General features: G+C 67.6%; 59 protein-coding genes, 2 tRNA genes, 2 other RNA genes and 1 pseudogene (2 of these 64 running past the window's edge). 43 read left to right on the plus strand and 21 right to left on the minus strand.

Annotated features, from left to right (window positions below):
* From QT17_RS04510 to QT17_RS04550, 10 genes are all read left to right on the plus strand, one after another.
* On the plus strand, positions 1–182 hold the 3' portion of the coding sequence (locus tag QT17_RS04510) for a hypothetical protein (protein WP_039456910.1). It extends 148 nt beyond the left edge of the window; 182 of the gene's 330 nt are visible here — the last part of the coding sequence; the start codon falls outside the window, past its left edge; it ends in the stop codon at positions 180–182.
* Positions 183–184: 2 nt separating this feature from the next.
* Complete coding sequence (locus QT17_RS04515; protein ID WP_039456912.1) at positions 185–367, plus strand: hypothetical protein; 183 nt, start codon at positions 185–187, stop codon at positions 365–367.
* A complete protein-coding gene (locus tag QT17_RS04520) occupies positions 364–897 on the plus strand; it encodes a phage protein Gp27 family protein (RefSeq protein ID WP_052155158.1) in 534 nt (177 codons plus the stop codon). Before QT17_RS04515 ends, QT17_RS04520 begins: the two co-directional genes overlap by 4 nt.
* The gene (locus tag QT17_RS04525) at positions 887–2170 is read left to right on the plus strand and encodes a terminase large subunit domain-containing protein (protein ID WP_039456915.1); all 1284 of its coding nucleotides are present in this window, start codon (positions 887–889) and stop codon (positions 2168–2170) included. The genes QT17_RS04520 and QT17_RS04525 overlap by 11 nt, the downstream gene beginning before the upstream one ends.
* Positions 2170–3681 carry a DUF935 family protein gene (locus QT17_RS04530; protein WP_052155159.1) on the plus strand — a complete coding sequence of 504 codons (1512 nt, stop codon included), beginning with the start codon at positions 2170–2172 and terminating at the stop codon, positions 3679–3681. The genes QT17_RS04525 and QT17_RS04530 overlap by 1 nt, the downstream gene beginning before the upstream one ends.
* Positions 3665–4855, plus strand: a complete 1191-nt coding sequence (locus tag QT17_RS13035) for a phage minor head protein (protein WP_052155160.1) — start codon at positions 3665–3667, stop codon at positions 4853–4855. The genes QT17_RS04530 and QT17_RS13035 overlap by 17 nt, the downstream gene beginning before the upstream one ends.
* Entirely contained in the window at positions 4813–5109 is a 297-nt protein-coding gene (locus tag QT17_RS04540) for a hypothetical protein (RefSeq protein ID WP_039456918.1), read from the plus strand. Before QT17_RS13035 ends, QT17_RS04540 begins: the two co-directional genes overlap by 43 nt.
* 302 nt (positions 5110–5411) lie before the next feature.
* Positions 5412–5780, plus strand: an RNA gene (gene rnpB / locus QT17_RS13050) — RNase P RNA component class A.
* A 112-nt stretch (positions 5781–5892) separates the two neighbouring features.
* Positions 5893–6726, plus strand: coding sequence for an IS982 family transposase (locus QT17_RS04545; RefSeq protein ID WP_039454941.1), 834 nt, complete (start codon positions 5893–5895; stop codon positions 6724–6726).
* A 122-nt stretch (positions 6727–6848) separates the two neighbouring features.
* Positions 6849–7631, plus strand: coding sequence for a hypothetical protein (locus tag QT17_RS04550; RefSeq protein ID WP_039456921.1), 783 nt, complete (start codon positions 6849–6851; stop codon positions 7629–7631).
* Here QT17_RS04550 and QT17_RS13240 read toward each other — a convergent pair.
* A complete protein-coding gene (locus QT17_RS13240) occupies positions 7582–8052 on the minus strand; it encodes a DUF488 family protein (RefSeq protein ID WP_081995771.1) in 471 nt (156 codons plus the stop codon). The two genes, QT17_RS04550 and QT17_RS13240, sit on opposite strands and share 50 nt — an antisense overlap.
* A gap of 93 nt (positions 8053–8145) precedes the next feature.
* Positions 8146–8601, minus strand: coding sequence for a hypothetical protein (locus QT17_RS04555; RefSeq protein ID WP_039456924.1), 456 nt, complete (start codon positions 8599–8601; stop codon positions 8146–8148).
* A gap of 175 nt (positions 8602–8776) precedes the next feature.
* On the opposite strand from QT17_RS04555, the gene QT17_RS13805 reads away from it, so the two are divergent.
* The 15 genes from QT17_RS13805 (at position 8777) to QT17_RS13870 (ending at position 19453) form a co-directional block, all read left to right on the plus strand.
* Complete coding sequence (locus tag QT17_RS13805) at positions 8777–8935, plus strand: hypothetical protein (protein ID WP_153802418.1); 159 nt, start codon at positions 8777–8779, stop codon at positions 8933–8935.
* 59 nt (positions 8936–8994) lie between these two features.
* Positions 8995–9183, plus strand: a complete 189-nt coding sequence (locus QT17_RS04565) for a hypothetical protein (protein WP_039456929.1) — start codon at positions 8995–8997, stop codon at positions 9181–9183.
* Positions 9184–9235: 52 nt separating this feature from the next.
* Complete coding sequence (locus tag QT17_RS13040; RefSeq protein WP_235283739.1) at positions 9236–9823, plus strand: M23 family metallopeptidase; 588 nt, start codon at positions 9236–9238, stop codon at positions 9821–9823.
* Positions 9824–10090: 267 nt separating this feature from the next.
* On the plus strand, positions 10091–12631 hold the full coding sequence (locus QT17_RS04580) for a phage tail tape measure protein (protein ID WP_039456933.1): 2541 nt from the start codon (positions 10091–10093) through the stop codon (positions 12629–12631).
* A gap of 14 nt (positions 12632–12645) precedes the next feature.
* On the plus strand, positions 12646–13239 hold the full coding sequence (locus QT17_RS04585) for a hypothetical protein (protein WP_039456935.1): 594 nt from the start codon (positions 12646–12648) through the stop codon (positions 13237–13239).
* The gene (locus QT17_RS04590) at positions 13236–13973 is read left to right on the plus strand and encodes a hypothetical protein (protein WP_039456938.1); all 738 of its coding nucleotides are present in this window, start codon (positions 13236–13238) and stop codon (positions 13971–13973) included. Before QT17_RS04585 ends, QT17_RS04590 begins: the two co-directional genes overlap by 4 nt.
* A complete protein-coding gene (locus QT17_RS04595) occupies positions 13963–14616 on the plus strand; it encodes a hypothetical protein (RefSeq protein WP_039456941.1) in 654 nt (217 codons plus the stop codon). Before QT17_RS04590 ends, QT17_RS04595 begins: the two co-directional genes overlap by 11 nt.
* A 3-nt stretch (positions 14617–14619) precedes the next feature.
* Positions 14620–14982: a hypothetical protein gene (locus tag QT17_RS13045; protein ID WP_052155162.1), complete on the plus strand. Its 363-nt coding sequence runs from the start codon at positions 14620–14622 to the stop codon at positions 14980–14982.
* The gene (locus tag QT17_RS04605) at positions 14975–16012 is read left to right on the plus strand and encodes a baseplate J/gp47 family protein (RefSeq protein ID WP_039456944.1); all 1038 of its coding nucleotides are present in this window, start codon (positions 14975–14977) and stop codon (positions 16010–16012) included. Before QT17_RS13045 ends, QT17_RS04605 begins: the two co-directional genes overlap by 8 nt.
* Positions 16005–16667 (plus strand): hypothetical protein, encoded by a 663-nt coding sequence (locus tag QT17_RS04610; protein WP_039456947.1) that lies wholly within the window; start codon positions 16005–16007, stop codon positions 16665–16667. The genes QT17_RS04605 and QT17_RS04610 overlap by 8 nt, the downstream gene beginning before the upstream one ends.
* Before the next feature lie 9 nt (positions 16668–16676).
* On the plus strand, positions 16677–17552 hold the full coding sequence (locus QT17_RS04615; protein ID WP_039456951.1) for a pyocin knob domain-containing protein: 876 nt from the start codon (positions 16677–16679) through the stop codon (positions 17550–17552).
* 51 nt (positions 17553–17603) lie between these two features.
* A complete protein-coding gene (locus QT17_RS14290) occupies positions 17604–18104 on the plus strand; it encodes a hypothetical protein (RefSeq protein WP_235283740.1) in 501 nt (166 codons plus the stop codon).
* A 35-nt stretch (positions 18105–18139) separates the two neighbouring features.
* Positions 18140–18694, plus strand: a complete 555-nt coding sequence (locus QT17_RS14295) for a transposase (protein WP_369792364.1) — start codon at positions 18140–18142, stop codon at positions 18692–18694.
* A gap of 218 nt (positions 18695–18912) precedes the next feature.
* Complete coding sequence (locus QT17_RS13865) at positions 18913–19215, plus strand: hypothetical protein (protein ID WP_039456953.1); 303 nt, start codon at positions 18913–18915, stop codon at positions 19213–19215.
* A complete protein-coding gene (locus QT17_RS13870; protein ID WP_052155163.1) occupies positions 19208–19453 on the plus strand; it encodes a phage tail assembly chaperone in 246 nt (81 codons plus the stop codon). Before QT17_RS13865 ends, QT17_RS13870 begins: the two co-directional genes overlap by 8 nt.
* A 68-nt stretch (positions 19454–19521) precedes the next feature.
* Here the strand turns inward: QT17_RS13870 and rnpB (QT17_RS13055) are convergent.
* An RNA gene (gene rnpB, locus QT17_RS13055) (RNase P RNA component class A) lies at positions 19522–19899 on the minus strand.
* A 310-nt stretch (positions 19900–20209) separates the two neighbouring features.
* Here rnpB (QT17_RS13055) and rpmE point away from each other — a divergent pair.
* Together rpmE and QT17_RS04645 are read left to right on the plus strand one after the other, a co-directional pair.
* The gene (gene rpmE, locus QT17_RS04640) at positions 20210–20425 is read left to right on the plus strand and encodes a 50S ribosomal protein L31 (protein ID WP_026234242.1); all 216 of its coding nucleotides are present in this window, start codon (positions 20210–20212) and stop codon (positions 20423–20425) included.
* A 64-nt stretch (positions 20426–20489) separates the two neighbouring features.
* Positions 20490–21068 carry a thymidine kinase gene (locus QT17_RS04645; protein ID WP_039456959.1) on the plus strand — a complete coding sequence of 193 codons (579 nt, stop codon included), beginning with the start codon at positions 20490–20492 and terminating at the stop codon, positions 21066–21068.
* On the opposite strand, the gene QT17_RS04650 is transcribed toward QT17_RS04645, so the two are convergent.
* Positions 21062–21469, minus strand: a complete 408-nt coding sequence (locus QT17_RS04650) for an Hsp20/alpha crystallin family protein (RefSeq protein WP_039456962.1) — start codon at positions 21467–21469, stop codon at positions 21062–21064. The two genes, QT17_RS04645 and QT17_RS04650, sit on opposite strands and share 7 nt — an antisense overlap.
* Positions 21470–21487: 18 nt before the next feature.
* Between QT17_RS04650 and miaA the strand changes: the two genes are divergently transcribed.
* From miaA to QT17_RS04670, 4 genes and pseudogenes are all read left to right on the plus strand, one after another.
* Positions 21488–22396 (plus strand): tRNA (adenosine(37)-N6)-dimethylallyltransferase MiaA, encoded by a 909-nt coding sequence (miaA, locus tag QT17_RS04655; RefSeq protein ID WP_039456965.1) that lies wholly within the window; start codon positions 21488–21490, stop codon positions 22394–22396.
* 7 nt (positions 22397–22403) lie between these two features.
* Positions 22404–23818 (plus strand): annotated as a pseudogene (gatA, locus tag QT17_RS04660) (Asp-tRNA(Asn)/Glu-tRNA(Gln) amidotransferase subunit GatA).
* A gap of 4 nt (positions 23819–23822) precedes the next feature.
* On the plus strand, positions 23823–24569 hold the full coding sequence (locus QT17_RS04665; protein WP_039456968.1) for a PolC-type DNA polymerase III: 747 nt from the start codon (positions 23823–23825) through the stop codon (positions 24567–24569).
* A 1-nt stretch (position 24570) separates the two neighbouring features.
* Complete coding sequence (locus QT17_RS04670) at positions 24571–25626, plus strand: hypothetical protein (RefSeq protein ID WP_039456972.1); 1056 nt, start codon at positions 24571–24573, stop codon at positions 25624–25626.
* Here QT17_RS04670 and csaB read toward each other — a convergent pair.
* From csaB to QT17_RS04690, 4 genes are read right to left on the minus strand one after another with little or no spacing between them, the layout of a single operon-like run.
* Positions 25601–26593: a polysaccharide pyruvyl transferase CsaB gene (gene csaB, locus QT17_RS04675; protein WP_039456974.1), complete on the minus strand. Its 993-nt coding sequence runs from the start codon at positions 26591–26593 to the stop codon at positions 25601–25603. The genes QT17_RS04670 and csaB overlap by 26 nt on opposite strands.
* Positions 26578–28278: a DUF5693 family protein gene (locus QT17_RS04680; RefSeq protein WP_039456977.1), complete on the minus strand. Its 1701-nt coding sequence runs from the start codon at positions 28276–28278 to the stop codon at positions 26578–26580. Before QT17_RS04680 ends, csaB begins: the two co-directional genes overlap by 16 nt.
* On the minus strand, positions 28275–28940 hold the full coding sequence (gene udk / locus QT17_RS04685; RefSeq protein ID WP_052155164.1) for a uridine kinase: 666 nt from the start codon (positions 28938–28940) through the stop codon (positions 28275–28277). The genes QT17_RS04680 and udk overlap by 4 nt, the downstream gene beginning before the upstream one ends.
* A 24-nt stretch (positions 28941–28964) precedes the next feature.
* Complete coding sequence (locus tag QT17_RS04690) at positions 28965–30095, minus strand: ABC transporter ATP-binding protein (protein WP_039456979.1); 1131 nt, start codon at positions 30093–30095, stop codon at positions 28965–28967.
* 149 nt (positions 30096–30244) lie between these two features.
* Here QT17_RS04690 and mscL point away from each other — a divergent pair, with 149 nt between their 5' ends.
* Positions 30245–30619: a large conductance mechanosensitive channel protein MscL gene (mscL, locus tag QT17_RS04695; protein WP_039456983.1), complete on the plus strand. Its 375-nt coding sequence runs from the start codon at positions 30245–30247 to the stop codon at positions 30617–30619.
* Here the strand turns inward: mscL and QT17_RS04700 are convergent.
* On the minus strand, positions 30573–31424 hold the full coding sequence (locus tag QT17_RS04700) for a hypothetical protein (RefSeq protein ID WP_039456986.1): 852 nt from the start codon (positions 31422–31424) through the stop codon (positions 30573–30575). The genes mscL and QT17_RS04700 overlap by 47 nt on opposite strands.
* 22 nt (positions 31425–31446) lie before the next feature.
* On the opposite strand from QT17_RS04700, the gene QT17_RS04705 reads away from it, so the two are divergent.
* A complete protein-coding gene (locus QT17_RS04705; protein WP_039456990.1) occupies positions 31447–32505 on the plus strand; it encodes an alanine--glyoxylate aminotransferase family protein in 1059 nt (352 codons plus the stop codon).
* On the opposite strand, the gene QT17_RS04710 is transcribed toward QT17_RS04705, so the two are convergent.
* The 8 genes from QT17_RS04710 to carB form a co-directional block, all read right to left on the minus strand.
* Positions 32480–33058 carry a TIGR01440 family protein gene (locus QT17_RS04710; RefSeq protein ID WP_039456993.1) on the minus strand — a complete coding sequence of 193 codons (579 nt, stop codon included), beginning with the start codon at positions 33056–33058 and terminating at the stop codon, positions 32480–32482. The genes QT17_RS04705 and QT17_RS04710 overlap by 26 nt on opposite strands.
* 9 nt (positions 33059–33067) lie before the next feature.
* On the minus strand, positions 33068–33922 hold the full coding sequence (mqnP, locus tag QT17_RS04715; protein ID WP_039456996.1) for a menaquinone biosynthesis prenyltransferase MqnP: 855 nt from the start codon (positions 33920–33922) through the stop codon (positions 33068–33070).
* Positions 33919–34269, minus strand: coding sequence for an aspartate 1-decarboxylase (gene panD / locus QT17_RS04720; RefSeq protein WP_039456998.1), 351 nt, complete (start codon positions 34267–34269; stop codon positions 33919–33921). Before panD ends, mqnP begins: the two co-directional genes overlap by 4 nt.
* Positions 34270–34974: 705 nt before the next feature.
* The gene (locus QT17_RS04725) at positions 34975–36531 is read right to left on the minus strand and encodes an NFACT family protein (RefSeq protein ID WP_039457001.1); all 1557 of its coding nucleotides are present in this window, start codon (positions 36529–36531) and stop codon (positions 34975–34977) included.
* Positions 36516–37280, minus strand: a complete 765-nt coding sequence (locus tag QT17_RS04730) for a tRNA (adenine-N1)-methyltransferase (RefSeq protein WP_152607330.1) — start codon at positions 37278–37280, stop codon at positions 36516–36518. Before QT17_RS04730 ends, QT17_RS04725 begins: the two co-directional genes overlap by 16 nt.
* 10 nt (positions 37281–37290) lie before the next feature.
* Entirely contained in the window at positions 37291–38151 is an 861-nt protein-coding gene (locus tag QT17_RS04735; RefSeq protein WP_039457007.1) for a thioredoxin domain-containing protein, read from the minus strand.
* The gene (locus QT17_RS04740; protein ID WP_039457010.1) at positions 38148–38477 is read right to left on the minus strand and encodes a cyclic-di-AMP receptor; all 330 of its coding nucleotides are present in this window, start codon (positions 38475–38477) and stop codon (positions 38148–38150) included. Before QT17_RS04740 ends, QT17_RS04735 begins: the two co-directional genes overlap by 4 nt.
* Positions 38478–38483: 6 nt before the next feature.
* Positions 38484–41597, minus strand: coding sequence for a carbamoyl-phosphate synthase large subunit (carB, locus tag QT17_RS04745; RefSeq protein ID WP_039457013.1), 3114 nt, complete (start codon positions 41595–41597; stop codon positions 38484–38486).
* Positions 41598–41734: 137 nt separating this feature from the next.
* Between carB and QT17_RS04750 the strand changes: the two genes are divergently transcribed.
* The 7 genes from QT17_RS04750 (at position 41735) to QT17_RS13610 (ending at position 46215) form a co-directional block, all read left to right on the plus strand.
* Positions 41735–42019, plus strand: a complete 285-nt coding sequence (locus QT17_RS04750; protein WP_039457016.1) for a rhodanese-like domain-containing protein — start codon at positions 41735–41737, stop codon at positions 42017–42019.
* Positions 42020–42047: 28 nt separating this feature from the next.
* Positions 42048–42124, plus strand: a tRNA-His gene (locus QT17_RS04755).
* Between the two features lie 52 nt (positions 42125–42176).
* Positions 42177–42261: transfer RNA gene (locus QT17_RS04760), tRNA-Leu, on the plus strand.
* Positions 42262–42297: 36 nt separating this feature from the next.
* A complete protein-coding gene (gene tig / locus QT17_RS04765) occupies positions 42298–43512 on the plus strand; it encodes a trigger factor (protein ID WP_039457019.1) in 1215 nt (404 codons plus the stop codon).
* Positions 43513–43573: 61 nt separating this feature from the next.
* Entirely contained in the window at positions 43574–44158 is a 585-nt protein-coding gene (gene clpP / locus QT17_RS04770) for an ATP-dependent Clp endopeptidase proteolytic subunit ClpP (RefSeq protein ID WP_039457100.1), read from the plus strand.
* Positions 44145–45341, plus strand: coding sequence for an ATP-dependent Clp protease ATP-binding subunit ClpX (gene clpX / locus QT17_RS04775; protein WP_039457022.1), 1197 nt, complete (start codon positions 44145–44147; stop codon positions 45339–45341). The genes clpP and clpX overlap by 14 nt, the downstream gene beginning before the upstream one ends.
* 32 nt (positions 45342–45373) lie before the next feature.
* Positions 45374–46215 (plus strand): IS5 family transposase gene (locus QT17_RS13610; protein WP_244346638.1). Its coding sequence is split into 2 segments (ribosomal slippage): positions 45374–45737 and positions 45737–46215, totalling 843 coding nucleotides; the frame shifts between segments, so codons are not numbered across the junction.
* 36 nt (positions 46216–46251) lie between these two features.
* Here QT17_RS13610 and QT17_RS04790 read toward each other — a convergent pair.
* The gene (locus QT17_RS04790) at positions 46252–47775 is read right to left on the minus strand and encodes a nicotinate phosphoribosyltransferase (RefSeq protein WP_039457025.1); all 1524 of its coding nucleotides are present in this window, start codon (positions 47773–47775) and stop codon (positions 46252–46254) included.
* A gap of 42 nt (positions 47776–47817) precedes the next feature.
* Here QT17_RS04790 and metH point away from each other — a divergent pair, with 42 nt between their 5' ends.
* Positions 47818–51372: a methionine synthase gene (gene metH, locus QT17_RS04795; protein WP_039457028.1), complete on the plus strand. Its 3555-nt coding sequence runs from the start codon at positions 47818–47820 to the stop codon at positions 51370–51372.
* Positions 51373–51401: 29 nt separating this feature from the next.
* Here metH and QT17_RS04800 read toward each other — a convergent pair whose 3' ends face one another.
* Positions 51402–52259, minus strand: a complete 858-nt coding sequence (locus QT17_RS04800; RefSeq protein ID WP_039457031.1) for a sulfurtransferase — start codon at positions 52257–52259, stop codon at positions 51402–51404.
* A 250-nt stretch (positions 52260–52509) separates the two neighbouring features.
* On the opposite strand from QT17_RS04800, the gene QT17_RS04805 reads away from it, so the two are divergent.
* Positions 52510–53190, plus strand: a complete 681-nt coding sequence (locus QT17_RS04805) for a zinc metallopeptidase (protein ID WP_039457033.1) — start codon at positions 52510–52512, stop codon at positions 53188–53190.
* Positions 53191–53439 carry a zf-TFIIB domain-containing protein gene (locus tag QT17_RS04810; RefSeq protein WP_039457036.1) on the plus strand — a complete coding sequence of 83 codons (249 nt, stop codon included), beginning with the start codon at positions 53191–53193 and terminating at the stop codon, positions 53437–53439.
* 45 nt (positions 53440–53484) lie between these two features.
* Here the strand turns inward: QT17_RS04810 and QT17_RS04815 are convergent, their stop codons facing one another.
* Both QT17_RS04815 and QT17_RS14845 read right to left on the minus strand, forming a co-directional pair.
* The gene (locus QT17_RS04815; protein ID WP_039457039.1) at positions 53485–53811 is read right to left on the minus strand and encodes a nucleoside triphosphate pyrophosphohydrolase family protein; all 327 of its coding nucleotides are present in this window, start codon (positions 53809–53811) and stop codon (positions 53485–53487) included.
* Positions 53801–54502: the end of a hypothetical protein gene (locus QT17_RS14845; RefSeq protein ID WP_304412958.1), read on the minus strand. It continues 906 nt past the right edge of the window; only the last 702 of its 1608 coding nucleotides appear in the window; the start codon falls outside the window, past its right edge; the stop codon is at positions 53801–53803. The genes QT17_RS04815 and QT17_RS14845 overlap by 11 nt, the downstream gene beginning before the upstream one ends.

Below are 54502 nucleotides of genomic sequence, written 5' to 3' on the forward strand. Positions count from 1 at the left end.
CCCACGTCCTCCCCGCCCGCTCCGAGATGAACGCCGCCGTGCGCTACCTGCAGCAGAAGGGCTACGTGGAGGCGGTTTGGGACGAGGACGGGGATTTCACCCTGGTCCGCCTCACCACCCAGGGCATGGACCTGGTGGAGGGGAACCTGAAGGACCCCGGGGTCCTCCTGCCCAGGGGGTAGCCGTGGAGCTCAGGGAGGAGATCCACGCCCTCGCCGTGGCCTTCCGCCGCCACCACGAGGAGATCCTCGCCGAGCTCCGCCTCCTCCGGGATGAGTTGGAGAGGGAGCGCCGGGCCCGGTTCTGGGAGCGGGGACTCCTGGCCCTGGCCCTGGTGGCGGCCCTGGTGGGCTGGGTGCGGCCGTGAAGGGCTACAAGCGCCACCGCCTCTGCAAGGTCTGCACCCTCCCGGAGGACCTTCGCGACCGGGTGGACGCCATGCTCCTGGGGGAGGAGACGGAGGAGGACGGCAGGCCCTACAGCATGGAGGGGATCGCCCTCTGGCTCAGGGCCCAGGGGCACGAGGTGAGCCCCTCCAGCGTCCGCCGCCACGCCCGTCATTTAGCCCCAGCCCTGGACCAGGTCCTGCAGATGGAGCGGCTGGTGGAGGCGGTGGAGGAGGCCACGGGCAAGCGCCTCTCCTACGCCGCCGCCTTGGCCAACATCGTGGTGCACAAAGCTCTCCGCTACCTCCAGGACCTGGAGCTCGGGGAGGAGGTGGATCCGGAGAAGGTGGTGCGGCTCGGCCTCGAGGCCGCCCGGGTGGCCCTGAGCCTGGAGAGGCTGGACCGCTCCCTGCGGGAGGAGGCGGCCCAGAAGGTGGAGGAGAGCCTCCGCGCCCGGCAGATTGAGCCCGAGGTCATAGAGGCCATCAAGCGGGACATCTATGGACTCTGAGCGCCTCCTCCTCCCGTACCAGCGGCGCTGGGTGTGGGACCAATCCCGCTTCAAGATCGGCCTCTGGGCGAGGCAGACGGGGAAGAGCTTCGCCGGGACGCTGGAGGTGGTCCTGGACGCGGTGGAGCGCCCCGGCACCCTCTGGGTCCTCCTCTCCGCCGGCGAGCGGCAGAGCCGGGAGCTCGCGGAGAAGGCCAAGCGCCACCTCGCGGCCCTGAAGCAGGCGGCGGAGACCCTGGAGAGCCGCTTCTTTGAGGCGGGGGAGGAGGTGACCCAGCTGGAGATCCGCTTGCCCAACACGTCCAGGCTCGTCTTCCTCCCCGCCAACCCCCGCACCGCCCGCGGCTACACCGGGAACGTCTTCCTGGACGAGTTCGCCTTCCACCAGGACTCCGAGGCCATCTGGGCCGCCATGTTCCCCATCATCACGCGGAGGCCCGATCTCAAGATCAGGATCATGAGCACCCCCAACGGCCCCCGGGGCAAGTTCTACGAGCTCTGGGAGAAGGGGGGAGAGGTCTGGAGCCGGCACCGGGTCACCCTCCTGGACGCGGTGGCCGAGGGCCTGCCCATAGACCCGGAGGAGCTCCGGGCGGGCCTCGCCGACGACTTCATCTGGCAGCAGGAATACCTCTGCGAGTTCGTCTCCGAGGAGGAGGCCTTCCTCCCCTGGAGCCTCATCCTCGCCGCCGAGGCCAGGGAGGACCCCCGGGGGGAGTGGGACCCCGAGCGGGCCTACCTGGGGATGGACGTGGGCCGCCACCGGGACCTCACCGTCTTCGTGGTCCTGGAGCGGGTGGGGGACGTGTACTGGGCGCGCCTCGTGGAGGCCCTCCACCGGGCTCCCTTCGCCGAGCAGGAGGCCCGCCTCCACGCCCTCCTTCCCCGGGTGCGCCGGGCCTGCCTGGACGCCACGGGCCTCGGGGAGATGCTGGCCGAGAACGCCCGCCGGGCCTTCGGCTACAAGGTGGAGCCGGTGAAGTTCACCCTGGAGGTCAAGGCCGACCTGGCCCAGCGCCTCCGCCTCTTCTTTGAGGACCGCCGGATCCGCATCCCCGAGGACCGGGCCCTCCGGGAGGACCTCCACGCCGTGCGGCGGATCATCACCCCTTCCGGGAACGTCCGCTACGACGCGGAGAGGAGCGAGCGCGGCCACGCCGACCGCTTCTGGGCCCTGGCCCTCGCCCTCCACGCCGCCGAGACCCGTAAGGGCCCCGTGGAGTACAGGTCGGTCCTCCGCCGGGCCTTCGCCGGGTGGAAAGGAGCCTACTGATGCCCATCCTGGACCCCTACGGCCGCCCCATCCCCAAAAGCCCACCGCCTTCCGCGCGCCGCCTCCCCCTGGACTCCCCCTACCGGGTCTACCCCGCCCGGGGGCTCACCCCCGAGCGCCTCGCCCGTGTCCTCCGCCTCGCCGACGAGGGGGATCTCGCCCTCCAGGCCGAGCTCTTTGAGGAGATGGAGGAAAGGGACGCCCTCCTCTTCTCCCTCCTCCAGACCCGCAAGCTCGCCGTCATCGGCCTGGACTGGCGCCTGGAGCCCGCGGAGGAGGGCCGGGATGCCCGCCGGATCCTCCGGGCCGTGGAGGAGGTGTGGTGGGACCTCCCCCTGGAGGACCTCATGCTGGACCTCCTCTCCGCCATCCCCCAGGGGGTGAGCCTGGTGGCCGTGGCCTGGGAGTGGGACGGCCTCCTCTGGCGGCCCAAGGCCTTCCGCTGGGTGCACCCGGGGAGCCTGGTCTACCGTTCCGAGGAGGACCGCTTCTACCTCGCCTCCCAGGAGCGGCCGGAAGGGGAGGCCCTCCCCTACGGCGGGGCCATAGAGCACCGCTACAGGGCCCGCTCGGGCCTCCCCACCCGGGCCGGGCTCATGCGCAGCGTGGCCTGGCTCTACCTCTTCAAGCACTACGCCCTCAAGGACTGGGTGGTCTTCGCCGAGGTCTACGGCCAGCCCTACCGCATCGGTAAGTACGATCCGGCCGCCGGGGAGGAGGAGAGGCGGCGCCTGGAGGAGGCGGTGCGCAGCCTCGGGGCTGACGCCGCCGGGGTCATCTCCAAGGACACGGAGATTGAGATCCTGGAGGCGGCCAAGGGCCAGGGGCCGGACGTCTACGAGCGCCTGATCCGGCTCTGCAACCGGGAGATGGCCCAGGCCGTCCTGGGCCAGACCCTCACCTCCAGCGAGGGGGACGGGGGGAGCTACGCCCTGGCCAAGGTGCACGAGCGGGTGCGGATAGACCTCCTCCGGGCTGACGCCCGCGCCCTGGCCAAGACCCTCCGGGAGGGCCTCCTCAAGCCCTTCGTGGCCTTCAACTTCGGCCCCGAGTTCCTGGACCTCGCCCCCTTCGTGGTGCCCGAGGTGGAGGAGGAGAAGGACCTGGAGAGCCGGGCCCGGGTGCTCCAGACCCTCCTGGGCATGGGCCTCTCCATCCCCGAGGCCTGGCTCCGGGAGGAGTTCGGCGTCCCCGCCCCCGACCCCCAGGGCCCCGTCCTCACCCCCCTCCTCGCCCCCCAGGAGCGGCGGGAGCGGGGCCTGGTGGCGGGTCAGGCCTTCGTGGACGGCCTGGGGGACAGGCTCCTGGAAAAGGCCCCCATGCCCGGGCTTTCCGCCCTCCTCCAGGCCATCGGGGAGGCCGAGGGGTACGAGGACCTGAGGCGGCGCCTCCTCGCTCTCTTCCCCGGGATCTCCTTCGCCGAGCTCGCCCAGCTCCTGGAGGCCGCCCTCACCCTCTCCGAGCTCGCGGGGAGATGGGCCCAGCGGCAGGACAGTGGCCTGGACGGTTGAGCCTGACCCCCTGCGGCCCGAGGAGGCCCTCCGCTGGTTCCGGGCCCGCCTTCCCCTCCCCGATCCCGAGTTCCGCGCCCTGGGGGAGGAGGCGAGGCGCCGGGCCTTCTTCGTGGCGGGCCTCGCCGCGCTGGACATGGTGCAGGAGACGATGGACGCCCTCGCCCGGGCCCTGGAAGAGGGGAGGCCCTTTGAGGACTTCCAAAGGGAGCTTTCCGACCGGGTCAAGAACGCCTGGGGCGAGGGGAGCCGCCACCGCCTGGAGACCGTCTTCCGCACCAACCTCCAGCTGGCCTACGGGGCGGGGCGGTGGAAGGAGGCGGTCTCCGCCCGGGAGCTCAGGCCCTACTGGGGCCTCTCCGTGGTCCTGGACGGGCGCACCTCAAAGATCTGCCGGCCCCTCGCGGGGATCGTCCTCCCCGCCGACCACCCGTTCTGGCGCACCCACGTCCCGCCCCTCCACCACAACTGCCGCACCGCCCTGGTCACCTACACCCGGGAGGAAGGGGAGAGGCGGGCCTGGAAGGAGCCCCCTCCCCACGAGCCCCAGGCGGGCTTCGGCCGCCCCCCCACGGCGGAGGAGTGGAGCCCCGACCCCCGGGACTACCACCCTGAGCTCTGGCGGGCCTTCCTGCGGGCCCTCGCCGCCCTCCCCGAGGCCCGGGCCCACCTCAGGGGCCTGGCGGAGAGCCGGGGCCAGGGGAGGCCCGCCCCTCGGGACTGGCTCTTCGCCGCCGGGGAGATGGTGCGGGCCCCCTTCAACCGCCGGGGGCGCTCCGTTCCCGAGGAGCTGAGGCCCCTTCTCGGCCGGGAGCGGGCCACCAGCCTGGAGCTCCACGTGGCCCAGCGGGTCATGGACGGGCACCTGGCCCCGGGCACCCCTCCCGAGGTCTACGAGGGCCTGTGCCTCGAGGCCCCGGCCCACCCCGAGGCCGCCCTCTTCGTCTACGCCCGGGACCAGGGCCCGGTGCTGGCCGCCCTGGCCCCCGCCTCCTTCATCCCCGAGGAGGCCCGGGGGCCCAGGCTCAAGGCCCTCTGGTTCGTGGTATACTCCTTCCACAGCGGGACGCTGGCCACCGGCTACAGCGTGCGGGACCTGAGCGAGCTGGACGTCCCTTGGGACAAGGTGGTATGGCTCAAAAGACCTCCCTGGCTTACGCCCCCCTCGCCCTAGCCCGGGCCTACGTGGCCTGGGTGAGGGAGCTCCTGGACCGGGGGGAGGAGGCCGACCCGGACGAGCTCCTGGACGCTGTGGAGGAGTGGACCCCCTTCCGGGGGTACCTGAGGGACGCCGCGCGGGAGGACCGGGAGGCCGCCCTCGCCCTGGCCCGGGAGGTCTTCGCTGAAGGGCCCAGGCTTCGGGCCCACGGCTTCCCCCTTCCCGAGACCTGGGAGGCCTTCCTCGCCCGGGTGGGACTGGAGCCCTGAGGGCGGCAGGCCCAGGGGGGCCGGGGGTCCTCCCCGGCCCCCCTTCTTCCGCCCCGCCATCCCACCCCCCGATTTGAAAGCGCTTACACGGCCCTGTAACCCCCCTGGAAGGCCCGGGAAGGGGGTGGCCTGGCCTTCCCTTAGCCCCGGCCTCCCCCCGCCTTTTTGGGCCTTTCAGGCCGGGTTTCCTCCCTCCTGTGCACAGCGTCTTTCCCTCTCCGGGAGGGCGCTCAGGCGGGTTTCTGTCCTGGAGCGTGAGCGATTTCCTCAATGCTTTCGCCTGTGGTAGAATAGGGGTGCCCCGGGACGGGGGCGCGGTCGCGCCCAAGGGCCAACCCCCTTGGGTGAGGAAAGTCCGGGCACCATAGGGCGGGGTGCCAGGTAACGCCTGGGCGGGGTAACCCGACGGAAAGTGCCACAGAGAAGAGACCGCCAGCGGCCGGGGCTTCCCCCGGTGCGGGCAAGGGTGAAACGGTGGGGTAAGAGCCCACCGCGCCTCCTGGAAACAGGGGCGGCACGGCAAACCCCACCCGGTGCAAGGCCCGGTAGGCAGGAAGGGCTTGCCCGGCCCGCCAGAACCTGCGGGATGGGCCGCTTGAGGCCGGTGGCGACACCGGTCCCAGAGAGATGACCGCGGAAAACAGAACCCGGCTTACGCCCCGTCCCGGGGCCCCCATGAGGGGGCCTGGGCTTTCCAAGGCGAGCTATGACACGGGAACGAGTTTTGATGATTGTAACCCAAGTTGCTACCTATCCCCTGGATCTGAAAAAATAGTGGCCGCTATGCTTTCCCGTCTCATAGCGGCCTTTTGCATTATAGACGACGCCCTGCAAGCCATGGGCTACAAGGATGACCCCCAAGCCAAAACGCCCGCCTCCGCCATCCTCACCCTCGCCCTCCTTGCCGCCCTAGAGTTCGGCGGCAAGCACAACAAGGCCCTGGCCCTCGCCAAAGACCTCGGCCTCTTCACCCACGTCCCCTCCCCAAGCCGCTTCAACCGCAGGCTCCACGCCCTCTACCCCCTCCTTCTCCCCCTCCTCCACCTCCTGGCCCAGGTCTGGAAGCACCTCCACCAGGCCCAGGCGTATGCCTTGGACACCTTCCCCCTCCCCGCCTGCGAGAACATCCGCGCCCCCCGCTCCCGCCTCTTCCCGGACAAGGCCTACCGCGGCTTCATCCCCAGCAAGCGGGTCTACTTCCACGGCCTCAAGCTCCACCTCCTGGTGGACGACGGGAAGTTCGTCCACGAGGTGAACCTGACCCCGGGGAGCTTCCACGACCTCGCTTCGCTTCTCCTCCTTCCCCTGGACCTTCCCGAGGGGGCGGAGCTCTACCTGGACCGGGGGTACGAGAGCCATCTGTACGAGGACCTCCTCCGGGAGGCCCAGGAGGTTGTTCCCATGGTCATCCGCAGGAGGAACAGCCGGCGGTATCTCCCTTGGATGCAGTACCTGGCCATCGTGGGGCGGAGGGTGGTGGAGACGGTGGGGAGCATGCTCCATCACCTCTTCCCCAGGCGCATCCACGCCGTGACCCAGGAGGGTTTCGTCATCAAAGTTCTCACCTTCGTCCTGGCCCATAACATCAGTCTCCTGACCCAGAAGATGGCTGGGTAGCAACTTGGGTGATTGTAAAGACCTATCCTAGTCCAAGTAAGAAGTATGGGGAGCTAACGTGTACGGCAGGTATACGTCTCCGCGATAACGAGTGGATCCGGATCTACCCATACCCCTTTCGCTTGTTGGATAACGACTACCGCTTCAAAAAGTACGATATCTTGGAGCTCCCTCTGGAAAAGTCATGGGGGGATCCGCGCCCGGATAGCTATCGGCTCGTGGACCCCACTCAAGTCGGGTGCGTGGGGCACTTGGAGGCGGATAAGTACTGGGAGGCCCGGATGCAGTATATACGCCCGACGGTTATTCCCAGCGTTGAACAGTTTGAGGCCCAGATGGTGCGGAGGGTTCCGGTGGGGTCAGCAGGAGTTGGCTTGTTTGGGGATGATTTTTCGGGCCCCCAAAGGGGTAGGGTGCAGTGGGGGAAAACAATAGGAGTCGTGGCTGTGGTTCAGGGTTCGGCCAGAGTGGAAGTGAAGTATGTGGGCGAGGACTGGCCGGAGGAGGACAGAGCCAAACTAGCGTCCCCAGGAGTTTGGGAGGAGGGGCTTTTTGAAGGGGAGTCAGGGGCATCCCTACGGAAGCCCAAAGTGCCACTTCGTTTTTGCCCTTACAAGTTTTATCTAAACTTCACCGATATAAAGGGCGTTTCGCGCAAGAAGGTGATCACCGATTGGGAAATAATACGTCTTTACTTCAGGGAAGAGAAGAGACTTGGTAGCCGAGAGAAGGCTGTTGAGAGCGTCAAGTCCAAAGTAGAGAAAGAGATCTTCGGCCTGGATAGGGAAACCTACATCGTTGTGGGAAGCATCCACCACCACTATGCCAAACCTCAGCTCTATGCGGTTATAGGGTTTATCTGGCCGAAGAAGAAGCCGGAACTGCCCCTTTTCTCAGGTCTGTGACCCCTTGAGCCCAACCGGTTTCTACTAGGGCTCTGCCCACCAGGGAGCGGTGGCATTGGCTGGGGTCTTCCTCAAAACAAAGAAGGCACACCCGGTATTCCCTAAGCAGGAGTCCAAGCTCCTCTAGGGCTCCTACCCGTTGGGCGAGAAGCTGAAGGTAGCTTCTCTGGTAGGTCTGCCAATCCCCGCTTTTTTGGAGGCAAAGGCGCAGTGGTTTAGGGGCCCCCAGCTCGGGGAAATGCCTGTAGAAGATGCCTTCCTTAGCCAGGGCTTCTTTCAGGGGGGTTTTAGAGAACCCCCTTTTCCGGCTAAGGGGGAGATCCCTGACATCGGCCACCAAGTTCACCCCATTGGATTTGAGTATGTCCAAAAAAGTGTTTAAGCTTAACCCCTCGTAGCCGATGGTCAGGACATCTGACATATTCAGACAATATCTGGGGGCCGAAGCTTGTAAAGCACGACCGCTAGTGCCTCCTGGGCAATTTGCCCCTATATTTTGGGGCGGGCCGTCAAGCTAATACTCGCACCAGTGCGGCCACTTCTCTCCCGGCGCGCCGTGGCGGGTGAAGACCAGCATCAGGTCTCCCACGTCCCCCACGTGGTAGCCCACCAGGTCCACGGTCACGGGGCCGAAGTTGCGGTTGAACTGGCCCACCCCGTTTTCCTGGATGCGCTGCACGCGATCGCCAAACCAGTTGACTAGGTTCTGGCTGGTCTCCTGGGAGAGTCCGAGGCACACCCCTTCTATGAAGCCCACCAGATAGCCGAAGCCATAGAGGGCCCGGGAGAAGGAAGGGCTTCCCTCAAAGCGCACGCTCAGCACGTTCAGATAGCGCTTGCCTTTGGGGGCGGCGAAGAAGAGCACGTACTGAAAGACCTCGTCGTCCTCGCTTTTGGCCCACACCAGGTACTTCCTCTCCGCCGAGCGCTCCGGGGGCGGTGGAGGAAGCTTTTCCTCCTGGACCCGCACGATCGGCTCCCTCTTTTTGAGACTAGCGATTAGGTCGGCGATCTTTTACGGACCTCGCCTGCGCGCTCCCTGCCAGAAGCAGAGCCACCAGGACCAGGCTCCACGTTGCTTTCATGGGGCCTTTTATAAGGAAATCGCCCGCCGCACGGGAGTGCCCAGCAGCACCTTGCACGGGATGGCCCACCGCCTCGGCGTGGCCCACCTCCGCTCTGCCAAGCGCCTTCCGCCTGTTCAGCCCACTCCCGACCTCGCCCGCCTCCTGGCCCAGCAGGCCCAGCTTCTCCTGGAAGCGGCCCGCCTTCTTGCCACCCCCCCACCCTCCGGGGTAAGATAGGGCTAAGGTGGGATAACTGCCCCCGGGGAAGCCCGGGGGCAAAGCTTTTGGGAGGGCGTATGGTGCGGTACAAGGCCGAGCTAAGCCACGGCGAGGTGGAGTTCACCGCCGAGACGTTGGAAGCCCTCGCCGCCGAGATTCGGGAGTTCCGGCGGGCCCTGTTGCGGGCCGAGGCCGAGGGCTCCGACCGCCTCGCCTGGGCGGAGCACGTCAAAGCGCCGGAGGAAGGGGCTCGTCCCTCCCGGTAAAGCCCGTATGCGTGTTCTCTGGCCCCTCCCGCCCTCTCCAGACAAAAACCGCGTGGACGCGAGCTTTTTGGACCCGCGCTACCCCGAGTGGCGGAAGGCCCAGGGCCTCGCCCCTCACCAGCACCCCGGGGTGGACCTTAACCTCTCCGGCTCCTCCGGGGACGCCGACCTGGGCTACCCGGTGGTGGCCGTGGCTGAGGGGCGGGTGGTCCACAGCGCCTTCCACCGGGTTTGGGGCCACGTGGTCCTGCTGGAGCACGACCTCCCCGGCCTCGGGCGCTTCTGGACCCAGTACGCCCACCTCCTCTTCCGGGTGGCCCGGGAGGGGGACTACCTCTTCGCGGGCGAGCCCGTGGGGGCCATCGGCAAGGGGGACCCGGCCAGGCCGTACCTCGCCCACCTCCACTTTGAGGTGCGGCGGGCCCCCCTGGAGGCCGACTTCTGGCCCGGGAGCAACGTGGACCTCATCCGGGAGAAGTACCTGGACCCCGAGGCTTTCCTAAAGGCCCACTACGCCCCCGCCCGCCGCTTCTACCGGGTGCGGGGGGTCTTCTGGGCCCGGGGCCGGCAGGAGGTGGAGGGCGTGGTCGTGAACCTGGAGGAACCCGACCGGGTTCAGGTGGCGGTGAGGAAGCTGTGAACGCCCTCTTCCGCCTCCAGGTGATGCTGGACCTCGTGGACCGCATGACCGGTCCCCTGGGCCGGGTGGGGGAGGGCCTGCGTAAGGTGGAGGAGCTTTCCCACCGGGCGGACCTCGCCCTGCAACGCTTGGGGGCGGGCCTTTCCGTGGCCGGGGCCGGGGCGGCCCTCGCCGCGCCCCTGGTCCTCGCCACCCGGGCGGCGATGGACTTTGAGGACGCCTTCGCCGACGTGCGCAAGGTGGTGGGACGCCCCCGCCCCCGCCCTCATGGCCCTCCAGCGGGAGCTTTTGGGCCTCACCCGGGTCATCCCCATGACCGCCCGGGAGCTCACAGAGATCGCCGCCGCCGCGGGCCAGGCGGGCATCCCCTTCGGGGAGCTCGTGCGCTTCACCCAGGACGCGGCCCGGGTGGGGGTGGCCTTCGGCATCACCGCCCAAGAGGCGGGGGACGCCCTCGCCAAGTTACGGAACGTCCTGGAGCTCACCCAGCCCCAGGTGATGCGGGTGGCGGACGCCATCAACTACCTCTCCAACAACATGGCCGCCACCGCCCCCGAGATTTTGGACGTCCTCCGCCGGGTGGGCGGCACAGGGAAGCTCCTGGGGCTCACGGGTCAGCAGATGGCGGCCTTCGGGGCGAGCCTCCTCGCCCTGGGCACCGCCCCCGAGGTGGCGGCCACGGGCCTCAACGCCCTCTTCCAGCGCTTGGCCACCGCCCCCGCCCAGCCCAAGGCCTTCCAGGAGGCCCTGGCCCGCCTGGGCCTCACCGCGCGGGGGCTCCAGGAGGCCCTGAGGCGGGACGCCGCCGGGGCCATCATGGACTTCCTACGCCGCCTCAGGGCGGTGCCCGACCAGCTCACCGTGCTTTCCGACCTCTTCGGTATGGAGTACGCCGACGACATCGCCAAGCTGGTGGGCTCCTTGGGCACCCTGGAGAAGGCCTTCAGCCTGGTGCGAAGTCCGGCCGCCTACACGGGGAGCGTCCTCGCCGAGTTCCAGAACCGCTCCGCCACCCTGAGGAACCAGCTCATCCTGCTCCGGAACGCCCTGGAGCGCATCTGGATCACCCTCGGCAACGCCCTCCTGCCCGTGGTGACCCCGGTGGTGGCCCGCCTCGCCGACCTCCTGAACCGCGTCTCCGACCTCCTGGACCGCTTCCCCCTCCTCCGGGGGGCCCTCGTGGCCGTCACGGCCACCCTCGGGGGGCTTCTGGTAGTGGGCGGCTTCCTGGTCACGGGGCTCGCCGCCCTGGGCTTCGCCGCCACTCAGGCCCGGCTGGGCCTCCTCGCCCTCCAAAGCGGCCTCGCCGGCGCCCTCAGGCAGGCGCGCCTCCTCTCCCTGGGCCTCGCCCTCCTGCGGGGGGAGATGGCCCGGCTGGGGGCGGTGGGGCTCCTCCGGGGGGCCTTCGGCCTCCTCGCCCAGGGGGCCTTCCGGGCCGGGCAGGCGGTGCTCTTCTTGGGGCGGGCCCTCCTCCTCAACCCGGTGGGGCTGGTCCTTGGCGCCCTCGCCGGGCTCGTCTACCTCTTCCGCCAGGCCTGGGGGGCGAGCGAGAGCTTCCGCAAGAGCGTTCTCGGCACCCTCCAGGCGGTGCGGAGCGCCTTCGCCCCGGTCCTCGCCGAGTTCCGGGGCCTGGGGGAGGCTCTGGCCGGGCTCTTCCGCCCCCTCGGGGGGGCCATCCAGGCCTCCCTGGCCTCCGCCCAGGCCGCCTGGGACCGCTTCGGCTACGCCCTGGGGTATGGCATCGGCTTCCTCTTCGGCCTCCTGGAAGCCCTCGTCGTCCGCCTCGCCCCCATCTTCGGGGAAGGCCTCATGGGCCTGGTGCGCATGGTCCGGGGCTTTGTGGACCTGGTGGTGGGCCTCTTCACCCTGGACCTGGACCGGGCCCGGCTGGGGGCCTTGCGCATCTGGGAGGGGCTTAGGGCCGTCCTCTCTGTGCCCATCCGGGTGGGGGGCGTGGTGGTGGACGTGGCCCTGGGGGCCCTGCGGCGCCTCTGGGAGGCGGCGAGCGCCCGCTTCCCCGCCCTGGCCCGGCTGGGGGAGGGGTTGGGGGCCGCTTGGCGGGGTCTGGTGACGGGGGCCGAGGCGGTCTTCCGGCTCCTCCAGACCGTGGTCCTCTCCGGCATCGGGGCCCTGCGGGCCCTCCTCCAGGGGGATTTCCGCCTGGCCCTGGCCTTTGCCGAGAGGGGGTGGCAGGCTCTCAAGGCCCTGCTCTCCTTGCCCCTGCGCCTCGGGGGCCTTCTCTGGGACGCGCTCCGGGGCGGGCTTTCCCAGGCCCTCTCCTTCGTGCGCTCCCTGGCGAGCCCCTTCATGGAGGCCGGGAGGGCCATCGTCCAGGGCCTCGCCCAGGGCATCAAGGCCCTGGCCCTGGCCCCGGTGAACGCCGTGAGGGAGATCGGCGGCCAGGCCCTGGCCACCCTGAAGCGCCTCCTCGGGATCCGGTCCCCCTCCCGGGTCTTCATGGGCCTCGGGGCCATGACGGCCCTGGGCCTCGCCGTGGGGCTCCAGAACATGGCCCCGGCGGTGCAGGAGGCGGCCCGGGCCCTGGTCCCCGCCCTGGAGGTGCCTGCTCCTCGGATGCCGGAGCTTCCGCGGGTTCCCGTGGTGGCAGTGCCCCAAGCCCCCACTCTGGAAGCGCCCGCCCTCACGGCGCCCGAGCCGCCTGCCCCTTCCCCCGCCCCCGAGAGGAGAGGGGAGAGGCCCGTGGTCCAGGTGCGGATTGAGCGGGTGGAGCTTCCCGGGGTGCGGGACGCGGAGGAGTTCGTGGAGGCCTTGAAGCGGCTCTTCCTGCCCTACGTGGAGGAGGTGTAGCGAGGAGGTGTAGCGTGCCCTACTTGCGCTTCGCCACCGGAGACCGCCTGCGGCTGGACGGGGAGGAGATGCCCGGGGTGGTGGTGGCCGTGGAGGTGGAGGGGGAGAACTCCGTGGAGAGCCTTCCCCGGGAGGGCCGCACCGGGGACGTGCACGTCCTCAGGGGCTACCGGGACTTCCGGGTGCGCATCACCCTTCGCCTGGCGGGGAAGGACCCCCTGGCGGAGGCCAGGCGGCTTCACGCCAAGTTCGCCAAGAGCAAGACCGAGCCCCTCAGGGTGGTCCACCCCCACCTGGCCGCCCGGGGAATAGAGAAGGCCCTCTTCGCCCGGCTCACCACCCGGGAAGAGGGCGGGGAGGACGGGCTCACGGCCGTGCTGGAGCTCACCCAGGTGGAGCCCCGGGAGGCCCTGGCCGAGGCTAACGCCCGGGAGGCCCAGGCCCTGGCCGCGGCCCCCGGCCCCCAGGCGGGCCCCCCGCCGGGGAGCGCCCAGCAGAGGCGGAACGAGGGGAAGGGGGGGCAGGCCCCGCCCAAGCCCCCGGCGATGCTACAGGGCTTCCTGGACGGGCGGCAGAGCGCCCATAGCCTCGTGGGAGGGTACAGATGAACCTCGTCCACGTCCCCAAACCCGAGACCCAGAAGGGCACCCCTGCGGGCCTCGTCTTCCACGAGAGCCTGCACGTGCCCTGGCGCACCCTGCACCTCCAGGGGCACGTCTACCTCGAGGGCACGGCCCGCCCCTCCGACGAGGCCACTAAACCCTTCCAGCCTGGGGAGGCGGTGCGGCTCACCCTCGAGGGCCCCCTCTTCCAGGGCGCCCTTCAGGGCCTCCTCTCGGCCACGGAGGGGGTGGCCTGGGGCCTCCCCGAGTGGCGGCGGGAGGTGGACCCCCAGGGCTTCCAGGACGCGAAGGCCGAGGAGGTGGCCGGGTGGATCAAAGGCCAGGTGGGGGGGAAGGCCCTCTGGGGCTTCCAGACCGAGCCCAAGCGCCACTACGCCCTCCCCCGCGTGCGGGCCTGGGAGGGGGTCCTCATGGTCCTCAAGGCCTGGGGCGTGGAGGCGGTGATGCACGAGCTGGACGGGGGGGTCCTCTACGCCGGGCCCGAGGGGAAGAGCCCCCACTACGGGGTGGTCCACCGGGTGGGGGAGGAGGTGGCCTGGGTGCGGCCGTTGTCCCCGGGCCGCTACGGGCTTCGCATGGCCCCTCTCCCCGCCCTTAGGGTCCTCCACCTGTTGCGGGTGGACCACCCTGCCTACCGGGGGGCCCTCCGGGTGGAGGAGCACCGCCTGGTCCTCACCCCCAAGGAGGCCTACCACGAGGTGATCGGCCGTGAGGAGTGATGCCCTGAAGACCGCCCTCCGCAGGCTCGTGGAGGCCCTCTGGCCCGAGCTCGCCCACCGCACCCACCTGCCCCACAAGGCTCGGGTGCTCCGGGTGCACTCCCAGGCGGGGGTGGCGGGTCCCCCTGGGGAGGTGCGCTACAGCGTGGACGTGGAGCCCCTGACCCCCGAGGGCAAGCCCGACCCCACCCGTCCCCCGGAGATCCGGGACGTGCCCCTGGACGTGCCCTGGATGGGGCGGGAGGGCCGGGGGGTGTACGCCCTGCCCGAGCCCGGCACTCTGGTGCGCATCGCCTACTACGACGGCAACCCCGCCTACCCCTATGTGGACGGGGTCCTCTCCGAGGGGAAGGCCGTGGTCCAGGTGGAGCCCGGGGAGTACCTGGTGCAGAAGGACACCGACACCTGGGTGCGCCTCAAGCCCGACGGGGAGATTGAAGTCCAGGCCGCCCCCGGGGTGGTCCTCCGCCTGAAGCCGGACGGGACCGTGGAGCTCTTGGGCACCGCGGTGGTGCGGGTGGACGCCCCCCGGGTGGAGCTCGCCGGGGGCGGCCCCCCCGTGGCCCGGGTGGGGGACCCGGTGCAGGTGGGGAGCGCCGTGGGCCAGATCATCGGGGGCAGCGCCAAGGTCTACTCGGGGTGAGCCATGTACCGGGACTGGAAGTGGCAGGACGGGGACATCCTCCTCTCCCCCAGGGGGGACGCGGCCCTGGCGGAGGGGATGGAGGTCCTCAGGCAGGACCTCCTCGCCCGCCTGGTCTCCCCCCGGGGGAGCCACTGGGCCTTCCCCCTCGAGGGCTCGGACCTCCTGGACTACGTGGGGGCCCCCCTGGACGACCTCACCCGCACCGAGGTCCTGCAGGAGGCCGAGAGGACCCTTCTGGAAGACCCCCGGGTCCTGGAGGCTTGGGGAGAGTGGACGGAGGGGGGCCTCCGCCTCACCGCCCGCCTCACGGAGGAGGCCCTGAGCCTCCTCCTGCCCTGGCCCCTGGAGGTGACGCGTGGCTGACCTGATCCCGCCCCTACCCGACCTGGAGGAGGAGGTGGCGCGGCTCGTGGCCCTGCTGCCCGAGGGCTTCCCCGTGCGGGACCCGGACGCTTATAGTGTGTTCGGCACCTACCTGCGCCTCGCCGCCCAGGCCTCCCTGGAGGCCCGCGCCTTCGCCCGGGCCCTGGCTCCCCAGCTCCTGGTCACCCGGGCCACGGGGGCCTGGCTGGACGAGCACGCGAAGGGGATGGGCCTGGAGCGGAAGCCCGCCCGTCCCGCCCGCCTCCGCCTCCGCTGCGTGGCCTCGGCCTCCGGTACCTTCCCCCCTGGGGCCCTGGTAGGCCTGGGGGAGCTCCGCTACCGGGTGCAGGGCCCCTACGCCCCCGAGGCCCTGGTGGAAGGGGTGAGCGAGGGGGTGGGAAGCCGCTACACCCTGCCCGTGGGGGCGGTCCTCTACCCCGTGACCGTGGTGCCCGGCCTGGAGCGCCTGGAGGTGGTGGAGGTCCTGGAGGCGGGGCAGGACGAGGAGACGGACGAGGAGCTCCGGGCTCGCCTCCTCCTCTCCTGGCCCGCTCTGAGCCGGGGGAGCACCTACCACGCTTACATGAGCTGGGCCCTGGAGGTGCCCGAGGTGCGGAAGGTGAAGGTTCTGGACCAGCACCCCCGGGGCCAGGGCACCGTGGACGTGGTCATCGCCCCGGCCCGAGGCCTCCCCTCCCCCGAGCTCATCGCCCGGGTCCAGGCCCTGGTGGACGAGCGCCGCCCTGTGACCGCGGACGCCCTGGTCCGGGGCCCCACCCCTAGGACCCTCAACCTCTCCCTCCGCCTGCACCGCCTGCCGGGGAGCCCACCCCTGGAGGCCTGGCGCTCCTGTGCCCTGGACTTCCTCCACGGCCTGGACATCGGGGAGCCCTTCTGGCCCTCCCGGCTCATGGACCGCTTGCACGACTATGGGGGCCTCGAGGCGGTGGAGGTCCTCACCCCGGCCGCCCCCGTGGTCCCGGCCCAGGACGAGCTCCTCGTCCCCGGGGAGGTGAGCGTAGTTGAGTGAGCTCGCCGAGGCCTTCTACCGCCATCTGCTGTCCCTCCTCCCCCCGGGGCGCTACCCTCGGGAGGGCGGGGCCGCGGACGGGACGGTGCGGATGCTGGGGGCCCTGGAGGCCTCCGCCGTGGAGGAGACCCTGGCCCTCTTCCGCCAGGCCCTGCCCCAGTACGCCGAGGGGAAGTTCCTGGAGGAGGTGGGGCGGGGGAGGGGGCTGTCCCCGTTCCGGGAGGAGTTGGAAGCCGCCTTCCGGAATCGGGTGGTGTATGCCACGCACTTCTGGCTCCTCGGGGGCACCCTGCCCGGGATGCGTCTGTGGCTGGAGGCGGCGGGCTACGAGGCCCACATCCACGAGCACTTCCGAGACGACCCCTCCATCTGGGCCGAGTTCTCCCTTTACCTCTGGCCCTACCGCCCAGAGTTCACCACGGACCGTTGGGACGACGGGGTGGGAGCGTGGGACGACGACACCTCCTGGGACTACGCCCTAAACGGGGTGGAGCTGGAACGCATCCCCGCCCTGGTGCGGGAAGTGAAGCCCGCTCATGCCCGCGTGCGATCCATCTACTACATCCCGGGGCCCCGAGATGTTTGGGATGACGGAGCGGTGTGGGATGAAGACGGCGATGTCTGGGGTCCTGAGCCCATACAGATATACCCATAGGAGGTAAGGATGCCGAAAAGACTAACACCTGAAGACCGCTGGGAGACTGACTTTGAAGTGCCTGTCCCAGGTGAGGGGCGGCGCATCGGGCCGCTGGAGGTGCTCTTCCAGCGCCTTCTGAACCGCACTGAGCGCCTGAAAAACCGCGTTGCGGACATCCTGGGCCTGCCCTGGGACGCCACGCCGCCAGACACGCTGGCCGGGCTCGCGGGGCGTGTAGGCACCTTGGAAACCAATCAGGGTGGCACAGCCCTCTCTGCCCACCGCACCGCCCCAGTATTAGACCACCCAGACGGCAGTGTCACGGCGGCGAAGCTAGATGCGGTCCGCAACGCCCCTACCATCACGCCTTCCCCCGGAGACTGGCTCCTCGGGGGGCTGGCTAGCGGTACCGGGGTAGGCAAGTTGCCCATCGGCCAAGCCAACGGCGTGCCCCTCCTCAATGCCAGCGGTGCCCTCGCGAGCGCCGACGCGTACCTGAGCAGGGGGTCTGTGACCAGCGCCGTAGACTGGAACACCCTCACCGATGCGGGTACATATGAGATAGCGAGCGGGGCCTTCGGCACCGGCAGCGCCAACACGCCGCCCGCCGTGACCCAGCAGGGGCACCTGCTGGTTCTCAGAACATTGGAGGCCACCACCCAGGTGTACGTCCCTAAAAGCGCCGACCCTGGCATCTATTGGCGGCAGTACGCCGGGGGCACCTGGTCTTCCTGGGTCACGGCCGGTGTGATGTATGGGTCCAACTCTAACGGCTCCTACATTCGGTTTGCGGATGGAACGCAGATATGCTGGGCCTCTCACGACCCGACATCGTTTGGGAGCATGCAGACTGGATATGACACCAACCTCAGTACACGTCAAAACGTGGGACCACCCCTTTAGGATGGACCTGCGCCCACGTGGATGGGCAGGTACCCATAGGAGGTGGTCCCCATGGAACAGCTTACCCCACTCATCAACGCCTTGAAGCGATACTGGAAGGCCGACCTCAGGCGCCTCACCTTCCTGGCCGCCCTGGTGATGGCTCTGGTCACCGCCCGCACCACAAGCGGCCCCAGACTCGCTCTTTCCCTCGGCTCCATAGCCAGCCCTGACCCCCGCTCCGCCTACCGAAGGTTCCAGCGGTTCTTGGCCTGGCCGGGGCTGGACGGGGAGGGCTATGCCCGCTTCATCTTCGCCCTCCTCCGACCCCAAGGGCTCCTCCTGGTCATGGACCGGACCGAGTGGGAGCTGGGGAAGAGCAAGGTCAACCTCCTGATGCTGGCCTTCCTGTACCAAGGCCTGGCCGTCCCCCTGTTCTGGAGCTTCCTTCCCCACGACGGCAACTCCTCCACCCCCGAACGCATCGCCCTGATGGAGAGGGCCTTGGCTTTCCTGAGGGCCCACTTCCCCCACCTCCGGGTGGAGGGTTCCTGGCGGATCGGGAGTTCATAGGGGAGGCGTGGTTCCGGTACCTGGAGGAGAAGGGCATCCCCCGGTGCATCCGAATCAAGGCCAACACCCGGATGTGGCGGTTGGGCTCGGGCCCTCGGGCCTGGGAGCTCTTTGCCTCCCTGAAGGTGGGAGAGAGCCGGGTGCCCAGGCGGCGGTACTGGGTCTACGGGCGGCGCATGTGGGTGGTGGGGTTGCGCCTTGGGGTCCGGGAGTGGCTGATTGTGGCTACGGACCTGGACCCTCACCGGGTGCTGGAGGTGTACGGGCTCAGGTGGGGGATAGAGCGGCTCTTTGGGGCCCTGAAGGGGCGGGGATTTGACCTGGAGGCCACGCACGTGACGCGGGGGGAGAGGCTTTCGCGGCTTTTGGTCCCCTTGAGCCTGGCCTTCGTGTGGGCGTTTCGGACGGGGCTTGTGCTGCACCGGGTGCGTCCGGTGAGGCCCAAGAAGCACGGGAGGCTGGGACAGAGCCTCTTCCGGGCGGGGCTGGACCTGCTCACCCTTTGGGCGCTTGCCCTCTGGGGTGCAGGGGGAGGAAGGCGCGGAAGTCCCTTGGGGTTATGCCCTATGGAGGTTTTGACGTGTACATAGGACACCAACTACAAGTACAAGAACAAAACATGGGTCTTCCCGGTCGCATTCATCACCGCTCCTGCAGTTACCACAGGTGGCGATGTGGTGTGGTCGAGGGTGGATGTCATAAACGCCTTTGAGGCTACCACAACCCAATGTACCTTGGAAGCCGGGCAATATAACACTACCGACGTGGATGTCAGTGCATTTTACACCCTCGCCATCGGGAGGTGGAAATGATTTGGGTTAGGTACATCCCACAGGTAGGGCTGCCCGGCCATACCCTGCGCTATAGCTGGACTGGGAGGGTCCTCACCGCCACCTTATACCGGGGTGAGGAGGTGGTGGGCCAAGAGACCTACGACCTCTCCGTCCTCCAGCCTGGTGATGAAGTGGACTGGGTGGAGCCTGAGACGCTCCAGTTCTCCCCTCTCATCTCTGCCCGGTGCGCCGAGGACAGGACGCTGGAGGTGGTCCTCCTCCGCTGGTATGAGGGGGTTGAACCCCCTGAGTTGGGCGAGGAGGTGCTGGATGGCTAAGCTCATAGTAAAAACCCGAAAGGACCGCCTCCGGGAGGCCTGGGCGGCTCTCCGGGCCGAGCGGGACCACCGCCTGGCCGAGACGGACTGGATCGTGGCCCGGGCCTATGAGCGGGGGGAGCCCGTGCCGGAGGCCTGGGCGGCCTACCGGCAGGCTCTCCGGGACCTCCCGGCGCAGCTCACGGACGAGCAGGTTCTGGCCGGGGATATCCTGTGGCCGGAGCCTCCAAAGCTATAACGTCCACACTCAATCAGGCTATGCATAAGCACTCACCTTACTAACCGGAGCATGACTGGACTTGGTCAAAACTGACCTAGAGCGTGAGCGCTTACTGACCTAAAGCATGACGCATGACATCTGGGGCCGGTGTCGCCACCGGCCTCAAGCGGCCCATCCCAGGGGTTCTGGCGGGCCGGGCAAGCCCTTCCCCTCTACTGGGCCTTGCACCGGGTGGGGTTTGCCGTGCCCCAGCCTGTTGCCAGGCCAGGCGGTGGGCTCTTACCCCACCGTTTCACCCTTACCCGCACCGGGGCCAAAGCCCCGGCCGCTGGCGGTCTATTTTCTGTGGCACTTTCCGTCGGGTTACCCCGCCCAGCCGTTAGCTGGCACCCTGCCCTATGGTGCCCGGACTTTCCTCACCCAAGGGGGGTTGGCCCCTCGAGCGCGACCGCACCCCTATCCCGGGGCATTCTTTAGCTTAGCAGCTTTTTCTGCTAGGGTGGAGGGGTGGGCTCGCGTTTCGCTTGGTACGTACCCTGGGTGCTCCTCCTTCTTAGCCTGGTGGGCCTTGGGGTCTTGGCCACCCTGTGGTTTTTAGGGGCGCTAGCCCTTCTGGGAGGGGCCGCTTTGTTGGCCGTGCGAAGGGTTCGGCGGCTTTGGGGTCCCCGCTGGCGCAGGCTGCCCCCACCCCGCTAGCCCTTGCGCCAAGGCCGGGTGCGCCCTACACTAAGAAGCGGTTTTCGCACGGCCAAGACCGTGCGGGAGGAGGCGAGCGTGAAAGAAGGCATCCATCCCAAGCTGGTTCCCGCCCGCATCATCTGCGGTTGCGGCAACGTCATCCACACCTACTCCACCAAGCCCGAGATCCACGTGGAAGTCTGCAGCAAGTGCCACCCCTTCTACACGGGCCAGCAGCGCTTCGTGGACACCGAGGGGCGGGTGGAGCGCTTCCAGCGCCGCTTCGGCGACTCGTACCGCAAGGGGCGCTAAGGTCAAGGACCGGGCCGGGGGCTTAGGCCCCCGGTTCTCTTTAGAATGCCTCCTGGAGGAAGCCATGCCCCCGGTACTCCACCGACAAGGCTGGATTGAGGTCATCGCCGGGCCCATGTTCTCCGGCAAGAGCGAGGAGCTCATCCGGCGGGTGCGGCGGGCCCTCATCGCCCGGCAAAGGGTTTTGGTGTTCAAGCCCCGGTTGGACGACCGCTACCACGCGAGCCACGTGGTGAGCCACGATGGGGAGAGGGTGGAGGCCATCTCCGTGGAGCGGGCGGCGGAGATGGAAGCCCATCTTGCGCCCCTGCCCCAGGTGGTGGCGGTGGACGAGGTGCAGTTCCTGGACCGCGGCTTCTTGGACCTGGCGGAGAGGTTGGCCCAAGCGGGGGTGAGGGTCATCGCCGCGGGGCTGGACCTGGACTTCCGGGGGGAGCCCTTCGGCATCATGCCCGAGCTCTTGGCCCGGGCGGAGTTCGTGGAGAAGCTCACCGCCATCTGCCCCCGCTGCGGGGCTCCCGCCACCAGAACCCAGCGCCTGGTGGACGGGAAGCCCGCCCGCTACACGGACCCCGTGATCCTGGTGGGGGCCATGGAGCGCTACGAGCCCCGTTGCCGCGCCTGCCACCAGGTGGTCTACTGAGCCAGGGGCAAGGGGGCGCCCTTCTTTTTCCGGAAGCGCACCTCCAGCACCCCTTGGCGGAGGCTCGCCTGGGCGGTGCCCTCTTCAATGGGCCCGGGAAGGTCCAAGGTGCGGCGGAAGGTGCCCATGGGCCTTTCCTCCAGGAGGTAGGTGCCGGGAAGGGGGTGGCGCACCCCGGCGAGGGTGATGCGGCTTCCTTCCTCCAAAAGTTCCAGGTCCTCGGGGCGGACCCCGGGTAGGTCCACCAGGAGCACGTAGTGCGCTTCATCCTCCAGGAGGTCCACCCGGGGGACCCAGGCGGCGGGCTCCTCCCCTGTGAGCTGGTAGGCCAGCTCGGCGATGCGCTCCTGCAGTTCCTTTAGCTTGCGCAGGGTTTCCAGGCGGTCCAGGCGCTCCAGCATGCCCTTAGCATAAGGGATGTGGAAGCGGTGCCGGTGCTGGCGGGCCCCACGGGAAGCGGGAAGACCCTCCTCGCCCTGCGTTTGGGGGAGGAGCTACCGGTGGAGGTGGTGTCCGCCGACGCCACCATGGTCTACCGGGGTTTGGACATCGGCACGGACAAGCCGAGCCCAAGGGAGCGGCAAAGGGTACCCCACCACGTGGTGGACGTGTTGGAGCCTTCCGAGGCCATGAGCGTGGCCCGCTTCCTGGAGTTGGCGGAGGAGGCCATAGGGGGCGTTCTTGCCCGGGGCCGCCTGCCCCTGGTGGTGGGGGGGACCGGCTATTACATCCGGGCCCTTTCCGAGGGGCTTTACGACCTCCCCCCGCCGGACCCTGAGCTTCAGGCCCAGCTTTGGCAGGAGCTGGAGGCCAAGGGGTTTGCGGCGCTGGCGGCGGAGCTTGCCCAGGCCAGCCCATCCGATGCCCTGCGGGTGGGGAAAAACCCCAGGCGGCTCGTGCGGGCCCTCGAGGTCCTGCGCCGCACCGGCGCGCCCCCCGTCCGTTTCCCCAAACGCCCGCCCCGCTTCCGCTACAAGAAGCTCGTGCTCTGGCCCGAGCGGGCCTGGCTTTGGCCGAGGCTGGAGGAGCGGGCCCGCTCCCAGTTCGCCCGGGGGCTTGTGGAAGAGGTGCGGTCCCTCCTCGCCCGCCACCCCACCATGCCCACCGCCCTTCAGGCCATTGGCTACAAGGAGGTGGTGGGCTACCTGAAGGGGGAGTACACCTTGGAGGAGGCGCTAATGCGGGACATCCAGGCGGTGAAGGCCTACGCCAAGCGGCAGTACACCTGGTTCCGCCACGAGCCGGGGGACGTCACCTACCTGCCCCGGGGCGGGGAGGAGGCTTACCCCGGCTTTCGCGACTGGCTTCGCCTCCACTTCGGGCTATAGTGGGGGCATGTTGGCCCACGAGATCCGCGCCCGGGTTGCCCGAGGGGAGCTTGCCCCCAAAGAGGTGGTCCAGGCGTACTGGGAACGGGCCCAGCGGCTTGACCCGGGGCTTGGCGCTTTCCTCACCCTGAACGAAGGGCTTCGGGAAGAGGCGGAAAGGCTAGACCCCAAGCTTCCCTTGGCGGGGGTCTTGGTGGCGGTGAAGGACAACATCGCCACCCAGGGCCTGCGCACCACGGCGGGAAGCCGCCTTCTGGAGAACTTCGTTCCCCCCTACGACGCCACGGCGGTGGCCCGGCTTAAGGCGCTAGGGGCTTTGGTGGTGGGCAAGACCAACATGGACGAGTTCGGCATGGGCTCCTCCACGGAGCACTCCGCCTTCTTCCCCAGCAAAAACCCCTTTGACCCTGGCCGGGTCCCTGGGGGCTCCAGCGGGGGAAGCGCCGCCGCGGTGGCGGCGGACCTGGCCCCCGTGGCCCTGGGCTCGGACACGGGGGGAAGCGTGCGCCAGCCCTCGGCCTTTTGCGGGGTCTATGGCCTCAAGCCCACCTACGGCCGGGTGAGCCGCTACGGCCTCATCGCCTACGCCTCCAGCCTGGACCAGATCGGCCCCATGGCCCGCTCCGTGCGGGACCTGGCCCTCCTCATGGACGCCATGGCGGGGCCCGATCCCCGGGACGCCACCAGCCTGGACCTCCCTCCCCGCTTCCAGGCGGCCTTGGCGGAAGCCCTTCCCCCTTGCGCCTGGGGGTGGTGCGGGAGGGTATGGCCGGCAACAGCCCGGGGGTGGAGCGGGCCTTGGCGGAGACCCTAGGGGTATTCCGAGAGCTGGGGTTTCGCATCCAAGAGGTTTCTTGGCCCTCCTTGCCCCTGGCGCTAAACGCCTACTACATCCTGGCCCCGGCGGAGGCCAGCTCCAACCTGGCCCGCTACGACGGGACCCTCTATGGCTACCGGGCGGAGGGGGAGGAGCTTTGGCCCGTGGTGGAGGCCACCCGGGCCCGGTTTGGCCTCGAGGTCAAGCGCCGCGTTCTGGTGGGCACCTTCGTCCTCACCAGCGGCTACTACGAGGCCTACTACGGCCGGGCCCAGGCTTTCCGCCAGCGGCTCAAGGCGGAGGCCAAGGCCCTTTTCCAGGAGGTGGACCTCCTCCTCCTCCCCACCACCCCCCATCCCGCCTTTCCCCTGGGGGGGCGGCCCGACCCCTTGGCCATGTACCGGGAGGACCTCTACACCGTGGGGGCGAGCCTGGCGGGCCTGCCCGCCCTTTCCTTCCCCGCAGGGTTTGAGGGGGGGCTTCCCGTGGGGCTTCAGCTCCTTGCCCCTTGGGGGGAGGATGAGCGCCTCCTTCGGGCGGCCTTGGCCTTTGAGGAGGCCACGGACCGGGCTTTCCTGAAGACCCCGATGGGGGAGGCCCTCTAGCCCCATGGAGGAAGTCTTCCTGCGCTACCGCTTGGCCACCCGCCTGGCCCGCACCCTGCGGGCTTGGGGCGAGCCCCTGCCCTTACCCCACCTGGGGGAGGCCTTGGGCCTCAAGGGGCCGGTGGAGCGGGTGGTGCGCCCCCTCTTGGACGGGCGCTTCGTGGTGGGGGAGGAGGTGGGCCTATGGGAGTGGCACTACCCCTTTCCCCACCCGGGGGAGGCGGTGGTGGTCCTGGACCTGGAAACCACGGGCCTGGCCCCCGGCTTGAACGAGATCATTGAGGTGGCCCTGGTGCGCCTGGAAGGGGAAAAGCGCATCCCCTTCCAAAGCTTGGTGCGGCCCACCCGGCCGCCAAGCCCGTTTATAGAGCGCCTCACGGGCATCCGGGGGGAGATGCTGGAGGACGCCCCTCCCCTGGAGGCGGTCTTGGAACGGGCCTATCCCCTTCTTTCCGGGGCCACCTTGGTCATTCAGAACGCCCCTTTTGACCTCTCCTTCCTGCGCCCGGCCCTGGAGGGCATGGGCTACCGGTTGGAAAACCCCGTGGTGGACTCCGTGCGCCTGGCCCGAAGGGCCTTCCGGGGTCTAAAGCGCTACGGCCTGGACGCCCTTTCGGAGGTGTTGGAGCTTCCCAGGCGGGAAGCGCACCGGGCCTTGGCCGACGTGGAACGCACCCTTGCCGTGGTCCATGAGGTGTATTATATGCTCACTTCAGGGAGCCCCCGTCCGCTCGTGGACCTTGGGAGGTGATATGACCGCACGGTATGTCCTCACCAGCACATGTATTCAAACCGGGACCATGACCCTCACCGTTTCCCTCCGCCAGCGGCTTCTGGGCCGGGAGCGGGTGCGCTTTGTGGACGAGGACGGGGAAGTGTACGAGGTGGAGGTGGACTGGAAGTCGGGGGTGGTCAGGGGCCTTGGCCCCTATTACGCCAAAAGGCGCCTGGCGGTGAACGAGGCCATCCTCCTTCACTTCCGGGGGGAGGAGGTGGAGCTCAAGGCGGCGCCTCGAGGGCAGGCGCGGCCCCCCGAACCCCGCCCCGAGCGCCGGGAAAACCAGGAGGAGGCCAAGCCGGAAAAGCGCCGGGTGCGCGTCACCCCTTACCCCAAGGAGGTGCTTTTCCCCCACGAGCCTAAGGCGCTGGAGGCCCCGGGCGTCACCGAGGACCTGCGGCGCCTCGGCTTCGTGCTGGAGGGGGGGCTTCCTTGGGTCTACAAGGCGCCCTTGGGCCGGAGGCAGGTGGTCCTTGCCCTTTTGCGCTTGGGGGAGGGGGAGCCCGGTCTTCTTAAGCCCTACCGCCAGGAGGGGAGTTATGCCGTTTACCTGGCCCCGGAATCCCAAAGGGAGGCGGTGCCCCCAGGCTTCGGCTACCTTTCCCCGGAGGCGGTGAGCCGTTTGGTGCGCTTGAAGGGACGTTTTCCCCTCTCCGCTTTGGATTTGGAGGATCTCTTGAAGGCGGGCCGGGTGGACCTCGAGGCGGTGGAGGCCCTGGAGGACCGACTGGTGGCGGAGCTGGCGGAGCGGGGGGCCTTTGCCGCCTTGCTCCTTCTCCTGGCCAAGAAGCCCTTGGGGGAGGTGTTTTTGCTTTCCGAGTTGGAGGCCGAGGCCCTGGAGGAGGGGCTCATCCCCGAGGTGGTGCGCAAGGGGGTGGAGCTTCTGGCCCAACCCCCCTTCCTGGTGCTCAAGCGCCTTTCCCCAGGGGAGTTCCTCCTGCGGCAGGAGGTTGAGGAGGCCCTAAGCGACCTAGAAGCCTTCGCCCAGGGGCTCAAGGGGAGGCTTAACCGCGTCCGTGAGGGCGCTTGACCAAGGCGGCTTCCCCTAGGGCCAGGTCAAAGCTCTGCCTGGCCCGCTCCTTCAAGGCCGCCACCTTTTCCCAGTCCGGGCCGCGGCCGTAGAGGGCCGCCTTGAAAAGCGTGGTGGGGTCCCCGGGGAGGTCTTGGTAGTAGGCCCCCGTTTCCTTGGCGAAGGCGGCCACCTTGGGGTCGTAGGCCACCCCGGCGAAGGGGGTTCCCGCCGCCGCCGCCAGGATGAGGCCGTGCAGGCGCATGGAGATCACGTACCCCGCCTGGGCCGCCAGGTAAAGGAGGCGGCGGGGGTCCGCGGTCTTTTCAATCCGGTGCAGGTAGAAGACGTTCGCCACCTCGTCGTCGTAGCCGGGCTGGAGGAGGAGGACGATCACCTGCTTGCCCTCGTGCACCAGGTTGTTGGCGGTGATGTAGAGGTTCTTTAGCGCCTCGGGCTCCACCCCGGCGCGGGGGATAACCAAGACCAAATCCTCTTCCCGCTTCACCGGGGGTGGGGTGAGGAGGAGGGCGGGGTCGGCCCCGAGAAGAGGGTCCAGGCCGAGCCCCTTGGCGTAGGCGTAGGAGTCCTGGTCGCGGACGATGAGGGGGACGCCCCTAAGGGCCCGGCGCACCCGTTCTTCCCCCCAAGGGGAAAGGGGCCCTAGGGACTGGTTGAAGACCACCACCTTCTTGCGAAACGCCCGGGCCAGGCGCAGCACCGAGAGGTAGTAGAGGAGGCTGAGGGCGCTGGTGGCGTCCTGCAAGAGCCCCCCGCCCCCCAAAAACCAAAGGTCCGCCTGGAGGAGGGCCAGGGGGTTTAGGCGGTGGTAGGCGCGGATGCCGTGCTCCTCCCGGGTGCGCCTCGGGTCCCCGGAGAGGGCCACCACCGAGTGCCCCCGCGCCCGGAGCTCCCGGATGGTAGCCTCGAGGATGGCCTCGTCCCCCGTGTTCCGAAAGCCATAGTAGCCCGCTACCCCAACCACCATGCCCTTAGCCTCCTTACCAGGATAACCCCAAGGAGCCCCAAAAAGAGGCCCAAGATGGCCCCGTTCACCACCCGGAAGAAGGAGATGGGAAGGGGCGTGTGGAAATGGCTGAAGGTGTTGAGGATGGAGGCCACGCCCAAGGCGGCCAGGAAGAGGAGGCCGTTTCGCACCCAGCGGGGCCAGGGGAGGAAGAGGGCCAAGGGGAAAAGGGCGTGGCCGAAGACCTCCTTGAACCGGGGCCGGACCATGATGTCCTGAAGGAGGCTACGGAGTTTTAGCTCCAGCTCCGGGACCACAGGAGCATCGTTCCCCCGGCGGAGGAGGGCGAGGGCGAGGAGGAGAAGGGCCAACCCCGCTAGGGCTACCTCTCCTAGGCGCAAGGGGTGCTGGAAAAGCCGGGTGAGGGCTTGCTTGAAGTCTTTTTCTAGGAAGCTATAGGCCACGAGGAGGGGGGGTACCAGGAGGGTGAGGGAAACCCCCTTGAAGGGGGTGAGGCCCAGCACCGTGGCCGGGGTGGAGCCCAAGGCGGAGAGGAAGACCGCTCCCGCCAGGGCGTAGCCCAGGGTGCGGAGCCACATCCAAAGCCCGTTTCTCGGGCCTAAAAACCCCAGGACCGGGAAGACCAAGGCGGCCAGGAGGGCCCCGGCCTGGCTCCCGGCGTAGCCCAAGGCCAAAAGGAGGAGGGCAAAGGCTACCAGGGGTCCGTACACGGGTAGGCCCAAGGCCAAAAGCCCAAGCCCCGCCAAGACCCCCACCCAAGCGGCGTGGCGCAAGGGGCTTAGGGCGAAGTCCCGGGGGCGGGGTGTTCCTAAGGCGATGCCGCTTGCCTTGAGCCCCTCTTGGATGCGGCCCAAGAAGACCTGGGTGTCCTCGGGGTAGGGGTAAGGCCTCAGGTAAAGGAGCTGGTGCCCCCGCTCCCGGGCGGCCAGGACGTACTTGTCCGCCGCCTCTTTGGGGCTTAAGGTGAGCTGCCACTCGTAGCGGAGGCTAAAGAGCCTAAGGATCCCCTTTTCCCGGAAGGCCTGGAGGCCTGGCTGCGGCGTGCCTTCAATGAGGGCCACCGGGGCGTGCACCAAGGCCTTGGCCTCCTCCAGGCGGTAGGGGTGGCCCAGGGCCTCGAGGCCCGCGAAGACCACGGCGTCCGCCTCCTTGGGCACCACGGGAAGGGCGGGGTCAAGCCGGCGCAGGCGGTGGTTGATGGGCCGCGCCACCACGTAAAACCCCGCCTCCTTGGCCTCTTGCATCTCCTCCAGGGGGTAGAAGGCGGGAAAGGCCTGCACGTCCAGGGGAAAGCCGAGCCAGTCCCCCAGGCGGTGGGTGGGAAGCGCGTAGGCCTTTTCCAAAAGGGCCAGGAGCCAGGCTTCCCCCTTCACGTAGTACCAGCCTCTTCGGGCGGGAAGCCCCGCTTCCCGGAGCTCGCTCCCCGGGCGGTAGCGCAAAACCCCTAGGTCCACCCAGTCCTTGAGGAAGTGCTCGGGAAAGGCTACCCCCATGACCCCTTGGGCCCGGTAGTCTTGGAGCACTTCTAAAAGGCTTTTTCCCCGCACCCGGGCTTCTTCCCGCACCGACTCGGCGTCCACCACCAGGACCACGGGGCCCGGCCGTTCCGCCTTAAGCCGAGGCGAGAGGGCGAGGAGGGAAGGGACGAGGGCGAGGAGAAGGGCGAGGTTGAGGAAGGCCCTCACGCCGCCTCCATCTGCGCCAGGCGGGAAAGGGCCTTGGCCTTGAGCATCTCCAGGGCCACCGGGTTCTGGCCGCCCCCGGTCAGGATCACGTCCGCATGGCGCTTGCTGGGCTCCACGAAGGCTAGGTGCATGGGCTTCACCTTGCTCAGGTACTGCTCCACCACGCTTTCCAAGCTCCGCCCCCTTTCCCGCACGTCCCGCTCCAGGCGGCGGATGAAGCGCTCATCGGCGTCGGCATCCACGAAGACCTTAAGGTCCATGAGGGCCCGCAGCTCGGGAAAGTGCAGGACCAGAATGCCTTCCAAGATCACCACCGGGGCGGGGGAAACCCACTCCGTCTTGGCCCCACGAGTGTAGGCCTTGAAGTCGTAGGTGGGCATCTCCACCCCGCTTCCCGCCAGGAGGGCCTGGGCGTGGGCCAGGTAAAGGGGGAGGTCAAAGGCCTCGGGGTGGTCGTAGTTGACGGCCAGGCGCTCGGGGAAGGAGAAGTGGGAGAGGTCCTTGTAGTAGTGGTCCATGGGTAAGAGGGCCACCCGCTCACCCAGCGCTTCCACCAGGGCCCGGGCCAGGGTGGTCTTGCCGCTTGCGGTGCCTCCGGCGATCCCTATAACAAAGGGCTTGGGCGAACCTACCACCCCTCCATCATAAAGGCGGGGAGGCATCCCTCCCCGCCCCAAACCTTGCCCCTAGCGGGCCACCGCCGCCTTCTCCTGGGCGTGGCCGATGGTCTGGTCGGTTTCCACGTCAAAGGCGTGGAGGCGGGAGGTGTCCGCCAGAAGCTCTACCTTGTCCCCGGGCTTCACCGGGGCGTGGCCGTCCACCTTGGCCACCAGCACGGTGCCGTCCACGCTCACGTGGATTTCCGTTTCCGCCCCCAAGGGCTCCGCCACCTCCACCTCGCCCCGGATGACGTTCTCCTCCTCCGGGATCACCGTGTAGCCCTTAAGCCCCAGGTGTTCGGGGCGGATGCCCATCCAGACCTCCTTCCCGGTGTAGGGGCGAAGGGCCTGGGCCAGGACAGGGTTCACCCGGATGCGGAAGCCTGGGGCGAAGAGGTAGACCTTGTCCCCCTGGGCTTCCACCCGGGCGCGGATGAAGTTCATGGAGGGACTACCGATGAACCCGGCCACGAAGCGGTTGGCGGGGAAATCGTAGAGGTTAAGGGGGGTATCCACCTGTTGGATCTCCCCGTCCTTCATCACCACGATGCGGTGGCCCAGGGTCATGGCCTCCACCTGGTCGTGGGTCACGTAAATGGTGGTGACCCCAAGCCGCCTTTGCAGTTTGGCGATCTCGGCCCGCATCTCCACCCTTAGCTTGGCGTCCAGGTTGGAAAGGGGCTCGTCCATGAGGAAGACCTTGGGCTCCCGCACGATGGCCCTGCCCATGGCCACCCGCTGGCGCTGCCCGCCGGAGAGCTCCCGGGGTTTGCGGTTGAGGAGGTGTTCAATCTTCAGGATGCGGGCCGCCTCTTTCACCCTGCGGTCAATCTCGTCCTTGGGGTAGCGGCGCAGGCGCAGCCCGAAGGCCATGTTCTCGTAGACGTTCATGTGGGGGTAAAGGGCGTAGTTCTGGAAGACCATGGCGATGTCCCGGTCCTTGGGGGGGACGTCGTTGACCAGGCGGTCCCCGATGAAGATCTTCCCCTCAGAGACCTCCTCGAGGCCGGCAATCATGCGCAACGTGGTGGTCTTGCCGCAGCCCGAGGGCCCCACGAAGACCACGAACTCCCCGTCCTCGGTTTCCAGGTTGAAGTCCTTGACGGCCACCACCTTGCCGAAGCGCTTCCACACGTGCTCCAGCCTGACCTTAGCCATGCAAACCTCCTTGGCCCCACGCTTTGAGCCACCTTTGGGCCCATCGGGGGTCGGACCCATTTTAACGGGGTTTTCCCAGGTGGATGTTGTAGTCTGGGAGGACCAGGTACCAAACCGGTACCAAACCTTGGTCCTTTGGGGAGGGATTTATGTTGCAGGGGTTCAAGAGCTTTCTCATGCGGGGCAACGTGGTGGATTTGGCGGTGGCGGTGGTTATTGGCGGCGCCTTTGGCCAGGTGGTGAACTCCCTGGTGGCGGACGTCCTCACCCCCTTGATTGGGGCCCTGGGGGGCGCGCCCGACTTCTCGGCGGTGAGGCTTGGGCCCGTCGCCTTGGGCAAGTTTATCAACGCCCTCTTGAACTTCGTGGTGGTGGCGGCGGCCATTTACTTCCTGGTGGTGGTGCCCGTGCAGGAGGTGCAAAGGCGCATGAAGAGAGAAGAGGCGCCGGCGGCCCCGCCCGAGCCCCCGGAGGAGGTCAGGCTCCTTCGGGAGATTCTGGAGGAGTTGCGGAAGAAGGCTTAAGCCGGTTCCACAGGAAGAGGGCGAGGTAGGCCAGGCCAAGCCCGGGGGCCGGGGCTAGGGTCACCGAGAGGGCGAAGGCGTGGAAGAGGAGGTTTTCTAAGGCGTGGCGGGGGCTCCTTAGAAAGACCGCTTTCAAGGCCGGGCCTTGTCGGAGGGCGAGAAGCCCCAAATAGGGAAGGTAGGGCCAAGGCCCCGTGGCGAGGCCCAAGGCGGAGAGGCCCAAAGAGGCGAAGGCCAAGGCCCGTAGGGGCGGTAGCGGATCGGGCCGCAAAGCGCGCAGTTCTTGCCATAAGGGTTCCTCCTCCCCCGGCCAGGGGGTCTTGAGGAGAAGGAGGCGCCGCCCCTCGTGCCCCCCCAGGTAGGCCTTTGGGTCGGGGGCCACCCCCAGGGGCAGGAGGTGGGCGGGGTTTTCCTGGAGGGCTTGGAAGAGGTGGGGGTCTAGGGGAAGGCCATCCACCAAAAACCAGGAGTGGAGCTTTCCCGAAAGCAAAAAGCCCAAGGCCCTTTCCACCTTGTGCCCCCGGTGGGCTAAAATTCCAGGCCAGGCCTCCGGGGGTTCCTTGAGGAGGGCCTTGCCCCACGGGGGGCTTTCCCGTAAGGGGTGGGCCTTTAGGCGGAAGCGGGCCTCGAGGGCTTCCCCTTCCTCGAGGGCGAAGCGGGCTAGGAGGTTTCCCCGGGCTTCGTACAGCTCCTGGGGTTTGCGGGAAAGGAAGAGGTCTTCCACCGCCTGCCCAGGCAGGTCTTGGGGTAGAGGTAACAGGTATTCGCCCGAGGCGGGGGCGCGGAAGCGGAGGGCCAGGTCCACGGGTCTACGATACACTTTTCCCATGGAGTGGCTCCTGACCCCAGGTCCTGTACGGCTTCACCCCAAGGCCCTGGAGGCCCTTTCCCGGCCCCAGCTTCACCACCGCACCGAGCCCGCCCGGGCCCTTTTTCTGAAGGCGCGCACCCTTTTGCAAAATGCCTTCGGCACGGCAGGGGAGGTCCTCATCCTCACGGGGAGCGGCACCCTGGCCATGGAGGCCCTGGTGCAAAACCTCTTCGCCCCCGGGGAGCGGGTTTTGGTACCCGTTTACGGCAAGTTCTCCGAGCGCTTTTACGAGATCGCCCAGGCGGCGGGGCTTCAGGCGGAGCGCCTGGACCTTCCCTATGGGCGGGTGCCCCGGCCTGAGGACGTGGCCCGGAGGGGCTTTGAGGGGCTCCTTTTGGTCCACTCGGAGACCTCCACCGGCGCCCTGGTGGACCTTCCCGCCCTGGCCCGGGCCTTCAAGGCGGAAAACCCCGAGGGCCTGGTGGGGGCGGACATGGTGACGAGCCTCCTCGTGCGGGAGGTGGCCCTGGAGGCCCACGGGGTGGACGCCGCCGCCTCGGGAAGCCAAAAGGGCCTCATGTGCCCCCCGGGCCTCGGTTTTGTGGCCCTTTCCCCAAGGGCCTTGGAGCGCCTAAAGCCCCGGGGCTACTACCTGGACTTGGCGCGGGAACTGAGGGCGCAACGGGAAGGGGAGAGCGCCTGGACCCCCGCCATCAACCTGGTGGGGGCGGTGGGGGCGGTGTTGGAGGCCACTTTGCCAAACCTGGAGGCCCACCTCGCCCTCAAAGCCTGGCAGAACGAGCTCCTTTACCGGGTGGGGGAGGAGCTTGGGCTAGAGGCGGTCCCCGAGGTGCGAAGCCCCGCCGTGGCCGCCTTCTACCTGCCCGAGGGGGTGCCCTACGGGGCGGTGAAGGAAGCCTTTGCCAAGCGGGGAGCGGTGATCGCCGGGGGGCAGGGGCCCTTGAAGGGCAAGATCTTCCGCCTTTCCCTCATGGGCGCCTACGACCGCTACGAGGCCCTGGGGGTGGCGGCCTTGTTCAGGGAGGCCCTTAACGATATTCTTCCAGCTTCCTGAGCATCTCCTCCCGGGTGTAGACCGCCCGTGCCCCCCCGATGAGCTTGGGCCGGGTCTTGGCGGCGAGGAGGACCGCTTCCCCCAGCTTGCGCACGGAAAGGCGCAGGGGCACGGCCACGGGCCTCAGGTGCATGCCGATGAGGACCCCGCCGATGTCCATTCCCCCGTGGGCTTGGGCCTTTAGGGACTCCACCACCACCGGGTCCTGGTAGCGGAGGAAGGCCACCGTGGCCAGGGCGCCCCCGGCCTTGGGGTGGGGGAAGACCGTGACCTCCTCGAGGCCATACGCCCGGGCCGTCTCCCTTTCCACCACCAGGGCCCGGTTCAGGTGCTCGCACCCCTGGACGGCCACGTGCACCCCCCGCTCCAGGAGAGGGGGCAAAAGCCCCTCCAAGATGGCCTCAGCCACGTCCAGGCTCGGCCTTGTGCCCACCTTTTCCCCCAGGACCTCGCTGGTGGAGCCCCCCAGGACGAAGAGGCTTCCCCGGGGCATGGGGAAAAGCTCCAAGAACTCCCGGATAGCGGCCTCTGCCTGCCGCTTTAGGCCCTCCATGCCCTAAGCCTATCTCACGAAGGCCAGGTCCAAGAGGATGAAGAGGAACATTCCCAGGCTCACCCCCACGTTGGCCTGGAAAAAGGCAACCTCCACCTTGGAGAGGTCCTCCGGGGAAACCAGGCGGTGTTCCCAAAGGAGAAGCCCGCCCACGAGGAAAAGCCCAAGGAAGTAAAGGGGCCCCGCCCCGTAGCTCAGGCCGGCCAGGAAGAAGGCGAGCCAGGCCAGGAGGTGGGTAAGGCGGGCGATGGCGAGGGCCTTGGGGATGCCGAAGCGGGCCGGGATGCTCTTTACGCCAAAGGCCCGGTCAAAGGCGTAGTCCTGGGTGGCGTAGAGGATGTCAAAGCCGGCGATCCAAAGCCCCACCCCCGCCCAAAGCCAGTAGGCGGTGGGGGCGAAGCTTCCCGTGACGGCGATCCACCCCCCGGCGGCGGCCGCCCCGATGGTGAGGCCCAGAACGTAGTGGCAGAGCCAGGTGAAGCGCTTGGTGTAGCTATAAAAGGTGAGGAAAAAGACCGCCACCGGGAGGAGCCTGGCGGTGAGGGGGTTTAGCGAAAGCCCGGCGTGGACCAGAAGCGAAAGGCCCAAAAGGGCCAAAAAGAGGGTTTCCCAAGGCTTCACCAGCCCCCTGGGCAGGTGGCGGTTTTGCGTGCGGGGGTTCAGGGCGTCTATGCGCCAGTCAATGAGCCGGTTTAGGGCCATGGCCATGGTCCTCGCGCCCACCATGGCTAGGGTGACGAGGGAAAAAGTGCCCCATCCGGGCCAGCCGCCCGCCGCCAGGAACATCCCGGCGTAGGCGAAGGGAAGGGCAAAAAGGGTGTGCTCAAAGCGCACCAGTTCCAGGTAGAGCTTGAGGCGGCTCACCCTTTGCGGACCTCCAGGATGCGGTTTTTCTCGTCCACCAGGACCACGGTGGGCTTGAGCGCCTTGGCCTCCTCCTCGTCAAAGACGCCATAGGCCACCAGAATCACCAAATCCCCCGGCTTGATCAGGTGGGCTGCCGCCCCATTAATCTGCACCACCCCCGAGCCCCGGGGGCCGGGAAGGGCGTAGGTGGTGAGCCGGGCCCCGTTGGTGATGTCGTAAATGTCCACCTGCTCGTAGGGCAGGATGCCGGCGGCGTCCAGGAGGTCTTGGTCCACGGTCACCGAGCCCACGTAGTGAAGGTCGGCTTGGGTCACGGTGGCCCGGTGGATCTTGGCGTGGAACATCACCCTCTTCACGGGGTCTAAGTTTAGGGGAGAACCCGGCGCCGGACAATGCCCGGAGGAGGCCTCAAGGGGCCACCTTCCTTCTCTCGCCGCTTGGGGGGAAGACTGTATCAATCCCCTTACGGGGAAGCATCTCGTGCAACTTCAAGTACGAAATTACCCGTGGTCGCCCTCCAGTTAAGTGGTATCAATCCCCTTACGGGGAAGCATCTCGTGCAACAGCACCCCTCTCATAATCTCGTCCTGGACGTTGGTCTTGGAGGGGGGGTTTGTGAGAAAGATGAAGTTTGGAATATGCATAAGCCGTATAAAGGCCGTTTTTGGGGGTTTAACCCGATGAAAACTTGCTTGCGGAAGGGGCGATGAGAAGGTAAAATCGCATATTCACCTTCCCCAAGGGCAAAACTGGCTTTCAAGGTCCCCCGTCCGAGCCTCGGACAAGGCCATTATAGCAGATGAGCGCAACGATGCACTCAGTATATACTTACCATAGAAAAACCTTGCGGAGCTCACTTCACTATGAGAAAGTGCCAAACGTGCCTTTGCGCCTAAATCTAGACGAGCTGCGAAAGTAACTATCAAAGTCGGAAATGGCTAACAGAACTGGAAGCAAAGGGCATACGCATCCCGAAGCAGAGCTTTGACCCACGTTCCACTCATCGGGGTGGATAGGGCAGGGGGGCTTGTAGGGCCTGGATGGGGTGCCTACGCTTCCTCCCCTTGGGCGCCCTCCGGGAGCGTGCCTTCCACAAAGAGGGTCTTGGCCTGGGTGTAGAGGACTTGGCCGGGGGCCGCCTTCCTGGGCCGCCACACGTGCTTCTTGCGGGTGTAATCCACGGGCACCTGCCGCTCCCCCCGGGCCTTGGAGTGGTAGGCGGCGAGCTGGGCGGCGAAGAGGAGGTCTTCCAGGGGCGGGTTTTTGCCCTCAGCCTTCAGGATCACGTGGCTTCCCGGCACGCCCTGGGCGTGGAACCAGAGGTCCTCCGAGTGGGCGAGGCGGGTGAGGAGATCGTTTTCCTTGGCGTTCCGCCCCACCAGGACGGGGAAGCCGGAGGGCGAGGTGTAGCGGAGGCCAAGCCGGGGCCCTTTGCCCTCCTTGGGCCTTTGGGAGAGGGCGAGGAGGGTTTGGAGGTCCGCCGCCTTCACCCGGGCCATCTCCGCCTCGAGGGCCTTTAGCTTGGCCTCCGTCTTGGGGATGAGGTCCAGGGCGCGCTCCGCCAGCTCCTCAAGCCGCCTGGCCCGCTCGTACAGCCTCTTGGCGTTTTCCTGAGGGGAAAGGGCGGGGTCTAAGGGGACCTCCACGGGCTTGCTGTCAAAGCCCTCCAGCATCACCCCGCTTGCCCCCTTGGGCACCTCCTTGAGCCGGGCCAGGAGGAGGTCGGCCTTTTGCCTGAGGGCCTCCGCCTCCTCCAGCCGCTCCAGGGCCTTGTGGTAGTCGGCGAGCCGGGCCCGAAGCGTCCTGGCCTCCCGCGCCAGGGCCTCGAGGAGGGGCTTCCTCAGGGCCTCCTTCTCCTCCTCCTGCCACTTGAGGCGGAGCTCCTCGGAAAGCTCCGTGCGCAAGGTGGGGTCTTCCACCAGGCTCTTTAGGGCCCGGTGCAGGGCCTTGAGCTCCTCCTCCCCCAAGGGGTTTTCCGGCGTGAGCCCGGCCCGGCGGGCGAGCTCCCGCATGAGCTCCAGCCCCACCCCGTCAACGTGGCGCACCACCTCCTTGAGGGGCTTTCCCAAAAGCACCCTTAGGTCTTCCTCCGTTAATGTCCTCGGGTCCAGCTTGGCGTAGGGGGGCGGGGGGGTGTACGGGAGGCCGGGGCGGAGCTCCCGGTAGCGGTTCACCTCCTTGGTGATGACCCGGTCCACCCCTAGGATGGTTCCCCCCTCGTCCAGGAGAAGGAGGTTGGCGTTCTGCCCCGTGGCCTCAAAGACCAGGATGGAAGGGGGCGTGTCCACGAAGCCCTTTTCCCCGGCGAAGTGGAGGAAGACCACCCGGTCCAGTTTGAGCTGCTCCGCCCGCGTTAAAGCCCCCTTGACCCGGGCGGCGAGTTGCCGCTGGAAAGGGGTTTTGGGCTCCCCCAGGATGGTCCCCTCCTCCAGGACCAGGCTTGGGTTGGGCGGTCGGTAGTGGAGGACCAGGTTGAAGATCCGCCCCGTTTTCCCCTTGAGGAGCACGGCCAAGGTGCCCTCGTCGGGGAAGGCGAGGCCGAGGTGGAGGGCGGGAAGCTCGCCCTGAAGCTCCCGCAAAAGGGCGTGGATCAGGAGGCCTTCCATTTGCGAAAGACCACCAAAAACGCCGTGTGCCCCACCTGCTGGAAGCGGGGGTGGGCCACGGGGAGCCGCACCTCCCACTCCCGCCAGCCCACCTCCAAGACCCTCTCCAGCCGAAGGGGTAGCCCCTCCGCCGCCCGCACCGTCTCCAGGACCTGGGTGATGTTGGGGAGGTAGGCCACCAGGAAGCGGTCCGGCATCAGGGCCTCCGCCGCCTTGCCCAGCACCTTCCAGGGCTCCATGAGGTCCAGCGCCACGCCGTGGAAGCCCTCCTGGGGAAGCTCCGCCTCCTCCAGGCCCTGGGCGTGGAAGCGCACGTTTTCCACCTGCCAGAAGGCCTTCACGTTCTCCTCCGCTTGCTTCAGGTGGTGGGGCCGCTTCTCGTAGCTTTCCACCAGGCCCTCCTTCCCCACCGCCCGGGCCAGGAAGAGGGTGAGCCCCCCCGAGCCCGTGCCCGCCTCGAGGACCCGCATCCCCGGGGCCAGGTCTAGGAGGGTCACCATGGCGCTGGCGTCCTTGGGGTAGGTGGGGGTGGCGCTCCGCTTCATGTGGAGGACGTACTCCTCCAGGGTGGGGCGGTGGACGGAAAGGGGCTCGCCCAGGTGGGTCCGCACCATGCCTCCGGGGCCCGCCTGGAGGATGGCCTCGTGGGGGACGCTTCCTTTGTGGTGGTGGAAGACCCCGCCCGCCTTGAGGCGCACCAGGAAGGCGCGGCCTTTGCTGTCTTTGAGGAGAAAGAGCTCGCCTTCCACCCCGCCCACTTTAGCGGGCGAGTTCCAGGTAGTCCAGTACCCGCGGTAGGTCAAAGGGGTTGGGGACCCAGTAGGGGCCGGCGAAGGCGGTGGGGGTGCCCCGAAGGCCCAGGCGGAGGGCGAGGGTTCTTTCCCCCTCCACGAGCCCTTTCACCGCTGGGTCTTCCAGGCACCGGGCGAAGGCTTCCTCCTTTAGGCCCAGTTCCCGGGCCAGGGCCCGGTAGTTCCCAAGCCGCCCCGTCATGAGGCGGTCGTGGTAGGGCCAAAAGGCCCCTTGCTCTGCGGCGCACTCGCTGGCGATGGCCGCGGGCAGGGCCTCGGGGTGGATTTCCTTCAAGGGGAAGTGGCGGTAGCTCACCCGCAGGGCGCCCCTTAGGGCCTGGGCCTTGAGCTCGGGAAGGACTTCCCTGGCCAGGCGCTGGCAGAAGGGGCATTGAAAGTCGGAGAACACCCGCAGGATGGGCCCGGCAGTCCCCAGGAGATGGCGTTCAGGGCCTAAGGCGGCCTCCTCCACCGCCCTCGGGGCCACCCGGGCACGGAAGGGCTCGGCGAAGGAGAGCTCCAGCCAAAAGGCGTCTTCCGGGGTCAGGGTGAGGGCGCGCCCCCTAAGGAGCGGGGCGTTTTGCCGGTACCATTTCTGGAAGGGGAGGGAGAAGGGAAGGCCCGTGGCCTTTTCCAGAAGCAGACCCACGAAGGCGGGGTCCTCCGGGCCCTCGTAGCTTGCGGCCAGGAGGCGGCCGTTTTTCGTCTCCACCGCCACCTTGCCCCCAGGGGGCGGGGCGCCTAAGGTTTGGGAGAAGCCCTCCACGGGCCGGGCGATCTGGGCCATGGCCAGGCCCAAGGCCAAGGCCAGGGAAACGAGCCCCCTCATACCTTGAAGAAGCCTTCCACCGGCAGGACGAAGACCACGGCTCCTCCCACCTGCACCTCCACGGGTTGGGCCAGGAAGGGGTCAGGGGCCTCGGAGAGGGGAAGGCCCCGGGTCACCAGGCGGGTGCGGGTGCGGCACTTCTCCCGCACCAGGTCAAGAACCTCCGCCACCCGCTCGTCTTCCACCCCGATGAGCAGCGTGGTGTTCCCTTCCCGCAGGAAGCCTCCCGTGGAGGCCAGCTTGGTGGACTGGAGGCCCCGCTCCAAGAGGGCCTTGGTGAGGCCGGGGGCGTCCGTGTCCTGCACGATGGCGATGATGAGCTTCATTGGCGCCTATTGTACACCCGCCTTGAGCCGGGCGTGCCACTCCTGGAGGCTCCTCACCCCTAGTTCCTTTTCCCGCGCCTTCAGGATGGCCTTCAGGCTCCACCAAGCCCCTTCCAGGGTGGTGATGAAGGGGAGGCCCTTCTCCACCGCCCTCCGGAGCTCGGGGTGGGGCACGGGGCTGATGAGGAGGTGGTAGTCCTCCTCGCTCACGCTAAACCCCACCTCCCGGTACGCCCGCTTGAGCGCCTCCAGGCGGTCTTGCTCCTCGGGGCGAAGCCCTTCCCCGATGAAGCGCACCCGGCCTTCCAAAGGAAGCTTTTGCCCAGCCCCGAGCTCCGCCTTGTAGTAGGCCAGGTAGGGGTCCTCGTCTATCCCCATGCTTTCGCCCGTGGAGCGCATCTCCGGGCCCAGGACGGGGATAACCCCGGGGAACTTGAGCCAGGGGATCACCACCTCCTTCACGGCGTAGTAGGGGGGCACGGGCTCCAAGTCCTTCACCCCGAGCTCCTTCAGGGTCTTCCCCACGGCGATGAGGGCGGCGAGCTTAGCCAAGGGCACGCCGATGGCCTTGGACACAAAGGGCACGGTGCGGCTCGCCCGGGGGTTGGCCTCGAGGATATACACCTCCTCCCCCACCACGGCGTACTGCACGTTCAAAAGCCCCTTCACCCCCAGGGCCAGGGCCAGGCGGCGGGTGTAGTCCTTCACCTTGGCGAGGGCCGTGGGGGAGAGGTGCACGGGGGGCAGGACCGTGGCGGAGTCCCCGGAGTGGACCCCGGCCCGCTCCACGTGCTCCATCACCCCGGCGATCATCACCGCTTCCCCATCGGAAAGGGCGTCCACGTCCAGCTCCAAGGCCCCATCCAGGTAGCGGTCCAGGAGGATGGAGGGCTTTTCCTCCAAGGGGGCGTAGACTTCTTCCAGATAGCGCAGAAGCTCCCCCTCGTCCCGAAGGACCCGCATGGCCCGCCCCCCCAGGACGTAGCTGGGCCGGGCGAGGAGGGGGAAGCCGAGCTCCCGGGCAAGCCGCAAGGCCTCCTCTGGGCCCTTCGCCACCCTCCCTTCGGGCTGGGGGATGCCAAGGGTCTGGCAGAGTTCGTGGAAGGCTTGGCGGTCTTCCGCCTTGTGGATGGCGGCGTAGGGGGTGCCAAGAAGCTTCACCCCGGCCTCCTCTAGCCCCTTGGCCAACTTCAGGGGCGTCTGCCCCCCCAAGGTGGCGATCACCCCCAGGGGCTTTTCGTGCTCCACCAGGTTGAGGACGTCCTCGAGGGTCAGGGGCTCAAAGTAGAGGCGGTCGGCGGTGTCGTAGTCGGTGGAGACCGTTTCGGGGTTGGAGTTAACCATGATGGTCTCGTACCCCGCCTCCTTCAAGGCCCAGACGGCGTGCACCGTGGCGTAGTCAAACTCCACCCCTTGCCCGATGCGGATGGGCCCCGAGCCCAGGATCACCACCTTGGGCTTCTCCGAGGGCCAGACCTCGTCCTCCTCCTCGTAGGTGGAGTAGTGGTAGGGGGTGTAGGCCTCAAACTCGGCGGCGCAGGTGTCCACCGTCTTGTAGACGGGGGCCACCCCCAGGGCCTTGCGCTCGGCCCGCACCTCCTCCTCCCCCCGGCCCAAAAGCTCGCCCAGGCGCCGGTCAGGCAGGCCCAAGGCCTTGTAAAAGCGCCAGTCCTCCCGGTCCTTGGGAGGGTGGTCCTTGAGCCAAGCCTCCGCCTCTGCGATCTCCCGCATCTGGTGGAGGAACCAAGGGTCAATGCGGGTGGCCTGGTAAAGCTCCTCCACGGGCATGCCCCGCCTGAGGAGCTCCAGCACGGCGTAGATGCGGTCGGGGTTGGGGTAAAGCTTTTTCTCCAGGTCCTCCGTGCGCACCCCAGCCAGGGCCCGCACGTCCCGCTCTAGCCCCCTGAGGGCCTTTAGAAGCGCCTCCTTGAAGGTGCGGCCCATGGCCATCACCTCGCCCACGGACTTCATCTGGGTGGTGAGCTCGTCCTTGAGCTCCCCTAAGGTGTTGGGAAGGTCCTTGAACTTCTCAAAGGCGAAGCGGGGAATCTTCACCACCACGTAGTCAATGGTGGGCTCAAAGGAAGCGGGGGTCTTGCGGGTGATGTCGTTGGGAAGCTCGTCCAGGCGGTAGCCCACCGCCAGAAGGGCGGCGATTTTGGCAATGGGGAAGCCCGTGGCCTTGGAAGCGAGGGCGCTGGAACGGGAGACCCGGGGGTTCATCTCAATCACCACCTGGCGGCCCGTCTTGGGGTCCACGGCGAACTGGATGTTGGACCCCCCCGTGTCCACCCCGATTTCCCGGATCACCGCCTTGGCGGCGTCCCGCATCCTTTGGTACTCGGCGTCGGAGAGGGTCTGGGCCGGGGCCACGGTGATGGAGTCCCCGGTGTGAACCCCCATGGGGTCCACGTTTTCAATGCTGGTGATGATGACCACGGTATCGGCGTGGTCCCGCATCACCTCTAGCTCAAACTCCTTCCATCCCAGGACCGATTCCTCCACCAAGGCGGTGTGCACCGGGGAGAGGGCGAGGCCCCGTCCCAGGACCTCCACGAGCTCTTGTTCGCTTCGGGCGATGCCGCCCCCTGTGCCCCCCAGGGTGAAGGAGGGGCGGACCACCACGGGGTAGCCCACCTCCCGGGCGAAGTGGAGCCCTTCCTCCACGCTTCCCACCATGAGGCCACGGGGCACCTCGAGGCCGATCCTCCGCATGGCCTTTTGAAATTCTTCCCGGTCCTCCCCCTTCTTGATGGCCTCCGCCTTGGCCCCGATGAGCTCCACCCCGTAGCGCTCCAGGATTCCTTCCTCGTAAAGGGCCATGGAGAGGTTGAGGGCGGTCTGGCCCCCCAGGGTGGGGAGGAGGGCGTCGGGGCGCTCCCTGGCCAGGATCCTTTCCAAGGACTCCAGGGTTAGAGGTTCCACGTAGGTGTGCTCGGCCAGCTCGGGGTCGGTCATGATGGTGGCGGGGTTGGAGTTCACCAAGATGGCCTCGTACCCCGCTCCCCTTAGCGCCTTCACCGCTTGGGTGCCGGAGTAATCAAACTCGGCGGCCTGTCCGATGGTGATGGGTCCCGAACCGATGATGAGGATCTTCTTAAGGTCTCTTCTCGGCGGCATCGCGTACCCGGTGAAAGAGCTTACCACATACCCGGGGCACATCCAAGGGCCATCTGCGAAGATTATGCGGTAAAGCCGGGTATATATGCATAGAGTTGCCATAGGCCCCGGGCCCCGGCCCCGGCTATACTCAGGCCATGCGCAAGGTGCGCCCCGAGGAGCTTCCCGCCCTCTTGGCCCAAGGGGTGAAGGTGGTGGACGTCCGCCCCGCCGACCGGAGGAACACCCCCTTGCCCTTCCCGGCGGAGTGGGTCCCTTTGGAAAAGATTCAAAAGGGCGAGCACGGCCTGCCTAAGGTTCCCCTCCTCTTGGTGTGCGAGAAGGGGCTTTTGAGCCAGGTGGCGGCCCTCTACCTGGAGGCGGAAGGCTACGAGGCCATGAGCCTGGAGGGCGGGCTTCAGGCCTTGACGGAGGCGAGATAGCTCCTTAGAATGGCGGATGCTGAGCGTGGTGAGCGTAGCTCAGCTGGTTAGAGCACCGGACTGTGGATCCGGGGGTCGTGGGTTCAAGTCCCATCGCTCACCCCAAAACCACCACCCCGCAAGGGGTGGTATTTTGAAGGGGGGGCCTCGCCCCCATGCGAGGATGGCGGAACCGGTAGACGCGCCGGACTTAGGATCCGGTGGGGCAACCCGTGCGGGTTCAAGTCCCGCTCCTCGCACCAACCGGGCGGGGCCCTTCCCCAACTGCGAGGTGTGGCGTGGCGGAGATCCTGGAGCGTTCCGGCTATCTGGTGAAGGTCCGGGTGGAAGTCCCGGCGAAGAGGGTGGAGGAGAGCTACCAGGCCCTCCTAAAGGACCTGGCCAAGCGGGTGCGGATCCCTGGCTTCCGCCCGGGAAAGGCCCCTTTGAAGGTGGTGGAGGCCCGCTTGGGGCGGGATGAGCTTCTGGCCGACCTCAAGGAGCGCTTGGTGGAGGAAACCTACCCCGAAGCGGTGCGGGAGCTGGGCCTTACCCCCGTGGCCGCCCGGGTGGTGGAGGAGGAGCTCAAGGAGGGGGAGGGCTTCCGCTACGTGGCCGAGGTGGAGAACTACCCAGAGGTGAAGCTCCCCGACTGGCGGAGCTTCACCTTGGAGGTGCCCTCTCCCGAGGTGACCGAGGAGATGGTGGAAAGGGCCCTGGAGGAGCTCCGCCAGCGCTACGCCGAGCTGGTTCCCGTGGAGCGGGAGGCCCAGGAAGGCGACCACGTCTTCGTGCGCACGGAGGAGGGGGCGGAGTTTCCCATTGACCTTTCCAAGGCCCTGCCCCACGTGCGGGAGGCCCTTTTGGGCAAGCGGGCGGGGGACGAGGTTCTGGTGCCGGTGCTGAACGAGCGGGGCGAGAAGGTGCGGGAGGTGAAGACCGAGGTCTTGGAGGTCAAGACTCTGGAGCTTCCCGAGCTGGACGAGGAGTTTGCCAAGACCCTCGAGGCGGAAAGCCTGGAAGACCTCAAGGCCAAGGTGCGGGAAAGCCTCAAGCGCCAGGCGGAGGCGGCCTACCAGGAGGCCCGGGAGCGGGCCTTTTTGGAAAAGCTGGCCGAGGGGATGGAGGCGGACATCCCCCCCTCCATGCTGGAGGCGGAGGAGCGCCACCTTTTGGAGCACCTGGCGGAGGACCTCTACCGGCAAGGGGTTGGCCTCGAGGCCTACCTCAAGGCCCTGGAGGAGCGGGGCGAGCTGGAGAAGTTTAAGGAGGAGTTGCGCCAGGAAGCCCTCAAACGGGTGCGCCGCTCCTTGGCCAAGGAGCGCCTGGCCGAGGAGCTAAAGCCCGAGCTATCCGAGGAGGAGTGGCAGGCCTACTTGCAGGCGGTGGCCCGCTCCTACGGCCTCTCCCTGCAAGAGCTCCGGCGGCAGTTCGGGGAGCGGGGCCTTGCCCGGTTGCGGGCGGCCCACCTCCAGGACAAGGCGGTGCGCCAGGCCCTGGCGGAGCTCCCCTAAGGGGGCATGGTGGCCCAGGGGGGGATTTCCCCCTGGGCTTCCCCTTAGAATGAAAAACGGTATGGTCATACCCTACGTCATAGAGCAGACCGCCCGCGGCGAGCGGGTCTACGACATTTACTCCCGCCTCCTCAAGGACCGCATCATCTTCCTGGGCACCCCCATTGACGCCCAGGTGGCCAACACCGTGGTGGCCCAGCTCCTCTTCCTGGACGCGCAAAACCCCAACCAGGAGATCAAGCTCTACATCAACTCCCCCGGGGGCGAGGTGGACGCCGGGCTTGCCATTTACGACACCATGCAGTTCGTCCGGGCCCCGGTTTCCACCATCGTCATCGGGCTTGCCGCCAGCATGGCCGCGGTGATCCTGGCCGCTGGGGAGAAGGGGCGCCGCTACGCCCTGCCCCACTCCAAGGTGATGATCCACCAACCCTGGGGCGGAGCCCGGGGCACGGCCAGCGACATCGCCATCCAGGCCCAGGAAATCCTCAAGGCTAAGAGGCTTCTGAACGAGATCCTGGCCAAGCACACCGGCCAGCCCTTGGAAAAGGTGGAAAAGGACACGGACCGGGACTACTACCTCTCGGCGCAAGAAGCCTTGGAATACGGCCTCATTGACCAGGTGGTGACCCGTGAGGAAGCCTAGGCCCCACTGCAGTTTCTGCGGCCTGCGCCCGCCCGACACGGGAAGGCTTCTGGAAAGCCCCTTGGAGGACGTCTTCATCTGCGAAGACTGCGTGGCCCGGGCCCAGGAGATTCTTCGGGGGGAAAGCGCCAAGCCCAAGGGGCCGAGCCGCCTGCCCAAGCCCCAGGAGATCAAGGCCCACCTGGACCAGTACGTGGTGGGCCAGGAGGCGGCCAAGCGGGCCTTGAGCGTGGCCGTCTACAACCACTACAAGCGCCTCCTCCACCCCGAGGCGGAGATCGGCAAGGCCAACATCCTCCTCATCGGACCCACGGGCACGGGGAAGACCCTCCTTGCGGAAACCCTGGCCCGCTTCCTGGAGGTGCCCTTCGCCATCGCCGACGCCACCACCTTGACCGAGGCGGGGTACGTGGGGGAGGATGTGGAGAACGTCATCCTCCGCCTCCTGCAAAACGCCGACTTTGACGTGGAGCGGGCGGAGATGGGCATCGTTTACATTGACGAGATTGACAAGATCGCCCGCAAGTCGGAAAACCCCTCCCTCACCCGGGACGTTTCCGGGGAAGGGGTGCAGCAGGCCCTTTTGAAGATCATTGAGGGCACCATCGCCAACGTTCCCCCGCAAGGGGGAAGGAAGCACCCCCATCAGGAGTTCATCCCGGTGAACACAAAAAACATCCTCTTCATCCTGGGCGGGGCCTTTGAGGGCCTGGAGAACATCGTGAAGGCCCGGGTGGGCCGCACCGCCATCGGCTTCACCGGGGGTAAGGAGAAGGGGGAGGAGCCCCTGGAGGTCATCCCCGAGGACCTGGTGAAGTTTGGCATGATCCCCGAGTTCGTGGGCCGGGCCCCCCTCATCGTCCAGCTCCACCCCCTCACGGAGGACGACCTGGTGCGCATCCTCACCGAGCCCAAGAACGCCTTGGTGCGGCAGTACCAGGAGCTTTTCCGCATGGAAGGGATTGAGCTCCGCTTTACCCCGGCGGCCCTCAAGGAGGTGGCCCGCCGCGCCCTCAAGCGGGGCACGGGGGCCCGGGGCCTTAGGGCCATCCTGGAGAAGACCATGGTGGACCTGATGTTTGAGGCCCCGGGGAGCGGGGTGAAGGAGCTCGTGGTGGACCTGCCCCACCTGGACCACCCCTTGAGGGCCCTGGAGGAGGCCCGACTCAGGCAGGCTTCTTAGAGGCTGTCGTAAAAGGGTGGTATTCTTGAGGGATGAGCTCTAGACGATCTTACCCCAGCGACCTCAGCGATGCGGAGTGGGCCCTCCTGGAGCCCCTCATCCCAGCCCCCAAGCCCGGCGGCCGACCCGCCAAGGTGCCGAGGAGAGAAATCGTTAACGCCATCCTTTACGTCCTGGAAAACGGCATCAAGTGGCGGGCTATGCCCCATGACTTGCCCCACTGGTCCACCGTCTACCACTACTTCCGCAAGTGGCAGAAGGAAGGCATTTGGGAGAAGGCCGTCCAGGCCCTGGCCCGCCAGGACCGGGAGCGAGAAGGGAGGCAAGCTTCGCCCAGCGCTCTGGTGATGGATAGCCAGTCCGTCAAGACCACGGAAAAAGGGGGCCCCGAGGGAACGACGGGGCGAAAAAGGTCAAGGGGAGAAAGCGCCAAATCTTGACGGACACGGGGGGTCGCTTGCTGAAGGCCTTCGTGCACCCGGCCAACGAGCACGATAAGCGGGGTGGGGAGGCCTTGCTCCTGGGGATGGACCTCTCCCTTTGGCCAAGGGTGCGGAAGCTCTTTGTGGACTGGGGGTACAGGGGCCTCAAGGGGCTCGCTTCTTCCCTGGGGCTGGAGCTTGAGGTGGTGGCCCGTCCCTACGCGGGGGTGCGTGGGGTCTGGGTGCGGGAGGGGGAGGAGGCGCCGGAGCTTCCGCGGGAGAGGGGGTTCAAGCCCTTGCCCAAGCGGTGGGTGGTGGAGCGGACCTTCGCCTGGCTTGGGCGGAATCGGCGGCTTGCCAAGGACTACGAAGCTAACCCTCGGGTGAGCGAGGCCTGGGTGTATCTGGGCATGCTACGCTTGTTGGTGAAGCGGCTGGCTAGGGCCGCGTAGCTGGCCGTGGAGGACTTTTACGACAGCCTCTTAGGCCTAGCCGGAAAGCCGGGCCACCAGGGCCTCTTTGAGGGCGAAGAGGCGCTCGGTGAGGGAAACGTGGTAGATGTGGGGGTTCACCAGGCGGCGCACCCCTGGGTCTAGCCGGGCCACGTCCTTTTGACGCCTTTCCCGCAGGGCCTCGAGGGGTAGGGGGGGGAAGAGGCGCTTGCCCCTGAAGGCTTCTTGCAGGAGGGGTTCTAGGGTGAACTCCCCGGGGTTCAGCGTGCGGCGCTTGGTGGGGTCGGTGGGATGGCGGAGGCAGAGGGGGGCGTCCTCCCGCACCTCCTCTTCAAAGGTGGCCAGGAGGTCCGCCGTGGCCAGGCCCCGCCCGTCGTACACCCGGTAGACCTTCTTGTGCCCGGGGTTCAAGATCTTTTCCAAGGAGTCCGAGATCTTCATGGCCGGGGCCCAGGTGCCGTTTTCCCGGATGGCCACCAGCTTGTACACCCCCCCTAAGGCCGGGTAGCCCCAGGAGACCACCATCCGGGTCCCCACCCCGTAGACCAGGCGCTTTAGGAGCTTCTCTGGGTCCACGCCGTAGCGGGGGGCTTCCTCCAGGATCTGGCTTTTGATCTGCCAGATGACCAGCTCGTCCAGGTCCCCCGAGAGGACGATGAGGGTGTCGGGGAAGCCCGCCTTGTCCAGCTCCTTGGCCGCCTGGATGGCCAGGTGGGCTAGGTCGCCGGAGTCAATCCGCACCCCCACGGGGCGGTGTCCCTTCTTCCGCAGGTTCTCAAAGACCTTGATGGCGTGGGGCAGGCCGGAGTGGAGGGTGTCCACGGTGTCCAGGAGGAGGATGGTGTCGTCGGGGAAGACCTCGGCGAAGGCCTGGAAGGCGTCTTCCTCGGAGTAGCCCAAGGCCAAGAAGGCCTGGACCAGGCTGTGGGCGTGGGTGCCGGAGGCGGGGAGGCCCAGGAGGTGGGAGAGGCTCACGGCGCTACTCCGGTTGGCCCCCCCGATGAGGCTCGCCCGTGTGGCGCTTTCCCCCCCTTTGCCGGGGGAGCGGCGCAGGCCGAACTCCAACACCACCGCCTCTTCCCCCGCCGCCTCCCGCACCCGGCTCGCCTTGGTGGCGATGAGGGTTTCGTAGTTGATGCGGTTTAAGAGGGCGGTTTCCAGGAGCTGGGCCTGGAGGAGGGGGCCTTCCACGCTGAGAAGGGGCACCTGGGGGTGGGCCACCCGGCCCTCGGGGAGGGCCCTCACCGTGAGGCCGGAGAACCCGCCCATGGCCTGCAGGTAATGGAGGTAGTCCTCGGCGAAGAGGGGTTTGCCGGAGCGGCTTTTTAAGGCGCGGAGGGCTTCCAGCTCTGCCTCGCCGAAGCGGGCGTTTTCCATCCAGGAGAGCAAGGGGTCAAGCCCGGCGAAGACGGTGTAGCCCGCCTGGTGGGCTCCGTAGTCGGGGTTTTTTCGGTAAAAGGCTTCAAAGAGCGCTTCCCTCTCGTGAAGCCCTAGGCGAAAGTAAACCTGACCCATGGTGAGCTGGTAGAGGTCGGTGTAGAGGATGCCGAAGGGGTCCATGGGCCTAGCATAGCCCTCCGCTTTTGGCTACACTAGCGGGATATGGTGGAGGTCCACACCTGCAGTCCCGGTTGCCGCCACCACCTGGGGGGGGCGGGGTGGGGGGATGCCCCGTTGGTGCGCCTGGGCTACAACAAGGAGGCCCGGGCTAGGAAGTTCCCCTACCTGAGGGCGCTTTTGGAGCGGCCCGTGGTCTTTGACGGGGCCATGGGTACCGAGCTGCAAAAGCGGGACCTTTCCCCCGAGGACTACGGGGGGGAGGCCTACTTCGGCTGCCCCGAGGTGCTAAACCGCACCCGGCCCCAAGTGGTGCAGGAAATCCACCGCGCCTACCTCGAGGCCGGGGCCGAGGTGATAGAGACCAACACCTTTGGCGCTCTAAGGCACGTCCTGGCCGAGTACGGGCTTGGGGAGGAGGCGGAGGCCCTCGCTTACCTGGGGGCCAGGCTCGCCAAGGAGGTGGCGGAGCCCTACGGGGCCTTCGTGGCGGGGGCCCTGGGGCCGGGAACCAAGCTCATCTCCTTGGGGCAGATTGCTTGGGATGAGCTTTACCAAGCCTACAAGGAGGCGGCGCGGGGGCTTCTTCGGGGCGGGGTGGACCTCATCCTTTTGGAGACGGCCCAGGACATCCTCCAGGTGCGCGCAGCCGTCCTCGCCGCCCGCGAGGCCATGGCCGAGGTGGGGCGGGAGGTTCCCCTCCAGGTCCAGGTGACCTTTGAGGCCACGGGGACCATGCTGGTGGGAACCGATGAACAGGCGGCCCTGGCCGCCTTGGAGAGCCTTCCCGTGGACGTGGTGGGGATGAACTGCGCCACGGGGCCCGACCTCATGGACAGCAAGGTGCGCCACTTCGCGGCCCACAGCACCCGCTTCGTGGCCTGCCTGCCCAACGCCGGCCTGCCCCGGAACGAGGGGGGCAGGGTGGTCTACGACCTCACCCCGGAGGAGCTGGCCAAGTGGCACCGGAAGTTCGTCCTGGAGTACGGGGTGAACGCCGTGGGGGGGTGTTGCGGCACGGGGCCGGAGCACATCCGCAAGGTGGCGGAGGCGGTGAAGGGGCTTCCCGCCCGGCCTAGGCCGGAGGCCTTCCCGCCCCAGGTGGCCTCCTTGTACCAAGCGGTCTCCCTCCGCCAGGAGGCGAGCCTCTTCTTGGTGGGGGAGCGCCTCAACGCCACGGGAAGCAAGCGCTTCCGGGAGATGCTTTTCGCCCGGGACCTCGAGGGCATCCTGACCCTGGCGCGGGAGCAGGTGGCGGAAGGGGCCCATGCCCTGGACCTTTCCGTGGCCTGGACGGGGCGGGACGAGTTGGAAGACCTCAGGTGGCTCCTCCCGAGCCTCGCCACCGCCGTCACGGTGCCCGTGATGGTGGACTCCACCTCCCCCGAGGCCATGGAGCTCGCCCTCAAGTACCTGCCGGGCCGGGTCCTCCTGAACTCCGCCAACCTGGAGGATGGCCTGGAGCGGTTTGACCGGGTGGCCTCCTTGGCCAAGGCCCACGGGGCGGCCTTGGTGGCCTTGGCCATAGACGAGAAGGGGATGGCCAAGACCAAGGAGGAGAAGATGCGGGTGGCCCTCCGCATGTACGAGCGCCTCACGGAACACCACGGCTTCCGCCCCGAGGACCTCCTCTTTGACCTCCTCACCTTCCCCATCACCCAAGGGGACGAGGAGAGCCGCCCCCTGGCCAAGGAGACCCTGCTCGCCCTGGAGGAGCTTAGGGAAAGGCTTCCCGGGGTGGGGTTCATCCTGGGGGTTTCCAACGTTTCCTTTGGCCTGAAGCCCCGGGCCCGGCGGGTCCTGAACTCCGTCTTCCTGGACGAGGCGAGGCAGAGGGGCCTCACCGCCGCCATCGTGGACGCGGGCAAGATCCTTCCCATCAGCCAGATCCCCGAGGAGGCCTACGCCTTGGCCCTGGACCTCATCCACGATCGCCGGCGGGAGGGGTATGATCCCCTCCTCGCCTTCATGGCCTACTTTGAGGCCCATGCGGAAGACCCCGCGGCCAAGGAGGACGCCTTCCAGGCCCTGCCCCTTTTGGAAAGGCTCAAGCGGCGGGTGGTGGAGGGAAGGAAGGGGGGCCTCGAGGCCGACCTGGACGAGGCCCTGCGCCAGGGGTACAGGCCCCTGGACCTCATCAACGGCCCCCTCCTTGCCGGCATGAAGGAGGTGGGGGAGCTTTTCGGGGCGGGGAAGATGCAGCTTCCCTTCGTCCTCCAGGCGGCGGAGGTGATGAAGAAGGCGGTGGCCCACCTGGAGCCCCACATGGAAAAGCGGGGCGAGGGTAAGGGCAAGATGGTCCTGGCCACGGTGAAAGGGGACGTGCACGACATTGGCAAAAACCTGGTGGACATCATCCTGAGCAACAACGGCTACCAGGTGGTGAACCTGGGCATCAAGGTGCCCATTGAGGAGATCCTGCAGGCGGTGGAGGCGCACAAGCCCCACGCCGTGGGCATGTCGGGCCTTTTGGTGAAGAGCACCCAGGTGATGAAGGAAAACCTGGAGTACATGCGGGATCGGGGCTACACCCTCCCCGTGATCCTGGGTGGGGCGGCCCTCACAAGGAGCTTCGTGGAGGAGGACCTTCGCGCCATCTACCCCAACGTCTACTACGCCGAGGACGCCTTTGAGGGTTTGCGGCTTATGGAAGAGCTCACGGGCCAGGCTCCCCCCAAGCTCACCCAACGGGCTTCCCCCCGCCCCAAGCGGGAGGCGCCCAAGGTGGAGGCGCGTTCCAAGCCCGTGGGGGAGGCTCTCTTCATCCCCAGGCCGCCCTTTTTCGGGGTCCGGGTGGAAGCGGACCTGGACCTTCCCACCATCGCCCACTACGTGAACAAGCTCGCCCTTTACCGGGGCCAGTGGGGGTATAGCCGCAAGGGGATGAGCCGGGAGGCGTGGCAGGCCCTGGTGGAAAGGGAGGCGGAACCCGTTTTCCGCCGCCTCCTCAAGGAGGCCATGGAGGAGGGGTGGCTCAGGCCCAAGGTGCTTTACGGCTTCTTCCCCGTGGCCCGGGAAGGGGAGGAACTCCTCGTCTTCTCCCCGCAAACCGGGGAGGTGCTGGAGCGCTTCCGCTTTCCCCGGCAGCGGGGCGGGGGCTTGAGCCTCGTGGACTACTTCCGCCCCCGCCACGCCGAGCCCTTGGGGAGCGAGGCGGATTGGCTTCCCGCCTACGCCCAAGGGGCCCGGGACGTGCTTGGGGTGCAGTTGGTGAGCATGGGGGAGGAGCCTGCGAGGAAGGCCCGGGCCCTCTTTGAAGGGGGGGCCTACCAGGACTACCTCTTCGTCCACGGCTTCGCCGTGGAGATGACCGAGGCCTTGGCGGAGTACTGGCACAAGCGCATGCGGCAGATGTGGGGCATCGCCGGCCAGGACGCCACGGAGATCCCCAAACTCTTCCAGCAGGGCTACCAGGGGGCCCGCTACTCCTTCGGCTACCCCGCCTGCCCTGACCTGGCCGACCAGGCCAAGCTGGACCGCCTCATGGGCTTCGCCCGTATCGGGGTGCGGCTTACGGAGAGCTTCCAGCTTGAGCCCGAGCACGCCACCAGCGCCCTGGTGGTCCACCACCCCGAGGCCCGCTACTTCAGCGTGGACTGAAAGAGCCCCGGGAAGCCCCGGGGCCTTCCTTACTCCTCCCCTTTGGCGATGGGCACCCCCACCAGGTTGCCCCACTCCGTCCAGGAGCCGTCGTAGTTCTTCACGTGGGGGTAGCCCAGGAGGTACTTGAGGACGAACCAGGAGTGGCTGGAGCGCTCGGCGATGCGGCAGTAGACCACCACGTCCTTGTCCTTGGTGATGCCCAGGGGTTCGTAGAGGGCTTTGAGCTCTTCCGGGCTTTTGAAGGTGCCGTCGGGGTTCACCGCCTTGGCCCAGGGGATGTTCTTGGCCCCGGGAATGTGCCCGGCCCGTAGGGCCCCTTCTTGCGGGTAGTTGGGCATGTGGGTGAGCTCGCCCCGGTACTCCTCGGGGCTCCGCACGTCCACCAGGGCCCCCTTGCCCTCCTTAACCTTCAGGATGTGCTCCAGTACGTCATCCCGGTAGGCGCGGATGGACTCGTCCCGGTAGGGGACCTCGTAGCGGCCCGGGGGGTAGCTGGGGACCTCGGTGGTGAGGGGCCGGCCCTCCTCCACCCACTTCTGCCGCCCGCCGTTCATGAGGCGCACGTCCTTGTGGCCGTTGTACTTGAAGAACCAGAAGGCGTAGGCGGCCCACCAGTTGTTCTTGTCCCCGTAGAGGACCACGGTGGTGTCGTTGGAGATGCCAAGCCGCTCCATGAGTTGGGCGAACCCCTCCTCGCTGATGAAGTCCCGCACCACCGGGTCCCAGAAGTCCTTCTGCCAGTCAATCTTTTGGGCCCCGGGGATGTGGCCCGTGTCGTAGAGGAGGATGTCCTCGTCCACCTCGAGGACCCGCACCTTTGGGTCGTCCAGGTGCGCTTGCACCCATTCCGTGCTCACCAGAACCTCAGGGTGTGCGTAGCCCATGCTCACCTCCCAGCCCCACTATACCCTTGAGCGTGTTCATGCAAGGAACCGCGGCCACAATCTACGCGGGCGCCTTGCCAAGGAGGGCGGGTTCTGGTATAAAGGAGCCTGCGGGGAGTAGCCGCCCCTACGGGGGCCAGCCGGTCGTCAGTACGGGAGGTTTCCCCGGTCGGCTGGGGCGCTTTGGGCGCATGGCGAGACCACTAAAAGGTGGCCTCGGCTTTTTGCTACACCCCGCAGGGAGGGAAACATGGACGTGCTAGCCATTGTGCTCATGGGGCTGGTCTTCGTGGCCAGCCTAGCCATCCAAGGAGGGTTGCAGGCCACTTTTGCCCGCTTTAGCCGGGTGGCCAACGCCCGAGGGCTTACCGGGGCCCAGGTGGCCCGGGCCATCCTGGACGCCCACGGGCTCACCCACGTGCGGGTGGAGCCGGTGCCGGGGGCCCTCACCGACCACTACGACCCCCACGCCAAGGTGGTGCGGCTTTCCGAGCCCAACTACGCCTCGCCGAGCCTCGCCGCCTTGGCGGTGGCGGCCCACGAGGTGGGGCATGCGGTGCAGGATGCCCAGGGCTACGCTTGGTTAAGGGTGCGGGCGAGCCTCTGGCCCGCAGCGAGCCTGGGGAGCAACCTGGGCCCCATCCTGGTGGTCCTGGGGCTCATGGTGGGGGCCTTGGGCCTGGCCAAGCTCGGCCTTTACCTTTACCTGGCCGTGGCCCTCTTCCAGCTCATCACCCTGCCCGTGGAGTTTGACGCCTCGAGGCGGGCCTTGGACTTCCTGAAGCGCATGGGCTTCCTGGACGCCCGGGAGATGGGCCCGGCCCGGCAGGTGCTCACCTGGGCGGCGCTGACCTACGTGGCCGCCTTGGCCAGCTCCTTGGCCACCATCCTCTACTACGCTAGCTTCCTCATGGGCCGGAGGGAGGAGTAGATGCCCCTTCTCCTTTGCCCCCAGTGCGGTGTGGGCATGAAGGAGGTGGAGCGGCGGGGGGTGCTCATAGACGTCTGCCCCCAGTGCGGGGGGGTGTGGCTGGACCGGGGGGAGCTGGAAAAGCTCCTGGCCGAGGTCCGGCAGGTGGAGCGGGAGTACGAGGCGGAGCGGGAGGCCTATCACCGACAGGAAGGCAAGCCCTACAAGAAAAGGAAGGGCTTTCTAGAGCTGTTTGACCTCTTTGACTAAAGGGGGTGGGAGCGCTCCTGGGGGTTCTCCCAGGGGCGTTTCGCTTTATCGGTGGTCCCCGGAGCCCCCTAAGGTACCCCGTGCCTGGCGGGAGCGGAGTTTGGCCAGGTTGGCCTGGGCCACGGCCTCGAGGCTTTCCCCCAGGTCTGTGGCCACTTGGGCCACGTACCAAAGCACGTCCCCAAGCTCCTGCAAAATGGCCTCCCGCGCCTCTGGGGTCAGGGTCCCCCCCTGGTCGCGCAGGACCTTCTTCACCTTGTTGGCCAGTTCCCCCGCCTCCCCCACCAGGCCCAGGGTGGGGTAGAGGAGGCGGTAGGCCTCGGGGTAGAGGGCGGTCTTCTTGGCCTCTTCCTGGTAGGTGTTAAAGGTCATGGGTTACCTCCTTCCGGATGGCGTAGACGCGGCTTATGCCCCCCTCCGCCGTGACGCCGTAGAGGGCTTGGCAGGCCTCCATGGTGCGCTTTTGGTGGGTCACCAGGATGAACTGCCGCCCCGAGGCCAAAAAGCGGGTGAAGCGGAGGAGGTTGGCCTCGTCCAAGGCGGCGTCCACCTCGTCCAAGACCGCCAAGGGTAGCCCCCCTTGGAGCTCCCCCAGGGCGAAGAGGAAGGCCAAGGCGCCCAGGGTCTTCTCCCCGAGGGAAAGGAGCCGGAGGTCCTGGGTGCGCTTGCCCGGGGGCACCACCACCAGCCTAAGCCCCCGCCCTTCCCGCCGCACCTCGGCCCGCGCCCCCAAAAGGGCCTGGGCCTGTTGGCGGAAGGCCTCCTGGAAGCGGTGAAAGCTCTCCTTCAGGCGCTCGGCGTAGGCGGCCTCCACCGCTTTAGCCTCCTTTTCCAGGCGGAGGAGGGCCTCCATGGCTTCCGCTACCTCGCTTTCCTGGCGGGCGAGGCGTTCTTTGAGGGCGAAAAGCTCCCGCTCCGCCAAGGCGTTCACCGGGCCCAAGCGCTCCCGCTCCCTTTCCACCTGGGCCAACCGGGCCTGAAGGGCTTTGGGGGTGCCCGGTATCCTCTCGGCCTCGGGCAGGGCGCTAAGCTCCCGGGCAAGCTCCTCCAAGGTGGCTTCCCG

This window comes from Thermus sp. 2.9, from assembly GCF_000794385.1.
GTDB lineage: Bacteria > Deinococcota > Deinococci > Deinococcales > Thermaceae > Thermus > Thermus thalpophilus.

Excerpts from the sequence above, each read along its gene's own strand:
- QT17_RS04525 (WP_039456915.1), top strand. The coding sequence starts at position 887 with ATGGACTCTGAGCGCCTCCTCCTCCCGTACCAGCGGCGCTGGGTGTGG.
- QT17_RS04530 (WP_052155159.1), top strand. The coding sequence starts at position 2,170 with ATGCCCATCCTGGACCCCTACGGCCGCCCCATCCCCAAAAGCCCACCG.
- QT17_RS04540 (WP_039456918.1), top strand. The coding sequence starts at position 4,813 with ATGGCTCAAAAGACCTCCCTGGCTTACGCCCCCCTCGCCCTAGCCCGG.
- QT17_RS04545 (WP_039454941.1), top strand. The coding sequence starts at position 5,893 with ATGCTTTCCCGTCTCATAGCGGCCTTTTGCATTATAGACGACGCCCTG.
- QT17_RS13240 (WP_081995771.1), bottom strand. The coding sequence starts at position 8,052 with ATGTCAGATGTCCTGACCATCGGCTACGAGGGGTTAAGCTTAAACACT.
- QT17_RS13805 (WP_153802418.1), top strand. The coding sequence starts at position 8,777 with ATGGCCCACCGCCTCGGCGTGGCCCACCTCCGCTCTGCCAAGCGCCTT.
- QT17_RS04565 (WP_039456929.1), top strand. The coding sequence starts at position 8,995 with ATGGTGCGGTACAAGGCCGAGCTAAGCCACGGCGAGGTGGAGTTCACC.
- QT17_RS04580 (WP_039456933.1), top strand. The coding sequence starts at position 10,091 with ATGGCCCTCCAGCGGGAGCTTTTGGGCCTCACCCGGGTCATCCCCATG.
- QT17_RS04590 (WP_039456938.1), top strand. The coding sequence starts at position 13,236 with ATGAACCTCGTCCACGTCCCCAAACCCGAGACCCAGAAGGGCACCCCT.
- QT17_RS13045 (WP_052155162.1), top strand. The coding sequence starts at position 14,620 with ATGTACCGGGACTGGAAGTGGCAGGACGGGGACATCCTCCTCTCCCCC.
- QT17_RS04615 (WP_039456951.1), top strand. The coding sequence starts at position 16,677 with ATGCCGAAAAGACTAACACCTGAAGACCGCTGGGAGACTGACTTTGAA.
- QT17_RS14290 (WP_235283740.1), top strand. The coding sequence starts at position 17,604 with ATGGAACAGCTTACCCCACTCATCAACGCCTTGAAGCGATACTGGAAG.
- QT17_RS13865 (WP_039456953.1), top strand. The coding sequence starts at position 18,913 with ATGATTTGGGTTAGGTACATCCCACAGGTAGGGCTGCCCGGCCATACC.
- QT17_RS13870 (WP_052155163.1), top strand. The coding sequence starts at position 19,208 with ATGGCTAAGCTCATAGTAAAAACCCGAAAGGACCGCCTCCGGGAGGCC.
- QT17_RS04645 (WP_039456959.1), top strand. The coding sequence starts at position 20,490 with ATGCCCCCGGTACTCCACCGACAAGGCTGGATTGAGGTCATCGCCGGG.
- QT17_RS04650 (WP_039456962.1), bottom strand. The coding sequence starts at position 21,469 with ATGCTGGAGCGCCTGGACCGCCTGGAAACCCTGCGCAAGCTAAAGGAA.
- QT17_RS04665 (WP_039456968.1), top strand. The coding sequence starts at position 23,823 with ATGGAGGAAGTCTTCCTGCGCTACCGCTTGGCCACCCGCCTGGCCCGC.
- QT17_RS04670 (WP_039456972.1), top strand. The coding sequence starts at position 24,571 with ATGACCGCACGGTATGTCCTCACCAGCACATGTATTCAAACCGGGACC.
- csaB (WP_039456974.1), bottom strand. The coding sequence starts at position 26,593 with ATGGTGGTTGGGGTAGCGGGCTACTATGGCTTTCGGAACACGGGGGAC.
- udk (WP_052155164.1), bottom strand. The coding sequence starts at position 28,940 with ATGCCTCCCCGCCTTTATGATGGAGGGGTGGTAGGTTCGCCCAAGCCC.
- QT17_RS04690 (WP_039456979.1), bottom strand. The coding sequence starts at position 30,095 with ATGGCTAAGGTCAGGCTGGAGCACGTGTGGAAGCGCTTCGGCAAGGTG.
- mscL (WP_039456983.1), top strand. The coding sequence starts at position 30,245 with ATGTTGCAGGGGTTCAAGAGCTTTCTCATGCGGGGCAACGTGGTGGAT.
- QT17_RS04705 (WP_039456990.1), top strand. The coding sequence starts at position 31,447 with ATGGAGTGGCTCCTGACCCCAGGTCCTGTACGGCTTCACCCCAAGGCC.
- QT17_RS04710 (WP_039456993.1), bottom strand. The coding sequence starts at position 33,058 with ATGGAGGGCCTAAAGCGGCAGGCAGAGGCCGCTATCCGGGAGTTCTTG.
- panD (WP_039456998.1), bottom strand. The coding sequence starts at position 34,269 with ATGTTCCACGCCAAGATCCACCGGGCCACCGTGACCCAAGCCGACCTT.
- QT17_RS04725 (WP_039457001.1), bottom strand. The coding sequence starts at position 36,531 with ATGGAAGGCCTCCTGATCCACGCCCTTTTGCGGGAGCTTCAGGGCGAG.
- QT17_RS04735 (WP_039457007.1), bottom strand. The coding sequence starts at position 38,151 with ATGAGGGGGCTCGTTTCCCTGGCCTTGGCCTTGGGCCTGGCCATGGCC.
- QT17_RS04740 (WP_039457010.1), bottom strand. The coding sequence starts at position 38,477 with ATGAAGCTCATCATCGCCATCGTGCAGGACACGGACGCCCCCGGCCTC.
- carB (WP_039457013.1), bottom strand. The coding sequence starts at position 41,597 with ATGCCGCCGAGAAGAGACCTTAAGAAGATCCTCATCATCGGTTCGGGA.
- QT17_RS04750 (WP_039457016.1), top strand. The coding sequence starts at position 41,735 with ATGCGCAAGGTGCGCCCCGAGGAGCTTCCCGCCCTCTTGGCCCAAGGG.
- clpP (WP_039457100.1), top strand. The coding sequence starts at position 43,574 with ATGGTCATACCCTACGTCATAGAGCAGACCGCCCGCGGCGAGCGGGTC.
- QT17_RS04790 (WP_039457025.1), bottom strand. The coding sequence starts at position 47,775 with ATGGACCCCTTCGGCATCCTCTACACCGACCTCTACCAGCTCACCATG.
- metH (WP_039457028.1), top strand. The coding sequence starts at position 47,818 with ATGGTGGAGGTCCACACCTGCAGTCCCGGTTGCCGCCACCACCTGGGG.
- QT17_RS04800 (WP_039457031.1), bottom strand. The coding sequence starts at position 52,259 with ATGGGCTACGCACACCCTGAGGTTCTGGTGAGCACGGAATGGGTGCAA.
- QT17_RS04805 (WP_039457033.1), top strand. The coding sequence starts at position 52,510 with ATGGACGTGCTAGCCATTGTGCTCATGGGGCTGGTCTTCGTGGCCAGC.
- QT17_RS04810 (WP_039457036.1), top strand. The coding sequence starts at position 53,191 with ATGCCCCTTCTCCTTTGCCCCCAGTGCGGTGTGGGCATGAAGGAGGTG.
- QT17_RS04815 (WP_039457039.1), bottom strand. The coding sequence starts at position 53,811 with ATGACCTTTAACACCTACCAGGAAGAGGCCAAGAAGACCGCCCTCTAC.